Annotated in this window: 42 protein-coding genes and 2 pseudogenes; 19 read left to right on the plus strand and 25 right to left on the minus strand. The window is 73.1% G+C overall.

The window, feature by feature from the left end:
* Positions 1-115: 115 nt before the first annotated feature.
* A complete protein-coding gene (locus tag V6V47_RS27175) occupies positions 116-4,321 on the minus strand; it encodes a CHAT domain-containing protein (protein WP_334631216.1) in 4,206 nt (1,401 codons plus the stop codon).
* A 59-nt stretch (positions 4,322-4,380) separates the two neighbouring features.
* On the opposite strand from V6V47_RS27175, the gene V6V47_RS27180 reads away from it, so the two are divergent.
* Positions 4,381-5,253: an aldo/keto reductase gene (locus V6V47_RS27180; RefSeq protein ID WP_334631217.1), complete on the plus strand. Its 873-nt coding sequence runs from the start codon at positions 4,381-4,383 to the stop codon at positions 5,251-5,253.
* A gap of 66 nt (positions 5,254-5,319) precedes the next feature.
* Here V6V47_RS27180 and V6V47_RS27185 read toward each other — a convergent pair.
* Positions 5,320-5,547: pseudogene (locus V6V47_RS27185) on the minus strand (lipase); the annotation flags it as partial.
* Between the two features lie 33 nt (positions 5,548-5,580).
* Between V6V47_RS27185 and V6V47_RS27190 the strand changes: the two are divergent.
* On the plus strand, positions 5,581-6,936 hold the full coding sequence (locus V6V47_RS27190; protein ID WP_334631218.1) for a pentapeptide repeat-containing protein: 1,356 nt from the start codon (positions 5,581-5,583) through the stop codon (positions 6,934-6,936).
* Positions 6,937-6,940: 4 nt separating this feature from the next.
* On the opposite strand, the gene V6V47_RS27195 is transcribed toward V6V47_RS27190, so the two are convergent.
* Entirely contained in the window at positions 6,941-7,534 is a 594-nt protein-coding gene (locus tag V6V47_RS27195) for a TetR/AcrR family transcriptional regulator (protein ID WP_334631219.1), read from the minus strand.
* Positions 7,535-7,737: 203 nt separating this feature from the next.
* Here V6V47_RS27195 and V6V47_RS27200 point away from each other — a divergent pair, with 203 nt between their 5' ends.
* Entirely contained in the window at positions 7,738-9,204 is a 1,467-nt protein-coding gene (locus V6V47_RS27200) for an MFS transporter (protein ID WP_334631220.1), read from the plus strand.
* 98 nt (positions 9,205-9,302) lie between these two features.
* Complete coding sequence (locus V6V47_RS27205; protein WP_334631221.1) at positions 9,303-10,298, plus strand: SEC-C domain-containing protein; 996 nt, start codon at positions 9,303-9,305, stop codon at positions 10,296-10,298.
* A 93-nt stretch (positions 10,299-10,391) separates the two neighbouring features.
* On the opposite strand, the gene V6V47_RS27210 is transcribed toward V6V47_RS27205, so the two are convergent.
* A complete protein-coding gene (locus V6V47_RS27210; protein ID WP_334631222.1) occupies positions 10,392-11,522 on the minus strand; it encodes a hypothetical protein in 1,131 nt (376 codons plus the stop codon).
* Between the two features lie 216 nt (positions 11,523-11,738).
* On the opposite strand from V6V47_RS27210, the gene V6V47_RS27215 reads away from it, so the two are divergent.
* Positions 11,739-12,173: an ASCH domain-containing protein gene (locus V6V47_RS27215; protein WP_334631223.1), complete on the plus strand. Its 435-nt coding sequence runs from the start codon at positions 11,739-11,741 to the stop codon at positions 12,171-12,173.
* Positions 12,174-12,241: 68 nt separating this feature from the next.
* Positions 12,242-12,649: a hypothetical protein gene (locus V6V47_RS27220; RefSeq protein ID WP_334631224.1), complete on the plus strand. Its 408-nt coding sequence runs from the start codon at positions 12,242-12,244 to the stop codon at positions 12,647-12,649.
* A gap of 111 nt (positions 12,650-12,760) precedes the next feature.
* On the opposite strand, the gene V6V47_RS27225 is transcribed toward V6V47_RS27220, so the two are convergent.
* Positions 12,761-13,024 carry a DUF6244 family protein gene (locus V6V47_RS27225; protein WP_088949318.1) on the minus strand — a complete coding sequence of 88 codons (264 nt, stop codon included), beginning with the start codon at positions 13,022-13,024 and terminating at the stop codon, positions 12,761-12,763.
* A gap of 256 nt (positions 13,025-13,280) precedes the next feature.
* On the opposite strand from V6V47_RS27225, the gene V6V47_RS27230 reads away from it, so the two are divergent.
* Positions 13,281-14,243 (plus strand): hypothetical protein, encoded by a 963-nt coding sequence (locus V6V47_RS27230; protein ID WP_334631225.1) that lies wholly within the window; start codon positions 13,281-13,283, stop codon positions 14,241-14,243.
* Between the two features lie 73 nt (positions 14,244-14,316).
* Here V6V47_RS27230 and V6V47_RS27235 read toward each other — a convergent pair whose 3' ends face one another.
* On the minus strand, positions 14,317-14,535 hold the full coding sequence (locus tag V6V47_RS27235; RefSeq protein WP_334631226.1) for a winged helix-turn-helix domain-containing protein: 219 nt from the start codon (positions 14,533-14,535) through the stop codon (positions 14,317-14,319).
* 320 nt (positions 14,536-14,855) lie between these two features.
* On the opposite strand from V6V47_RS27235, the gene V6V47_RS27240 reads away from it, so the two are divergent.
* Genes V6V47_RS27240 through V6V47_RS27250 form a run of 3 tightly spaced genes read left to right on the plus strand, consistent with a single transcriptional unit; the run spans position 14,856 to position 16,122 of the window.
* The gene (locus V6V47_RS27240) at positions 14,856-15,011 is read left to right on the plus strand and encodes a hypothetical protein (RefSeq protein WP_334631227.1); all 156 of its coding nucleotides are present in this window, start codon (positions 14,856-14,858) and stop codon (positions 15,009-15,011) included.
* Positions 15,008-15,664: a hypothetical protein gene (locus tag V6V47_RS27245; RefSeq protein WP_334631228.1), complete on the plus strand. Its 657-nt coding sequence runs from the start codon at positions 15,008-15,010 to the stop codon at positions 15,662-15,664. Before V6V47_RS27240 ends, V6V47_RS27245 begins: the two co-directional genes overlap by 4 nt.
* The gene (locus tag V6V47_RS27250; RefSeq protein ID WP_334631229.1) at positions 15,658-16,122 is read left to right on the plus strand and encodes a hypothetical protein; all 465 of its coding nucleotides are present in this window, start codon (positions 15,658-15,660) and stop codon (positions 16,120-16,122) included. The genes V6V47_RS27245 and V6V47_RS27250 overlap by 7 nt, the downstream gene beginning before the upstream one ends.
* A 5-nt stretch (positions 16,123-16,127) precedes the next feature.
* On the opposite strand, the gene V6V47_RS27255 is transcribed toward V6V47_RS27250, so the two are convergent.
* The 5 genes from V6V47_RS27255 to V6V47_RS27275 all read right to left on the minus strand — a co-directional run bounded on the left by V6V47_RS27255 (position 16,128) and on the right by V6V47_RS27275 (position 24,753).
* Positions 16,128-17,297, minus strand: coding sequence for a TDT family transporter (locus V6V47_RS27255; RefSeq protein WP_334631230.1), 1,170 nt, complete (start codon positions 17,295-17,297; stop codon positions 16,128-16,130).
* Between the two features lie 317 nt (positions 17,298-17,614).
* On the minus strand, positions 17,615-18,523 hold the full coding sequence (locus tag V6V47_RS27260) for a hypothetical protein (protein WP_334631231.1): 909 nt from the start codon (positions 18,521-18,523) through the stop codon (positions 17,615-17,617).
* A gap of 2 nt (positions 18,524-18,525) precedes the next feature.
* On the minus strand, positions 18,526-21,054 hold the full coding sequence (locus V6V47_RS27265) for an FtsK/SpoIIIE domain-containing protein (protein ID WP_334631232.1): 2,529 nt from the start codon (positions 21,052-21,054) through the stop codon (positions 18,526-18,528).
* A 126-nt stretch (positions 21,055-21,180) separates the two neighbouring features.
* Positions 21,181-23,853, minus strand: coding sequence for a hypothetical protein (locus tag V6V47_RS27270; RefSeq protein WP_334631233.1), 2,673 nt, complete (start codon positions 23,851-23,853; stop codon positions 21,181-21,183).
* A gap of 102 nt (positions 23,854-23,955) precedes the next feature.
* Complete coding sequence (locus V6V47_RS27275; protein ID WP_334631234.1) at positions 23,956-24,753, minus strand: SGNH/GDSL hydrolase family protein; 798 nt, start codon at positions 24,751-24,753, stop codon at positions 23,956-23,958.
* Between the two features lie 197 nt (positions 24,754-24,950).
* Between V6V47_RS27275 and V6V47_RS27280 the strand changes: the two genes are divergently transcribed.
* The 3 genes from V6V47_RS27280 (at position 24,951) to V6V47_RS27290 (ending at position 28,924) form a co-directional block, all read left to right on the plus strand.
* Entirely contained in the window at positions 24,951-26,483 is a 1,533-nt protein-coding gene (locus V6V47_RS27280) for a M1 family metallopeptidase (RefSeq protein WP_334631235.1), read from the plus strand.
* 307 nt (positions 26,484-26,790) lie between these two features.
* Positions 26,791-28,053 carry a 3-phosphoshikimate 1-carboxyvinyltransferase gene (gene aroA, locus V6V47_RS27285; RefSeq protein WP_442934312.1) on the plus strand — a complete coding sequence of 421 codons (1,263 nt, stop codon included), beginning with the start codon at positions 26,791-26,793 and terminating at the stop codon, positions 28,051-28,053.
* Entirely contained in the window at positions 28,046-28,924 is an 879-nt protein-coding gene (locus tag V6V47_RS27290; RefSeq protein WP_334631236.1) for an MBL fold metallo-hydrolase, read from the plus strand. Before aroA ends, V6V47_RS27290 begins: the two co-directional genes overlap by 8 nt.
* Here V6V47_RS27290 and V6V47_RS27295 read toward each other — a convergent pair.
* The 4 genes from V6V47_RS27295 to gltB form a co-directional block, all read right to left on the minus strand.
* Positions 28,921-29,424, minus strand: a complete 504-nt coding sequence (locus V6V47_RS27295; RefSeq protein ID WP_334631237.1) for a hypothetical protein — start codon at positions 29,422-29,424, stop codon at positions 28,921-28,923. The genes V6V47_RS27290 and V6V47_RS27295 overlap by 4 nt on opposite strands.
* A gap of 70 nt (positions 29,425-29,494) precedes the next feature.
* Positions 29,495-30,856 (minus strand): MFS transporter, encoded by a 1,362-nt coding sequence (locus tag V6V47_RS27300; RefSeq protein WP_334631238.1) that lies wholly within the window; start codon positions 30,854-30,856, stop codon positions 29,495-29,497.
* Positions 30,857-30,979: 123 nt separating this feature from the next.
* Entirely contained in the window at positions 30,980-32,515 is a 1,536-nt protein-coding gene (locus tag V6V47_RS27305; RefSeq protein WP_334631239.1) for a glutamate synthase subunit beta, read from the minus strand.
* Positions 32,508-37,193, minus strand: coding sequence for a glutamate synthase large subunit (gene gltB, locus V6V47_RS27310; RefSeq protein ID WP_334631253.1), 4,686 nt, complete (start codon positions 37,191-37,193; stop codon positions 32,508-32,510). Before gltB ends, V6V47_RS27305 begins: the two co-directional genes overlap by 8 nt.
* A gap of 175 nt (positions 37,194-37,368) precedes the next feature.
* On the opposite strand from gltB, the gene V6V47_RS27315 reads away from it, so the two are divergent.
* Positions 37,369-38,205 (plus strand): GNAT family N-acetyltransferase, encoded by an 837-nt coding sequence (locus V6V47_RS27315; protein WP_334631254.1) that lies wholly within the window; start codon positions 37,369-37,371, stop codon positions 38,203-38,205.
* A gap of 12 nt (positions 38,206-38,217) precedes the next feature.
* On the opposite strand, the gene V6V47_RS27320 is transcribed toward V6V47_RS27315, so the two are convergent.
* The gene (locus V6V47_RS27320; protein WP_334631240.1) at positions 38,218-39,405 is read right to left on the minus strand and encodes an FAD-dependent oxidoreductase; all 1,188 of its coding nucleotides are present in this window, start codon (positions 39,403-39,405) and stop codon (positions 38,218-38,220) included.
* Positions 39,406-39,420: 15 nt separating this feature from the next.
* Positions 39,421-40,638 carry a prolipoprotein diacylglyceryl transferase gene (gene lgt / locus V6V47_RS27325; protein ID WP_334631241.1) on the minus strand — a complete coding sequence of 406 codons (1,218 nt, stop codon included), beginning with the start codon at positions 40,636-40,638 and terminating at the stop codon, positions 39,421-39,423.
* A 101-nt stretch (positions 40,639-40,739) separates the two neighbouring features.
* Here lgt and V6V47_RS27330 point away from each other — a divergent pair, with 101 nt between their 5' ends.
* A complete protein-coding gene (locus V6V47_RS27330) occupies positions 40,740-41,279 on the plus strand; it encodes an NUDIX hydrolase (RefSeq protein ID WP_334631242.1) in 540 nt (179 codons plus the stop codon).
* A gap of 65 nt (positions 41,280-41,344) precedes the next feature.
* On the opposite strand, the gene trpA is transcribed toward V6V47_RS27330, so the two are convergent.
* The 3 genes from trpA to trpC are packed head-to-tail and all read right to left on the minus strand — an operon-like array spanning position 41,345 to position 44,230.
* Complete coding sequence (trpA, locus tag V6V47_RS27335; RefSeq protein WP_334631243.1) at positions 41,345-42,148, minus strand: tryptophan synthase subunit alpha; 804 nt, start codon at positions 42,146-42,148, stop codon at positions 41,345-41,347.
* A 1-nt stretch (position 42,149) separates the two neighbouring features.
* Positions 42,150-43,388, minus strand: coding sequence for a tryptophan synthase subunit beta (trpB, locus tag V6V47_RS27340; RefSeq protein ID WP_334631244.1), 1,239 nt, complete (start codon positions 43,386-43,388; stop codon positions 42,150-42,152).
* Between the two features lie 38 nt (positions 43,389-43,426).
* On the minus strand, positions 43,427-44,230 hold the full coding sequence (gene trpC, locus V6V47_RS27345; RefSeq protein ID WP_334631255.1) for an indole-3-glycerol phosphate synthase TrpC: 804 nt from the start codon (positions 44,228-44,230) through the stop codon (positions 43,427-43,429).
* 484 nt (positions 44,231-44,714) lie between these two features.
* Here trpC and V6V47_RS27350 point away from each other — a divergent pair, with 484 nt between their 5' ends.
* Positions 44,715-44,990 (plus strand): hypothetical protein, encoded by a 276-nt coding sequence (locus V6V47_RS27350; protein ID WP_334631245.1) that lies wholly within the window; start codon positions 44,715-44,717, stop codon positions 44,988-44,990.
* An 85-nt stretch (positions 44,991-45,075) separates the two neighbouring features.
* Here the strand turns inward: V6V47_RS27350 and V6V47_RS27355 are convergent, their stop codons facing one another.
* From V6V47_RS27355 to V6V47_RS27375, 5 genes and pseudogenes are all read right to left on the minus strand, one after another.
* The gene (locus V6V47_RS27355; RefSeq protein ID WP_334631246.1) at positions 45,076-45,687 is read right to left on the minus strand and encodes a Trp biosynthesis-associated membrane protein; all 612 of its coding nucleotides are present in this window, start codon (positions 45,685-45,687) and stop codon (positions 45,076-45,078) included.
* Between the two features lie 115 nt (positions 45,688-45,802).
* Positions 45,803-47,356 carry an anthranilate synthase component I gene (locus V6V47_RS27360; RefSeq protein WP_334631247.1) on the minus strand — a complete coding sequence of 518 codons (1,554 nt, stop codon included), beginning with the start codon at positions 47,354-47,356 and terminating at the stop codon, positions 45,803-45,805.
* Positions 47,353-47,784 (minus strand): phosphoribosyl-AMP cyclohydrolase, encoded by a 432-nt coding sequence (gene hisI, locus V6V47_RS27365; protein WP_334631256.1) that lies wholly within the window; start codon positions 47,782-47,784, stop codon positions 47,353-47,355. Before hisI ends, V6V47_RS27360 begins: the two co-directional genes overlap by 4 nt.
* A 180-nt stretch (positions 47,785-47,964) precedes the next feature.
* Positions 47,965-48,660 (minus strand): annotated as a pseudogene (locus V6V47_RS27370) (phosphoribosyl-AMP cyclohydrolase); the annotation flags it as partial.
* 114 nt (positions 48,661-48,774) lie between these two features.
* Complete coding sequence (locus tag V6V47_RS27375) at positions 48,775-49,161, minus strand: MerR family transcriptional regulator (protein ID WP_334631248.1); 387 nt, start codon at positions 49,159-49,161, stop codon at positions 48,775-48,777.
* Between the two features lie 109 nt (positions 49,162-49,270).
* Here V6V47_RS27375 and V6V47_RS27380 point away from each other — a divergent pair, with 109 nt between their 5' ends.
* From V6V47_RS27380 to V6V47_RS27390, 3 genes are read left to right on the plus strand one after another with little or no spacing between them, the layout of a single operon-like run.
* Positions 49,271-50,029: an ABC transporter ATP-binding protein gene (locus V6V47_RS27380; RefSeq protein ID WP_334631249.1), complete on the plus strand. Its 759-nt coding sequence runs from the start codon at positions 49,271-49,273 to the stop codon at positions 50,027-50,029.
* Positions 50,026-50,781, plus strand: a complete 756-nt coding sequence (locus V6V47_RS27385; RefSeq protein WP_334631250.1) for an ABC transporter permease — start codon at positions 50,026-50,028, stop codon at positions 50,779-50,781. Before V6V47_RS27380 ends, V6V47_RS27385 begins: the two co-directional genes overlap by 4 nt.
* 60 nt (positions 50,782-50,841) lie before the next feature.
* A complete protein-coding gene (locus V6V47_RS27390; protein ID WP_334631251.1) occupies positions 50,842-51,450 on the plus strand; it encodes a TetR/AcrR family transcriptional regulator in 609 nt (202 codons plus the stop codon).
* Positions 51,451-51,591 lie beyond the last annotated feature (141 nt).

Genomic DNA, 51,591 nt, shown 5'->3' on the forward strand with positions numbered 1-51,591 from the left:
CAAGATCGCGCGGGGCGGGGCGGGGCGGGGCCGCGCGGGGCAAGATCGCGCGGGGCGGGGCGGGGCGGGGCCGCGCGGGGCAAGGCCGCGCGGGGTGGGGTGAGCGCGGGGTGTTTTACGGGCCTAGGTGGGCGTAGCCCGCCCAGGTGTCGGGTCGGTCGGGTAGCGCGGCGCGGAGCCGGCGGACAGCGTGGTGCAGGGCCAGGGCCGCCCGGTCCGGCGCGATACCGCCGGGCACCGCAAGGCCGGCGTACAGGTCGGCGCAGAGGCGCACGGTCAACGAGTCCGAGATGGACCAGAGCGCGCCGATGACGTGCCGGAACCCGGCGAGCTGGAACGCGGTGCCGAGGGTGAGCGCCTCGTCGGGCAGGGCCGCACCGCCGCGTACCGTCTCGCAGGCGGACAGGACGGCCAGCGCGGCCGGGCTGCCGGCGGGCCGCCACAGGTCCCGGACGTGCAGCGGGCCGTCGGCCAGCGCGAGACGCCCCCAGGCCGGGGCGCGCAGATCCTGGGTGCCGTGGCAGCACAGGTGGGCGACCGGCTGCTCGGGCAGCGCGGCGAGTACCGCCGCCGGGGTAGCCGCCGGGCCCAGGAGCGACCGGACGCGGGGCAGGTGCCGGCGGACGATTTCCTCCTCCTGGGCGACGCCGGGCAGGTCGGCCAGACCGGGTGTCTGCGGCATGCCGACGACCAGCGCGGAGTCGACCGGCTCGGGCCGGGCCGGCACACCGCGCCGGGCGTGCCCCAGCGCCCGCAGCGAGGCGGTGTACGACGGCACCACCCGGTCCAGCACCCCGTCGCCACCGCCGAGCGGGCCGGCCGCGTGCAGCGGCAGCAGCGCGAGCAGCCCGGTCGGGCACCACCACAGCCGAGGCCAGCCCGGACCCGCACCGGCCCCGGGCGCGCTGACCGCGGACGGATCGGCCGGCGCCGGAAAGGCCGCGTCGAGCACCGGTACGGCGATGACCCGCCACAGCCAGTCCAGGGTCTGCCCGACCGTGCTCGGGGCCGCCGCCCGACGCCGCTGCGCCGCCACCTCGGAGCCGGCCGGCGGCGGCCCGGTGAGCACCGCGATCGCGGTCAGGAAGGCCGCCGTCCGGTCGACCAGCTCGGCCAGGGTCAGCTCGGGCAGCGGCACCACGGTCACCTGGCCGCCGGCGACGACCAGCGCGTCGCAGCGCCGGGAGGCCACGTTGACCAGCACCACCGGGCCATCGACAGCGCACCGGGCCAGGGCGGCGAACGGCGGCGGGCGCAGGAAGTCGGCGAAGCCGGGTAGGTCGCGGATCTCGGCGAGCAGGTCGCGGCGGCGCGCCGCCAGGTCGTACCGCCGTTCCGGGGTCGGCCCGGCCTGATCCTGGGCGCTCGGACCGACGGGCCCAGGTGGCGGCAGCGCGGCGAAGCCGTCGAGGGCGGCTTGGAGGTCGGCGAGACGGGCAGCCAACTCCGGGGCCCGCGCGCCCAACGCCGCCAGGTCGGTGCTCGCCTCGTGGGCCCGGGTCAGCAGGACACCCCGGCCGTATTCGAGCAGCTCCACGGCGCGTTCCGGCCGGCCGAGGGCGACGGCGACCGCCGCGGCGTCGCTGGCCAGCCCGGGAAACAGCCCGAGCAGGCGGCCCTGGTCGTCGGGGTCCATCCCGTGCCAGGCCACCAGATCGAGCAGCCCGATCGCGGTGGCGTACCCGTCCAGCGCGGCCGACAGGTCGCCCGAGTTCGCGGCGAGTTCCGCGTACCGGGTGGCGGCGTTCGCCCGCAGCAGCGACGGCGCGGACTCCACCGCCGTGGCGGCGTGCAGCACGGCGGCCGCCTCGGCGAGTGGGGTGGCCTCGTCGACACCACCGGGGGTGCTGCCCGGGCCGGCTGGCGGGTCGCCAGCGGCGGCGGCGAGCGCTTCCAGGGCGGTGGCCAGGTTGCTCAGGCACATGGTGCGGTCGGCATGCTCGGCGGGCAGCGCGTCGGCCGCGCCCCGGTAGGCGGCCAGCATGGCGGTGGCGTCGGCCTCGTCGTGGCGGGTCTGGAACCGCAGCAGCAGCGCGGCACCGAGGTTGGTGAGGATCCGGTGCCGGTCCCGGTCGGCCGACGGCTCCCGTTCGCTGAGCCGTTGGAGCAGTCGGATCGCCTCGTCCAGCCCTGCCGGGTCGTCTCGCAGGCGGTGCCGCAGCAGGTGGGACAGGGCCAGGGTGCCGACCGTCTGGGCGTACTCGATGGGGTTGGCCTCCCGTTCGGCCAGGTCGGCGGCCTCGCGCAGCACCCGCACGGCGGTGTCGGCGTCCTCGGCGATGCCGGCCTCGACCTCGTCGGCGGGCCCGCCGCTGGCGGGCAGCGCGTCGTTCAGGGCCAACTCCACCCGGCGGTTCAGCGCGGAGCCGTAGTTGGTCAGCGACAGCATGCGGTCCGGGTGCCCGGGAGGCGCGGTCTCGATCGCCTCCGCCAGCACCTGGATGGCCTCGGTCAGGGTGGCCAGGTCCTGCGTGGAGGCGAACAGGCCCTGCAACACCAGGCCGAGGTTCGAGCGGTACAGCGGCCGTGCCACCGGATCCGCCGCCGCAGCGACCACCGCCGCCCGCAGCGCCACGGCCGCCGGCTCCAGCAGTGCCGGCTCCCCCGTCAGGTCGCTCAACTCGCGCAGGGTGTTGCCCAGGTTGTTGAGCACCACGTGGCGCTGCGGGTCGCCAGGAGGCATGAGCGGCTCGGCCTCGGCAAACGCGTCCCGGGCGGCCCGCAGCGCGCGCACCCCACCCAGGTCGGCCTGCCCGCGGGCCAGCGCCTCGCCGAGGCCGGCGAGCCAGCGCGCCCGCTGGACCGGCTCCGTGGCGGTGGCGAGGCCGTCACGCAGCAGGCGCATCGCCTCGGTGAGGTCGTCGGGCCGCGACCGACGCTCGTACCGGGTCACCAGCAGGCGGGCCAGGCTGCCCCGCAACTCGTCGAACTGGGCCGCCCCGGGCCCGGCCGCCGCCACCCGGGACGCCTCGATCGCCGCGTCGAGGTCGGCTGCCACGTCGTCGGCCGCGTGCCGCTCGGCGAGCAGGGTGGCCAACCCGGCCTGGACGATGCCGGCCAACTCCGGCTCGAGCCCGCCGAACGCGGTCAGCGCCGCCTGCGACGCCTCGATCGCGGCATTCCGGTCGGCCGGTGCCCGGTCACGCACGAACCGGTCGGCGAGCGCCGTGCCGTGCAGCGCGGCGGCCCGCGGATCCCCGCCGGACCGGGCGGCGGCGAACGCGTCGACCGCCTCGTCGAGGTCGCCCGGCCGGCTCCGCAGCCGCCACCGGTCGCGGAGCCGCTGCCCGAGGTTGAACGACGCCAGCGCGCGCAGGGTGGCGGTGGCTCCGGCGGCCCGAGCGGCATCGCGCAGCAGCGTGATCGAGGCGTCCAGGTCCGTGGGGGCGCCGTCGACCTCGTACCGGTCACCGAGCACGTTGCCGAGGTTGAACAGCCGGTTCGGGCGTTCCGGGTCGCCGGCCGGGGTGGACTCCAGGCTCTCCCGGTGCGCCTCGATCGCGGGCGGCAGGGCCCGACGCCGGCCGAGGTGCTGGAACTGGTCGCGGTGCACCTTGCCGAGGGCGGACAGGAAGTGCAGCCGCTCGGGCACGCCGGGCGGCGTGCCGTCCACCGCGCGCCGCAGCAGCGACTCGGCCCGGTCGGCGGCCCGGTAGTCGCGACTCGTCTCCGCGGCGCCCATCAGCATGACGGCCTCGAGGAACAGCATGCCGGCCTCACTGTCGGCCATCGCGGACGTACCCCCGGATCGACCGGGACCGGCGGCCCGGCCGGTGCCGGCGGACGCCGGGCCGCTCGGACCCCGCTGACCGGGCACCCGGCCGGCGTCCGGCGGCGGGCGGTACGCGTGCAGCATGGCCAGCATCGACGGGGGCACCAACTGCGGGGCGAAGCGCAGCAGGAGCTCGGTGAGCGAGACCGCCTGCGCGAGGTCGTCGGCGTCCTCGCCGGAGGGCAGCAGCTGGTAGCGGTACCAGTGCAGACACGCGAGGAGGAAGATGCCCTCGGTGACCCGGTCCGGCAGTGGCGCCTCCGGGGGCGCGGCGACCACCACCTCCATGACGGCCTGGGCGTCGTGCAGCGCGCCGGAGTCGAAGACCTGGCGAGGGTCCGAGGTGGTGCCGTAGCGGCCCAGCCGCTCCCGCAGCCGACCGACCGGGTCAGGCTTGGACCGTCGCCACATCACGCCTCCCCGACCGGACACATCGACTCTGATCAGGGGTAGCAGACCGGGCACGGCGTGCGCCAGCGACACGGCGATCCGGATCACCCAGCAGATCTCGCCCAGCGCCGGTTCGACGGACGGTTGAGGGGGGATCATGAGAGGAGTGGCGGGCGACGTCCATCGCACCGCGACGAAACGATTGGGGATGTTCGCGCATGTCGACCGACTTCAGTAAGCAACCCGCGAAGGCTTCCGGCACCTACCGGATCGGGGGCGACCTCGCCGTCGACCGGCTCGGCTACGGGGCCATGCAGCTCACCGGACCGGGCGTCTGGGGCGACCCGAAGGACCCGGCCGAGGCGGTCCGGGTGCTGCGCCGGGCGGTCGAGCTGGGGGTGACGTTCATCGACACCGCCGACTCGTACGGGCCGTTCGTCTCCGAGCTGCTGATCCGCGAGGCTCTGCACCCGTACGCCGATGATGTGGTCATCGCGACCAAGGGCGGGTTCACGCGCAGCGGCCCGGGTGACTGGCGTGCCGTGGGCCGCCCGGAGTACCTGCGCCAGCAGTGTGAGCTGAGCCTGCGCCACCTCGGCCTGGACAGCATCCCGCTCTACCAACTGCACCGGATCGACCCGAAGGTGCCGCTCGCCGACCAGCTGGGCGAGCTGGCGCTGCTGCAGCAGGAGGGCAAGATCCAGCACATCGGGCTGTCCGAGGTGAGCGTCGAGCAGATCGAGGCGTCCCAGGCGATCACCACGATCGCCTCCGTGCAAAACCTGTACAACCTCGCCAACCGCAGCGCCGAGGCCGTCCTCGACTACTGCGAGCGCAACGACCTCGCGTTCATCCCGTGGTTCCCGATCGCCACCGGTGAGCTGGCCCGCCCGGGCGGCCCGCTGGACGCGATCGCCAACGCGCACGGCTCGTCGCCCGCGCAGCTCGCGCTGGCCTGGCTGCTGCGCCGGTCGCCGGTGATGCTGCCGATCCCTGGCACGTCCTCGGTGGCGCACCTGGAGGAGAACGTGGCCGCGGCCGAGGTACGGCTCACCGACGACGAGTTCGAGGCGCTGGCCAAGGCCGCCTGACCCACCGGGGAGGGCGCTGCCGGTTCGCGGGGGTGGTCCGGGCCCGGACCACCGCCGCGGCCCGGGTCAGAGCGCGAGGCAGTTGGGTCGCACCGGGCCGTCGACCAGGGCGCCGCGCACGAGGGTGTACGCCGTGCCGTCGAGCACCAACCCGAGGTGCCCGACGACCCGCAGCGGGCAGTACGCCTGGATCAGCACATTGGTCGCGCCATCGTTGACGGCGGCGTTCCCGGTCGGCCGGACCAATTCGTCCTGCATCGTGCGGATGGTGGTGTAGCGCACCGCGCCCGGCGAGCCGGGCAGGTGGGGGGCTGGCATGCTGTGGCCGTGGCCGACGACGAACGCCCCGAGCACCGGCTGCGGGTGATGCCCTGGTGGCTGGTCCTGGTCGGCCTGCTGGTCGCCGCCGCCCTGGGCTGGCTGGTGCTGGACCTGCTGCTCAGCGAGGCCGATCGGGCCAGCCAGCCGGACACCCGCGCCACGCTGCGCATCGACGCGATCCGCACCGGCCTGACCGTCGTCGCCGGCACGGGCGGTGGGCTCGCGCTGCTGCTGGCCGCCCGTCGACAGTGGATCACCGAGCGCGCGCAGCGGCACCAGGAGAGCGTGGCCGCACGGGACCAGGCGCACCGCGACCGGGTGCAGGCCCACGCCGAGTCGGTGGCCGAGGCCGCGCAGCGGCACCAGGACCGACAGTCCGGGGCGGCCGAGCACGACGCGGCCGAGCGCCGGCTGACCGAGCTCTACACCCGGGCGGTCGAGTTGCTCGGCAACGACAGCGCGGCGGTACGCCTCGGCGGGCTGCACGCCCTGGAGCGCCTCGGTCAGGACAATCCGGGGCAGCGCCCGACGATCGCGGCGGTGCTCTGCGCGTACCTGCGGATGCCGGCGGGCGATGGCGAGCCGCGCGAGACGGAGGTGCGGCGCACCGCGCAGCGCGTGCTCACTCGGCACCTGCGCGCGGGCGACGGGGCCTACTGGCCGGAGGTCACGCTGGACCTGGCCGGTGCCCGGCTGGTCGACTTCGACGCCGCCGGCTGCACGTTGGTCGACGCGAACTTCACCGCGGCGGAGTTCACCGGTACGACCACCTTCGCGGGCGCGACGGCGCGGGGGCGCCTCCTGCTCGGGGCGGCGGTCTTCGGTGACGTGGTCTTCGACGATCTCAACGCCGACGGGGAGGTCGTGCTGGACGGTGCTCGCGTCGGCGGTTCGGCCAGCTTCGACGGGGCCGCGTTCGACGGCCTGTCCTGCCGGCGGTCCAGCTTCGCCGGCCCGGCCTCATTCCGTCGGGCGACCTTTGGTCAGCCGACCAGCTTCGACGCGACCCGCTTCGAGGATTCCACCAGTTTTCGGGAGGCCGAGTTCGTCGGCGCCCTGTCGATGGAGCACACCGAGTTCGGCGGGTCGGCCAGCTTCCACGCCGCCCGTTTCACGGACATGGCGCTGTTCCGCTGGACGATCTTCGGCGCGGAGGCGCTGTTCGACGGCGCCCGCTTCATCGACGCCGCGAACTTCGGCCGGGCCCGGTTCCACAGCATGGCCAGCTTTCGCGACGCGCAGTTCAGCCGGCCACCGCAGGTCGAGCAGGCCCGGGCCCTGCCCGATCCCGGTCACCGCTGGCCGGCGGGCACGGTGGTGGAACGGCTCGACGACGAGTGGCTGCTGCTGGTCGACCGGTGAGCGGTCAGCGGACGGCGGCCGCGGGGCGCAGGCCGTCGAGCGCGACCCCGAGCACCCGGTCGCGCTGCTCGGGCGACGGGAACTGGGCCATGGTGAGGCCGCTGAGCAGCCGCACCACGTCGTCGAAGCCGATGTCGTCGCGGACCACGCCGGCGGCCTGGGCGCGGTGCATCATCGGCTCGCCGGCGTCGTAGATCAGCGTCCGGCAGTTCTGGAAGATCTCGGAGTCACGCAGCAACTCCTCGGCCAGCGCCCGCTTCGTGGCGACGTACGCGACGAAGCGGTGCAGCCAGGCGACGAGGGCGTCCCACGGGGGCAGCTCGGCCAGGTCGGCGGCGGACCGGCCCAGGCCCTCGACCTCGTCGACGTAGACGGCCTCGAACAGCTCCCGGCGGTTGGCGAAGTTCCGGTAGAGCGTGCCGATGCCGACGCCGGCGCGGCGAGCCACCTCCTCCAACGACGCGGCCGCACCGTTCTCGGCGAACGCCTCACGGGCAGCGGCGACCAGGGCGTCGTAGTTGCGCTGGGCGTCGGCCCGTCTGGGCCGCCGCCTGAAGACCTCAGGCACCTCACCCGCGCTGGTCATGACGTACGTCACCTCACCTTGGTTGCATCCGGAGGAACCCCTCCGCTAGCTTAGTGGAGGCACCCCTCCGGAATTCCGGAGCCCCGCCTCCGGTTAGCTTACCTCGGGACTCGCCGATCCGTTGGGACCACCCGATCGCCCGGACCCGACAGCCCGCCCGCCACGCACGACGGGCAACAAACCTCTTTCCGTACCAATCGAGGGAGTTTCCTCTCGTGGCAGTAACCTCCCGGCGCAGCTCGCGTCGGCTCACCTTCACCGTGCTCGCGGCCGGTGCCGGGTTCTTCGCGATGCTCCAGTCGTTGATCACCCCGGTGCTGCCGACCATCCAGCAGGACATGCACACCACCCAGAACACCGTGACCTGGGTCCTGACCGCCTATCTGCTCTCCGCGTCGATCTTCACGCCGATCCTCGGCCGTGTCGGCGACATGGTCGGCAAGGAGCGGATGCTGGTCGTCTCGCTCGCCGCCCTGGCCCTCGGCTGCCTGCTGGCCGCCATCGCGCCGAACATCGGCGTGCTGATCCTCGCCCGGGTCGTGCAGGGCATCGGCGGTGGCGTCTTCCCGCTGTCGTTCGGCATCATCCGCGACGAGTTCCCCGCCGCGCGGGTCTCCTCCGCCGTCGCCGCCATCTCGGCGATCGTGGCCGCCGGTGGTGGCCTGGGCGTCGTGTTGGCCGGCCCGATCGTCACCACCCTGGACTACCGCTGGCTCTTCTGGATCCCGATGGTCGTGGTCGGGCTGACCGCCGTGGCGGCATACCTGTTCGTGCCCGAGTCGCCGGTGCGTACCCCCGGACGAATCGACTGGCGGGCCACCCTGCTGCTCTCCGGCTGGCTGGTCGCGCTGCTGCTGCCGATCAGCCAGGGCGCCGCCTGGGGCTGGACCTCCGGCCGGGTGCTCGGCCTGCTGGCCCTCGCCGTGGTGCTGCTGGCCGGCTGGCTGTTCGCCGAGATGCGCTCGGCCAACCCGCTGATCGACATGCGGATGATGCGCCTGCCCGGCGTCTGGACCACCAACCTGGTCGCCCTGCTCTACGGCGCGTCGATGTTCTCCGTGTACGCCTTCCTGCCGCAGTTCGCGCAGGCCCCACGCGCCGCCGGCTACGGGTTCGGCGCCAGCGTCAGCCAGGCCGGCCTGCTCATGCTGCCGATGCTGGTCGCCATGTTCGTCGCCGGCCTCGTCGCCGGCCGGCTCCAGGCCAGCTTCAGCGCCAAGGCGCAGCTCACCGCCGGCGCCGCGTTCAACGTGGCGGCCTCCGCGATGCTGGCATTCGCACACGACACCCGGTGGGAGGTCGGCGTCGCCGGCGGCCTGGCCGGACTCGGCATCGGGCTGGCCTTCGCCTCGATGGCCAACCTGATCGTGGCCAGCGTGCCCGCCAGCCAGACCGGCGTGGCGACCGGCATGAACGCCAACATCCGCACCATCGGCGGTGCGATCGGCGCCGCCGTGGTCAGCGGCGTGATCACCGCGAACCCGCAGGCCAACGGCCTGCCCCGGGAGGCCGGCTTCACGACGGGCTTTCTGGTCCTCACCGGAATCGCCATCACGGCCACGCTCGCGTCCTTCGCCGTCCCGTCCGCCCGGCGGGCGGCGGCCGGTCGCCGGCCGTCCACCGCGACGATCGTCGAGTCGGAGCTAGCCGGCGAGTTCGCGACCATGCCGTCGGCACGCTAACGCGCTGACACGCTGACACGCACCGACGCCCGGGGTGGGAGACCATCCCGGGCGTCGCTGCCGATCCCCCACCCCTCCCATCTGCCAGGATGGCCTCCATGCCGACGTCCGAACTGCTGACCGCCGACCGCATCGAGGAGATCGCTGCGCTGGAATCCGCGAGCACCGACCCGGGCGCGCTGGTCGCCGAGCTGGTGGGCGCCGTCGACGAGGGCCGCGTGGCCGATCCCGACGACACCGGGTACGCCCTCCTGGTCGCCGTGGACATCCTGGAGCAGGCGGGGGACCTGGGCGACGCGCTCACGCTCGCCACCCGCGCCATCGCCGAACAACCGGACGACAACGCGTACGCCCGAGCGGTGCGCGGCGGTCTGCTGCTGCGCCTCGACCGCGCCGACGAGGGCCTGGCCGAGCTGACCGAGCTGCGCCCACTGTTGGAGACCGACCCCGAGGCCACGTACCTGATCGACGAGCTGGCGGAATCCGGCCGCGTGGAGACGGCGGTGGAGTGGCTCACCGGGGCGCTCGACGCGATCCTCGAACGGACCAGAGCCGAGCAGCACGGGTCCGAGGATGCGCAGGACAAGGCCGCCGCCATGATCTACGGCCTGGCCCAGCAGCGGCACGACCTGCGCGAGGAGTTGGGCCTGCCGCACGACGACTACGACAACCTCGCCGACCGGCTCCGCGCCGCCGGCGAGCACGCGCTCGGCGCACTGGACGACGACGGTCCGGCGACGCTGCTGTTCTGGCCACAGGCGGAGTTCGACGCGCTGCTGGTGCGTTGGCCCGCGCTGGTCGACAGCTACCCGCCCCACTGGGACGAGCACCGCGACCAGATCGAACGGGCGCTCGTCGACGCCGCCGGAGCGGGCCCCACCGATCTCGGTGTGGTCGCCGGGTCCGTCGCGGGGCTCGCGGCCTTCGCCGAGCAGCAGGGCGGCGACCCGACAGACGAGACCACCCTCGACGAGTACGCCGACTCGCTGAGCGGGACCGACCTCCGGGCGTGGCCGCCCGGCCGCAACGACGCCTGCTGGTGCGGCTCGGGCAACAAGTACAAGAAGTGCTGCCTACCCCGCTCCCGAAGCTGACTCCTCCCCCGCGCTCCGCCCCCGCTCCCGTGCCGCCTCCGGCGCTGTGCAGGCGGCACCTTCCCCGACGGCGCGCCCGAGACTGACCGGGCACTAGGAGAACAGCAGCACCGACTTGCGGGTGGCGTTGCCGAAGCTCAGGTTGCGGCCACCGGTGTTGAGCACCGGGGTGACCGCCACCTCGAAGGAGACCGTCGTGCCGGCGGGGACCTGGTGGTTCTCGTTGGCGCTGAGCGTCACGTAGCCGCCGCCGATGAGGAGCGGGTCGACCTCCACGGTCTGCTGGTTCAGCATCTGGACGACCGGCGTCGGGTTGCCGGGGAAGGTGTAGACCGCCCGCAGCCGGACCAGATCGCCCTGATGCAGACCCACCAGGTCGATCTTCGACTGGTGACCGATGACGCCGGCGGCGGTGATCCGGTAGGCGACGTTGCCGTCGCTCCATCGGAGGGCGTGGAAGGCCCCGTCCGCCGTGATCGCGAAGCCGGGGAAGATGGTGACGATAGAGACTGTCTGCACGTCCGTGCCTCCTGCTGTGGTAGCGCCGATCATCACCGCGAAGTCGGTGTCCGTGCCCCGAAACGCGTTCGCGTCACAGGTGTGCTGCGCACCGATCCGGGCCGTGCTGGTGTACTGCCAGACCTTCGGCATGGCGGCCGGAGTCCCGTACACCTGCCAACCGGGACCGGTGTCCCCGCCGGCCCTGGTGTACGCGGGTTTGAAGTCCTCGTCGCGGTTGTGCGGATAGTTGGCGTTCCAGCGTGGAAAGTGGCCGAGCTGGCTGTTGCCGTACTGGCCCTTGGAGGCGTACATCAGGACGGCCTTGGTGGTGCGGGCCTCCAGTTCGTTGCCGACCTGGACCCCGACGGCCGGCGCGACGCTGTCGTAGGGCCATCGCTCCAGGTCGACCTGCCAGAAGAAGCCCGGCCAGGTACGCCACCAGGGCAGCTCGGCGTCGGCGTACGCGATGGCGGTCCGCGCCTGGGTCGCCGCCGGCACGCCGGAGCGGACCACGATGTACATCCCCAGGTACGGGATGCCGGCGTCCCGGCCGGCGGCCAGGATCCAGCCGCAGCTCTTGCTCTTGAAGATGCTGGAGGGGGACTGCTCCGTCCCCTTGCTGGTGAGAAAGTCGATACCCAGGCCGGACGCGGCGGCGACCCGGGCCCGGGTCAACCCCCTGCCGACGTCGTAGTCGCTGGTATCCCATCCGTAGAGCGTCACGGGCCGCACCTCCGGCGCCGAACATCGAGGGGAGACGCCGCAGCAGCGCGGCGGAATATCATGCCTTCCGGCTATAGACACGAAAAGCGTTGTATGGACCGTACGTCGCCCGTAGCGGAAAGAAACCCCTGGTCAGGGGCCATTTCGGTGGGTGCGAATTGCGGCCTCGCTGCTGTCGGGCAGCCGACACGGCAAGCTCAGCCGTACCCTCGGCGCATGAATCTCGATGATCTTTCCCTGGCGGAGTTCGCGTTTCCGGGGCCGCTCCGGGATCGACTGGTGGCCGCGATCCTGACCGGTGCCAAGACGTCGACCTCCGGCCTACTGGCCGGGTACGAGCGCGAGAACGAGCCGCTGCCCACGGTCGGCCAACGGTCCGCGGTGGTGGACTCCCAGAATCGACGGGTCGCAGCTATCGAGCTGACCGAGGTGCGAGTGGTCCGGCTCGCCGACGTGGACCTCCAACACGCCGTCGACGAAGGTGAGGGCTTTGCGTCCGTGGCGGAGTGGCGGACCGACCACGAGAGCTTCTGGCACAGCGCAGAGGTCCGCGCCGAACTGGGCGACGACTTCACTGTGGACGACGAAACCCTGGTGGTAGCGGAGCGCTTCCGGCTGATACACGTCGCCGAAGACGCGCCGATCGATTGATCCCTGCCAGTTTCAGCGAGGGCTAGGGTGACCGCAGGTAAGCACCCACTCCGGCAAGGAGGACTTTCGTGCGCCGAATCGTCACCACCATCGCACTGTTCGGGCTCTCGCTGGTCGCGTTCCTCGCGCCAACGCCAGCGAGCGCCGCAGGCCCCGTCGACGTAACGTCCGCGACCCTGGTGGCCCGAGGGGTGGCCGTGGACGTCACCCTCACCGTGACGTGTCCAGTCGACATGTCCGGCGGCGGGGAGTTCATCCTCAGACAACGCTCGGGCGACCGGGTGGCATACGGGTCGGGCTGGGCGCCGATCGACTGCACGGGCGCGCCCCAGTCTTTGACGGGGCGGGTCTATGCGGAGGCGGGCGGCCTTGTCTTCCACAAGGGCGTCGCACTGGCCGCCGGCGGCTTCGAGCTGTGCAGCGAAACATCATGTGACAACTGGCGGTACGAAGACTCGGTCCGAATCACCCGCTGAGCTCGTCGGCTGGTCGCCCGGGCCGCCCCTCGCGGACCGGGCGACCGAAGGCCTGATGACTGTTTTGCACCGCCGCGGGTGGTTGGCGGGAGGTGCTACCAGCGCCCGCGGTCAATTTCCCAGCGCTCGAACCTTGGCAATCGTCTCCTGGACGTGCTGCTTGGCCGGGTCGCCACCCTGGGATGCCTGCGCGAGTGCCTGACGATAAGCGTCGATCATGCCAACCAGCGGGCCTGCCGCCACACCCTCCAGTGCACCGGCGACCAGAGCCCGAGCCTCAGCCGCGTCCTGTGCTGCCGCCGCGGTCTTGGCCTTCGCCTCGTCCAGCTTCTGCGATGCCGCCGCCAACCTTGCGATGATCTGTGCTGCGCTCACGCGCATCCTCCCCCTGGTCGACCATCGCCTCCACCACCACCGGCGGAGATTACAAGGGAGCGTACGAGATTGGCGGCAACCGTCGAAAGCCTTCACTGGAGCGAACCGCCTAACACTCCCAGCGCGCGACTAGCGACGGTGCCACTCCGGTAGCCCCGGACGGCCCGCCAAACTTTGGACAGTTGCCGTTACGCGCTAACGGAAACTGTCCAAGATCTGGCGGCGTCACGCGGTGTCCGCGGCGAGACTTCCTCACATGGTGCCCTCCGACGATGCCGGCGCGCTCGAGTGGCTCGCCTTCGAGCAGGCGGGCGTCCTCACGACCGCGCAGGTCTCTCAACTGCTCCCAGAGGGGGTCGTGCGGGGCCGGATCCGCTCCGGCCGGTGGCGGTCGATCTGCCGAGGGATCCTCCTGACCGGCAACGGCCGCCTCACCCGCGACCAACAACTGTGGGTGGCAGTGCTGGCCGCAGGCCCGGGCGCCGTATTGGCTGGGGTGACCGCCGCGGCCGAAGCCGGGATACGGGGACTGCGACGCGAACCGCTACACGTACTGGTGCCGGCCGCCCGCCGCGCGGCCCGGACCACCCTGCGCCGACTGCCGATCGACATGCCCGCCGTCCTGGTGCACCGCACATCGATCCTGCCGGAGGCCCATCTCCAACTCGCCCGCCCACCCCGCACCACGACGGCACGAGCCCTCATCGACGCGGCCGGCTGGGCCGCCGGCGTCGACGAGGCCCAAGGGCTGCTGGCCGCTGGCTGCCAGCAACGCCGAGTCCTACCCGACGAACTGCACGCAGTCCTTGACGCCCTGCCCCGCGCACCCCGCCGACAGCTCATCCGACAGACCACTCACGACATCGCCGGCGGCGCACAAGCACTCTCCGAGATCGACTTCATACGGCTGTGTCGCCGTCACCGGCTGCCGACGCCGGACCTACAGGAACACCGGACCGACGCCGCCGGCCGTAAACGGTGGCTGGACGCCTACTGGCGGGAATGGCGCGTACACGCCGAGATCGACGGCGCACACCACATGGACTCCCGGCAGTGGGCCGCCGACATGCGCCGACAGAACGACGTCTGGACCAGCGGCGACCGAATCCTGCGCTTCCCCGCCTGGCTGATCCGCGCCCGCCCCCACGAAGTCGCCGAAACGATCCTCCGAGCCCTCACCGCAGCCGGCTGGACCCCACCACCACCCCAACCGACGTGAGACTTGGACACTTTCCGTTCCGCGCGAACGGAAACTGTCCAAGATCTGGAGCGGGCACCTGGATCGGGCGGGCTCAGTGCTCCGCTACGTAGACGCCGACGCCAGGCACGCCCACCACAAGCCCTTCTGCCTTCAGTGTGAGCATTGCGTTCCGCACGACGATCGCGGAGACGCCGTGAATCTGGCAGAGCTGTGCCGTGGATGGCAACTTGTCGCCGGGCGACAAGTCACCCGAGGCAATCTGCTTGCGGATGTGCTCGGCAAGCTCAACCCACTTGGGGCTTGGTGGCATGGCGGTACTCCCTGGTCAGCACCGTCATTCGACCACTCTTCACCTTGCTATCGCAAGTGATAGCTTGACTGCGATAGCTTGTTATCCTAGGCTCCGAACTGACCGGCTCCCTGGTCAGCACCCGTGGAGTTGGTTCTTTCCCACCGCGCAGAGAGCGCCCGGTCGGTCGGTCCCCCCGTCCGGCCGGGCGTGCCGGGGCGTGCCCGCACGCCGCCCCGCCGCGATGCCCTGACCAGCAAGGAGACCCACCCCGACGGGAGCCCCCGATGCCCGATCGACCCAACGACTCCACCGCTAGCCACGATCCAAAGCAACCCCTCGTGTCCGACAAGGACATCGAGGACGCCGACGACATCCTCTTCGCCCATCCACCCCGGGTGGTGCGCCGCTGGGTCTGCGACTGCGGCGTGGACTACCCCTGCCCTGACGTGCTCTTCGCCCGTCTGGTCAAGGCCACCGCCGAGGCGGGCGAATGAATCCTGACCCCATCGACGACCTGCGTAACGCCTGGCTGGCCACGATCGCCGCCACCGACCGGGCCGGTGCCCAACTGCACGGTGCCGGGCCACCGGGCCGGCGGTTGCCCTGGCAGGACGCGGTCACCGAGTGCTGGCGGGCGCTGAGCCTGGTCTACGCGGGCGTGGCCGCAGCCCGCGATCCAGCCATCTGGGCGTCGGATCGAGACACCGGCTCGGCCGGTGAGGTGCTCGCCGGCCTGCGCGCGGCCCAAGGAGACGCCGACCGGGCCGCCGCCCTGGCCGCCCGGGTGCGCACGAGGTTGAGCGCCGCCGAGGACCGGCTGCGGCGTACCCGAATCGTGGCGGACGCCACCGCGGCCCGACACCTCGCGGCGGCGATCGTCCGGCTCGACCTCGTCGTCACCCGACTGGCGGTGGGCACCCGCCGGATCGACCGCTCGGTAGCCGCGCTGACCGGCGCCCCGACGGCAGCACCCGACCCAGACCCGCCCAGCACCAGCGCCACCGGCCGCACCACCAGCACCAGCACCAGCACCGACGAGATCGCCCGCGGCTGCCGCACGGCGAGCGCCCTGGTACGCAACCGACGACGCACGCACCAAACCACGCCCAGGAGACGGCTCAGAATGATCAAGGAGCGACCATGGTGACCGATCCTCACGCCGCGCTGCGCAGTCTGCTGGCCGGGCGGCTGCACGGCCACGAGCGGCGGCTGCGCCGGTTCGCCGAGCCGGATTGGCGGCGGTACGCCGATCTGCTCGCCGGGGCGCTGCTGGTGGCGGTGCGGCGGCGGTTCGTCGCCGGGCAGGATCGGGCGCCGGTGATCCGGTTCGTGGCGTCCGCCCGCGAGCGCTACGACGCCACCGGCCGCGACGTCGACCCGGCGGTGGCCGAGGCGCTGGTCTGGGCGGCGCTGGGCGAGCGTCCACCGGTGCCCGACAACGTGCCGACGATCGTCGCCCGGACGGTGCTGCTGCTCGGCCTGCTCGAGGACGAGGGCCTCACCGATCGGGAACGGGACGACGTCCTCGCGGCGGCCGCGCGCGCCGCCGACGACTCGACCCAGGACGCGGAGCAGCACCAGCCGACCGCCGGAGACCAACAGTAGGCGGATCAGGAGGGCGCAGGCGCGGGCTGCGGCGGCAGGAAGATCCGACCCCGGGCCGACTCCCACGCGGTACGTGCCGTCACGGTCAACCAGGCGACGACCAGCAGCACGTAGCCGACCACCGCGACCCACTCGAAGACCACCGATCCGGTACGCAGCGCGAGGGCACTGGTGCCGGTGACGACGGTGCCGAGCGGGAAGACGAAGCTCCACCAGGTCAGCGAGAACGGCAGGCCGGCCCGGGCGGTACGGATCGTCACCGCAGCGGCGAGCCCCAGCCACAGCATGGCGAATCCCCAGGTGGGGAGGCCGTAGAAGAGGCCGAGCACCTGCGCGGCCGCATCGTAGGGCGCGGGTAGCGCGAGCGGCGCGACGTTGCCGAGCAGGTTCGCGGCGGTCACCGACTGCCCCAGCGGGCCGAGGACGATCCAGAGCGTGGGTACCGCTGCGGCTGGGCCGATCCCGTGCTGGATGAGCCGCTGCCAGATCTGCCCGGTGATGATCAACGAGGCGAAGAGGCTGAACCCGAAGATGACGTAGCAGGTGAGCAGCAGGGTGAGCCGGACCTGGCCCGACTGCGCATGCGGCACGAGCAGCGCTCCGGTCGCGGCCGAGACCATCGGCGGCACCACCGGCATCAGCCAACCGCCGGACGCGGCGTCCGGCGCGAAGCGGAATTTGGTGATCATCTTATACGGAATCCAGACGCTGGTGACCAGACCCAGCAGGGTGCCCCCGATCCAGAGCACGGTGTCCACGGCGACCGCGGCGGTCAGGCCGATCCAGTCCCGCCCCAGGAGGAGGGTGCCGGCGCCGACCGTCATGACCGCCATCGCGGGGGCTCCCCAGAACGGGGCCATCAGCGGGTTGTTCGCGTGGGCCCGCGCCGTCGCGGGATAGCGGGTCCAGTGCACCGCCCAGGCGGCCGTCAGCGCGACCAGCAGGGAGGCGGCCAGCGCCCACACCACGGTGGCGGCGACCCGCAGCCCGGCCACGTGCACGGGCAGCGTCGCCGCGGCGATCCCCACGATGCTGGTCCCCATGACCGAGGTGTACCAGTTCGGGCCGAGGTTCTGGAACACCTGCGACGGATGATCCAGGTCGCGGAGCAGCCCCCGCGTGGCGCGTGCCGGGGCGGAGCCGCCAGCCAGCGGGGAGGAGAGGAGCGCGGTCATGTCACCACAATCGCCCCGATAAGCTCAGGCAACCAGTTTTTTTGCCCTAAATCACCTCGCTGCGCGTCCCGGCCGCGACCAGCCTCAGCAGGATGCCGGCAGCGTTCTCCCGCCGGGCTCCAGGGCGGCCGGCTCAGGTTCGGGTCCTTTGCTCTGCTTCAACGGACGCAACGAAAAGACCCGGTTAGTGTTGCGCCGGGTGAAGCAGAGCAAAGGACCCGAAACAGCAGGCCCGGGGGCCCGAGGACCGACGGCAGGATGAGCGGCGCACCACCGTCCGTTACCGGCGTGAGGAAGAGCCACAGTGGGCAGACGGGTCAGCGCAGGCCACGGACCAGCAGCAGGTAGCCGCAGTAGGCCATCGGCACCAGCAGGAAGCAGATCAGGAACCCAAGCGGCAGGTAGCGCGGCGGCGTGCCGACGACCATGGCGGGTCGTCCCCAGCGGCCGAGCACCAGGTAGCCGCCGAAGAACGCCACGGCGGGCAGCCCCGCGCAGATCCACGCGCCGAGGGTGAAACCGTCGACCAGCCCGACCCCGGAGGCGAGCACCAGGGTCAGCACGAGCACCCCCGCGGCCGCACCAGACGCGCTGTAGACGGCGACCGCCCGCGCCAGCGGTGACCACGTGGGCAGCAGCGCCGGCCGCTGGGCCAGCAACTCGGCCTGCTGCCCGTGCCGGTCGGCCTCGTCGGCCAACCGCCGGGCCAACTCCAACTCCACCGTCGGATCGACCGCCGTCGCGCGCTGCGCCGGCACCCCGACGCCCGCCGGGCTCACTGCCGTCGGCAGCGCCAGCCGCGCGTCCCCCACCGGCAGCTGGGAGTACGCCCCGACATCCGCCCGCCCCGGCACGCCGGCTGCGCCGGCGGGTCCCCCGTCCCCCGATCCGGGCGCGGCGGGCGGGCCGAACCCGGCAGTGGAATCACCGGTCGACCCGGTCCCCGCCGTCGAGGCGGGCCAACCAGCGCCCGCGCTCGGACCGGGTGCGGCGCCCGCGCCCGGCTGCCCAACCCCCGAGGCAGGGGCGGTCGCGGGCTGGTCGACGTTGATCGCTCGGCCGAGCTGGTCGAGGCGGTGCCCCTGGGCGGTGAGGCGCTGGTGCAGGTAGTCGACGGCGGCGTGCAGGCCACGGCGGCGCTCGGACTCGGCTGCGGCGTCCCGCTCGCCGGTGCGGCGCTGCTCGGCGAGCTGGCGGGCCAGTGCCGCGTACTCCTCGAAGGACACCGTCACTCTTCCCCGTCCGGCTCGTGCCCGTCGCGGGCGAACGGCACGATCAGCCGGGTGCGCTGGTCGTGCCGGTCGATCAGCAGCGCCCGGTCGGCGCGCGGCGTGTAGGCGAGGTCGTGCACCCCGAGGTGCAGGGCCAGCTCGGCACCGGGCACGTTGAGCGCGACCAGGCAGGCCACGTCGTCGCGGTTCTGCGTGCCGCCGAGGTCGTCGGCGAGCCGGCGCAGCCCACGCCACCAGCCGAGCAGGTGCACACCCTGCCCGGGGCCGTGGCGCAGCACGGTACGCAGGTCGTCCAGGCCGGAGCGGAAGGTGACCGGGTCGGCGGCGCCGAGCACCGGCGCGGCGGCGTCCATGCCGAACACCACGAGGTATTCGCGCCCGGTCGGCTCGGCGGCGAGGGCGGCGATCCGGTCACGCAGGCCGGTCGCGTCGAGGCGTTCGACCGGGTGGCCGGCGGCGCGCAGCGCGGATTCGGTCTCGTCGGCGATCGGGGCGGCGGCGCTGACCAGCGAGGCCAGCACGAACCGGGTGTCACCGGCGGCGTGCTGGCGGGCCAGGCTGAGCGTCGCGGCGCGCAGCACGTCCGCGCCGGCCGCCGCGGTGCCCACCACGGCCAGGTGCCGGCCCGGGGTGGTGTCCATCAGGAACAGCGCGGTGGTGCCGTCCACGTCGACCGTCCGACCGACCAGGGCCATCGGGCGTCGACCACCCGGGCGCAGCCCGGCGAAGGTGGGGTCGTCCTCGACGCGCGCAGCCTCGTACCCCTTGAAGACCGCCGGTGCTCGCGCGCCCGGCGGGCGGGCCTGCCACAGCTCGTGGCGCAGCGCGGCGAGGTCCGCGGCGGCGGCGTGCGCGTCGGGGAAGCGCAGCACGGTGTCCGCGCCGACCGCGCCGGCGGCGGTGTTGATGACGGCGGAGCCGATCGGCAGGGCCGCCGCGGCGTCGTTGAGCGGGTCGAGCACCCCGCCACCGCCGGGCAGCGCCACCCGCAACGCGAACTGCCCGAAGATCGCCTCGGCCCGGCCGTAGAGCGCCTCGATGCCGGTCATGCTCTGGCTGGCCAACACCAGGTGCACGCCGTACGAGCGGCCCTTGCGGGCCAACTCCTCCAGCAGGTCGACGGACTCGCGGGCCAGCGCGTCGTTGCCGGCGAGCAGCACGTGGAACTCGTCGATGACCGCCACGATGCGCGGCAGCGGATTGTCCCGGGGCAGGTCGGCGAGCTTCGTGACGCCGTGCCGCTTGAGGGCGGTGGCCCGGCGCTGCGACTCGCGGCGCAGCTCACGCAGGACGGCGAGGCCGTACTCGCGGTCGGACTCGATGCCGACCGCCCGGGCGTGCGGCAACCAGGACGGGTCCCGCCCGGTGGGCACGAACTCGGTGAAGCTCACGCCCTCCTTGAAGTCGAGCAGGTAGAGCTGCAACTCGGCCGGCGAGTAGCGGGCGGCCAGCCCGTAGAGGACGTCGAGCAGGAAGACGGTCTTGCCGGCGCCGGTGCGGCCACCCACCAACCAGTGCGGGGTGGCGTCGTCGAAGGCGACGGTCAACGGGGTGCGGCCGGCCCGGCCGATGACGGTCCGCAGGCCGTTGCCGGCCGACTCGGCCCAGCGCCGCTCGGGCAGCAGCTCGGCGAAGTGCAGCGCGTCGGTGCGGCGGGCGGCGGCACCCAGATGGTCGGCGAGCGCGCGGACCGAGGCCGGCGGCGGATCACCGTCGAGCAGCACCGGCGCGGCGAGCCCGGTGCCGTCGGCGCTGAACGGGGCACCGGCCGGGTCGCCGACCTGCGCGTACCCCTGGACGAGCCGGACCGCCGTGGTGCCGCCCAGTGGCGGCGAGGTCTCCCCCGGCGACCGGGACGGGTGCCCGGCGAGCAGCACGCAGACGGCGGCGGCCGGACCGGCGTGGGTGAGCGCCGCGAGCCGCGCCAGCTCGCGGGGCGGCGGGGCGGCGGTGGCGACCACCACCAGGAGCTGCCGGGCGTCGGGGTCCGCGTGCTGCGCCGCGCGGGCGTGCCGTTCCGCGGTCTCCAGCAGCGCGGCGAGCTCCGCCTCGCCGGTCGCTGGCGGATCGAGCACACCGGCATCGAGTAGCGGACGTAGCGGGCCGAAGGTGGCGCCCAGGGCGGCCGTGTCGATGCCGACGACCCGGACCTGACCGGCTGGCGCGGTGGCGAGCAGCCGCAGCACCAGCGCCCGCAGCAGCCCGGCGACGCGCGGGTCCCGGGCGTCGGTGTCCAGTGCCAGGTGGTGCCCGCCGCCGAGCGGCACCAGCACCGGGAAGCCGCCGTCGGGAGTGGACGCTTTGCCGATCCGGACCGCCGTCGGCGCCTCGGTGAGCGGGGTCGCGCCGGGGGTGGGGGTGGCCAGCGCGCCGCCGAGCCGGGCCAGTCGGGCCACCAACTCGCCGGTGTCGGCCGGCGGGGCCACGGTGGCCGCGCCGAGCGCGCCCCGGGCGGCCTCCAGGTGTGCCCTGGCCGCCCGGTGGGCGGTGACCGCCTGCCCGTACGCCGTCGCGAGCCTGCCCACCCTCTGCCCCCAACGCCGACGACCGTCTGGTCCCAGGAACCCTAACGGACGTCGGCGGCACCCGGACAGTCCCGAGAGGACGTGTCCCGCCGCCTCGGTCACGCCCGATCTGTCACACCCGATCTGTCACACCGGGACGCAGGCCACCGGGCCGGGCCGGTCGGCCACGCCGCAGCGGAACACCTCCACGGGTGCGGTCGACACGTCGGGCACCTGCTCCACGCGCATCAGTGCCAGCCGCTTGTCGACCGGTTCGCCCGAGTCGGGCGGGAACCGGATCAGCCCGGCCACACCCGGGTAGCCCTGGCCGGCGTTCTGCCGCAGCACCTCGGCGTGCACGCCGACCGGGTTGACCGACTCCGGCTCCCAGCGCTGGCCCGGGTCGGCGTGGTGCAGCCGAGCGGCGAGGCTCTCCACGGCCCGGACCATCATCATCGCCGCGTCGTAGGCGAGGCTGATCCGCTCGCCGACCTGCTGCTCGGAGCCCGGCCGGCAGCGCGGCGGGTCGAGCAGGTCGTCGGCCTGGATCCAGGACAGGAAGCTGGCCCGGGCGTCGTCGCGCTGACCCTGGGCCGCGCGCAGCGCGGCGCAGGTGGCCAGGGCGGCCTTGGAGACGTACGTGACCGGCAGGTTTCCGGGTGCGGCGGCGCGCAGCCCGGGGTTGGCCATGTAACGGTTCGCCGAGTCGTCGGCGACCAGGTGTCGGGGCGGGTCGGCGCCGCACTCGCGCAGCGCCCGTAGGAAGCCGTCGAACTCCGACCATCGGCCGGCGTAGAACAGCAGGCCGGCGTAACCGCACTCGTCGGTCAGCCGCTGCCCGGTCCGCCACTCGTCGAGGCGGGTGATCCGGGTGCCGAACCGTTGCCGGAGCCCGTCGACCAGGGTGCCCACGTACAGGTCCTCGCTGAGCGAGCTGCCCTCCAACGTCGTGTAGTAGACGTGCGCCTCGTCGACCTTGAGCACCTGCTTGGCGTACGCGTCGACCATCTCCACCTGGTCGGTGTTGGGCGCGGAGATCTGCAGGTAGAGCCGCGAGTTGGCGTCCATCTTGTCGGCGGAGAGGGTGGGCGCCAGCACCGGCAGGCCGATCTGGTTGAGCTCGCGCAGCGCTCGGGCGGTGCTGGTCCGGCTCTCCACGAGGCCGACCACGCCGAGCACCGTCGGGTCGTCGTGGGCCAGCTCGGCCAGCATCGCCACGGCCCGGTCGGCGTAGCGCATCTGCCGGCCGCCGTTGGCCACCACGATCCGTAGCAGCGCCGCGCCGTCGGCGCCCGCCGACTCCTGGAGCAGCGCGTACTGCGCGGTGGCCATGCCCTCCAACTCCTCCCGCTCGGAGACGTAGGACTCCTCGTCGGCGCGGGTCCGGTTGCCGGTCAGGGTGCCCAGGTAGACCAGGGTGAGGAAGGGTCGGCGCCGGTCGCTGCGCTGCCAGACCTCCTCGGCGGCGCGGTTCTGGGCGAAGATGCGCTGCTGGATGGTCCGCAGCCGGTCCTGGCCGGGGTCTTTGTTGAACACCTGCGCGGCGCTGTCGCTGTAGCCGACGCACTCGCCGTCGACCTGCACGACCGAGACGTCGCCGCCGGTGAGCGCGGGATGGCAGCCCGGCCCCCACCGGCTGCCCACCCACGCGCCGCCCGTGGCCAGCAGCACGAGGCAGAGCGCCGCCGGCAGGAAGCGCCGCGACCACCAGGGCGGCTCGGGCGCGGTGAACGGCCGCACCCCGCCGCGCGACGGCGGGCCGGGATCGGTGTCGTCCGGGCGCAGCACCACCAGCCAAGCGGCGGGGCGGCGCAGCCGCCGCATCTCCGGCAGCGCCTCGGTCCACTCGTCGTACGCCTCGTCGGCCTCGGTGAGCGCGTGGGGTTCGGGCAGCTCCGGCGGGGGTCGCCCACCCGAGGCGACAAGCAGCAGCGGGTCGTTGCGGCCGGTCTCGGTGCGGACGTCACCGATCAGGCGGACCAGCTCGCCGCCGACGTTGTCCGGGGCGACGTGATCGAGCAGCAGCACCGGGTACGCCGTGCGCCGCCAGTCCGACGGACGCCACAGTCGACGCCGGTACGCCTGCCGCAGGTCCTCCAGGAACGCGTGCAGCAGCAGCTTGTTGACCTGGTCGGGTTGCTCGCCGTCCCGCCAGCCGGCGGTGAGGCGCTCGGCGAAGCCGAGGAAGGTGACCGACTGCCGAGGGGCCAGGTACTGCTGACGCATGAACCAGCGGTAGTGCCCACCGATCACCGGCACCCGGCCGGACACGGCGGCCCGGAACACCACCCCGGGAACGGCCCGGCGGACCAGCCAGAGCAGCACCTGCGAGACGATGCTGACCGCGTCGCCGCCGGAGGGCACCGGCTCGGCGGTACGCGGGCCGCGGCGGTCACGCAGCCGGCGTACCAGCGCGGCCCGGCTGTCGTCGGCGTCGACGCCGAAGCTGAGGCTCTGGTGCATCAGCCAGTCGGCGAGCGGGTAGTGCTGGAAGCGCAGTCGAGCCGCCCCGAACGCCTCCAGCGAGAGCTGGCGGTGCAGCTCGCGCAGCAACGCCGGCACGTCTCCGGCGCCCGGCGGCACGTCGACGTCCAGCACGGCGTGCGGGACGCGGCGGCGGGGGCCCTGCCCGAGGAAGCGGCGCAGCGGCACCACGAGGTCCGGCGGGTCGGCGCGGACCAGCCAGACCACCGGCAGCCGCCGGTCGCCCCGCCGGGGTCGCCGCAGCAGCCGCGCGAGCAGCCCGAAGAACTCCAGCGCGCCGGCGGGGAGCCGGTCCCGGCCCGTCGTCGCCTGTCTCTGACCAGTCAACTCCCGCATCGGCACCCCCCGACCGTGGCACGGCGTGAGCGCCGATTCCACCTAGTGTGGTCATCCGGCGCAAGGCGCGGTACCGGCCGGGCGGGTGCCGTGCGGGTGCGCTCAGCCGGTGACCGCGGTGAGCGCCGGCAGGTAGCCGTACCGGTAGCCGTCGGCCTTCGGGTGGTACGCCTCGATGACGCCGCTGACGTCGTTGATCCACGGGGTGCCGGCACAGACGCCGTGGCCGGCGAAGTAGGGCCGGGTGTCGGCGAACGTGGCACCGGCCGCGCCGGCGCGGGCGGCGGTGACCGCGGCGAGCACATCGGCGGCCTCGTTGAGGATGGTGCGCTTGTAGGTGCTCATCGCCAGCCAGCCGCAGGACGTCGTCTCGAACAGGCGCGGGTAGCCGAGCACGATCAGCCGGGCGTTCGGGGCGCGGTTGCGGATGGCGGCGTACGTGGCGTCGAGCCGGCCGGGCAGCGTCGACGTCGCGAAGGCCTTGGCGGTGTTGACCGCGTCGGTGCAGGCCGTGGTGCTGCCGAACCGGCAACTGGTGATCACGTTGACGAAGCCGGCGTCGTTGCCGCCGATGGTGATGGTGACCAGGGTGGTGCTGGCGCTCAGCGAGTTGACCTGGCTGTTGAGCACGTCGGCGGTGACCGCGCCGCCGCAGGCCGGGAAGCTGAAGCTGGCCACGCCGTGGGCGGCGGCCCAGAGCGGGGCGTACGACTTCTGGCTGCGCAGGCAGGTGGACCAGTCGTACGGGCCGGCGCCGACACCGGAGGAGTACGAGTCGCCGAGCGCGACGTAGTTGATGACGGCGGCCTGGGCGGTGCCGGGGACGAGAACCGCGCCGAGAGCGGCGGTGCAGACGGCGACCAGTGTGGCCAGGGCGCGGGCCAGCGGGCGGTGGGGCATGACGGACCTCCACAGGACAGGGGTGGTGGGATCCTGCGACCGCGCGCGTGGCCAGGGGCGGAACGGTTGTTACCAGGCGGTAATGCTATCGAAACATTTAGATCAATGGAATAGCTTCGCCGCGCGGCGGGCCGGCGGGGTGGACAGTTGTCGATTAGGTTGGCGAGGCGAAAACCCCGATGGAGGGAGTCCCTTCCGTGCGACGAGTCCTCACGGCGGCCACCACCGCCCTGACCCTCACGACAGCCGGCATCATGCTCACCGGCACCCCCGGCCAGGCCGCCCCGACGGGCTGGGGTCGACCCACCGTCACCCTCGCGCCGCAACCCGGCGCGCCGGGGCTGGGCGACAGCTACTTCCCCGACTACGGCAACGGCGGATACGACGTCGAGCACTACGACGTACGGCTGCGCTACGACCCGGCGACCGACCTGCTCTCCGGCACCACCACCATCCTCGCCACCGCGACCGAGGACCTGTCCCGGTTCAACCTGGACTTCCTGCTCGACGTCGAATCGGTACGGGTCAACGGCTGGGCGGCGACCACCAGCACCGAGGGCGCCCACGAGTTGGTGGTCACCCCGTCCCGCACCGTCGTTCGGGGCCAGCAACTGACCATCGTGGTCCGCTACGCGGGCATTCCGTCGGAGACGCTGGTCGGCGGTTACACCGGCTGGACGCGTACCGACGACGGGGCGCTCGCGGTCAACGAGCCCGAGTCGGCGTGGTGGTGGTTCCCCAGCAACGACCACCCGCTGGACAAGGCCACCTTCGACGTCTCCGTCTCGGTGCCCACCGGCGTCGAGGTGATCAGCAACGGCGTGCAGCCGCGGCCGCCGCTGGCCGAGGCCGGCAACCGCACCCGGTGGATCTGGCGGACCACCTCCCCCACCGCGACCTACCTGGCCTTCATGGCCATCGGCCAGTACGACATCGTCACCGACACCACGCCGAGCGGCCAGCCGGTGGTGAACGCGTACAGCACCTCGCTGGGCGCGCTCGGGCCGGCCGCGCGGGCCAGCATCGAGCGGACCGGCGAGATCGTCGACTGGGAGAGCGGGATCTTCGGCCCGTACCCGTTCGAGGCGCAGGGCGGTGTGGCCGGCCCGATCGACGGCATCAGCTTCGCGCTCGAGACGCAGACCCGACCGGTGTACGGCCCGGGCTTCTGGCGGCGCGGCGCCAACACGTACGTGGTGACGCACGAACTCGCCCACCAGTGGTTCGGCGACTCGGTCTCGGTGGCCGACTGGCGCAACATCTGGCTCAACGAGGGCTTCGCCTCGTACGCCGAATGGCTCTGGTCGGAAGAGCAGGGCGAGGGCACCGCCCAGGAGCTGTTCGACTTCACGTACGCCAGCTACCCGGCGGACTCGGGGTTCTGGCAGGTGCTGCCCGGTGACCCGGGTGCGGCCCGGGTCTTCGACGACGCCGTCTACGACCGGGGCGCCATGACGCTGCACCAGCTGCGGCTGGCCGTCGGTGACGACGCGTTCTTCGAGATCCTGCCCGCCTGGACGGCCGAGCACCGGCACGGCAACGGCACCATCGAGCAGTTCCAGGCCCTGGCCGAACGCATCTCCGGACTGGACCTGGACGACCTGTTCACCACCTGGCTGTTCACCGCCGGCCGGCCGGACGTGGCCACCGCCGCGCGCAAGGCCGGCCCGCCGGCCGAGCCGAAGTCCTGGAGCACGATCCGCGAGTCCCACCACCTGCACTCACGCTAGAGCCCCAAAGTCGGCCGGGAGGCCCGCCGCTTGCGCGGCGGACCTCCCGACCGTCCGGCCGTCCAGGCCCGTCCGGCCGCCCAGACGGCGGTCCCGACCACACCCAGACCCGGCGGGTCCGGGCTCGATCGCCAGACCGGGTCGGGTGCGTTGAGCTCGCTGGTCATCACGCAGGCCGGTCATCGAGTAAGTTCCGGCTCGGCCGCTGCGGCCCATGCCACGTTGGGGCCCCCTATGGTCAGTGACGGGGCAGGTGTGTGATGAGCGCTGACCGCGCTACAGCTGGCGTGTCTCGGAGTCGGGAGGCTTGGTGGAGACGACATCCCACACTGCGACGGTCCGGTTGCCGGGGTCCAAATCGGTGACTGCCCGGGCCTTGTTCCTGGCGGCCCTGGCGGACGGTACGAGCCGGCTGATCACGCCGCTGGAAGCCGCCGACACGGTTGCCTTCGCCGACGGACTCAGCACGCTGGGCTTTCCGGTCGACCGGGGCGGTGACGTCTGGAGCATCACCGGAAACCCGACCGGGCCGCCCGCCGAGACGGCGGTCGTCTGGTGCCATGACTCCGGCACCGCGGCGCGCTTTCTGCCCGCGCTGGTGTCGCTGGGCGCTGGCGACTTCGTCATCGACGCGAGCGAGCAGATGCGGGCCCGTCCGATGGGCCCGCTGCTGCGGGCGCTCGGTTCTCTAGGGGTGCGTGTGCACGCCGCGAACGGCGACCGGATTCCCCTGCGCATCGACGCCGACGGCGTGGAAGGCGGCGTGGTGCAGGTGGACGCCGGCGCCTCCAGCCAGTATTTGAGCGCCCTCTGCCTGATGGCTCCCGGCACCAGGAACGGCCTGACCATCGAGGTCCTCGACGAGGTGTCGGTGCCCTACGTCGAGCTGACGCTCGCGATGATGCGCGAGTTCGGTGTGACCGCCACGCGGCAGGGATCACGGATCACCATCGGACCCGGCACCTATCAGGCACGGGACTACGTCATCGAGCCGGACGCCTCCACCGCCTCGTACTTCTTCGCCGCTGCCGCGGTCACCGGCAACACCGTGACTGTCCTGGGCCTCGGCCGGAATTCGCGGCAGGGCGACCTGCGCTTCGCGACCGAGGTCCTGTCCGCCATGGGTTGCGAGGTCACCGTGGACGATGACAGGACCACCGTGACCGGCCCCACGCATCTGCGCAGCCCCGGCGAGGTCGTCATGCGCGACATCAGCGACACCATGATGACCCTCGCCGCGATCGCCCCCTACGCCGACGGGCCGGTCCGGATCACTGATGTGGGCAACTGCCGCATCAAGGAATCCGACCGCATCGACGCCATGGCCAGCGCCCTCGACGCGTGCGGCATCACGGTCCACACCGGGGCCGACTGGCTGGAAATCACCCCTGGCCGACCGCACTCGGCACTGGTTCAAACTCGGGCCGATCACCGCATCGCGATGAGCATGAGCGTGCTCGGCATCCGTACAGCGGGGATCCGCTTCGACGACGCTGACTGCGTGGGCAAGACCTTCCCCGGCTTCCACCAGGAGTTGGCCGGACTCCAGGAAGCCTGGCAGCGTGGCTGATCGGGACGCCGACATGCCCGCCGCCCCAGAGGTCCTCCACCTCACCCCCGGCGTCGTTCTGACCCTCTGTCCCAAACCCGGCAGCTTCACCGGTGTCGTCACCATGGTGGCGGCGAGGGGTGACACGGTGCTGGTCATCGACACCGGGCTGTCCGAGCACATGCCGACCGCGCTGCTGCCCGCACTCGACGCGCTCGGCGCCGAGGTATCCGACATCACCGCCATCGCCAGCACTCACGGGCACGGCGACCACACCGGAGGCGGTCCCGGCCTGCACCGGTTGTCCGGCGCCCCAATCCACTTCTGCGCGGACGACGTCGAATTGGCCGGCTATCAGCCGCATGTGGACCTGCGCGACGGGCACGCCTTCGACCTTGGTGGCCTGAGGTTCGAAGTCCTCGCCACGCCTGGCCACACCCTGGGCAGCCTCTCGTTCTACATACCGGAACGGCAGTTGCTGATCGTGGGTGACGCCGTACAGGGAACCGGGTCAGTGCGGCGGCTCCCGGCCTACTACCAGTCCGGGATCCAGTATCGTGCCAGCCTCCGACGAATGCTGGACCTGCCGGTCGACACTCTCGTACTCGGTCATCCACTTACCTCGAAGGCCGTGCACAGCTACGTCTTTCGGGGCCCTGCGTGCCGACAATTGCTGACCGACAGCCTAGAGGCCGCCACGGTGATCGAAGCCGCCACGCACGCCGTTCACCGCCGGGCGCATGACAAAGAACCACGAGCGCTTCGGGAGGGGATTCTGGCGGAACTGGTCACGCACGCTCCGTTCACCAGCTTCGACCCGACGGCTCCCGTCGAACACGACACCGAACTGACCCTGCACAGCGAATTACGGGACCTCGGCTACCTGATCTAGCGTCGCCGATCGCCGGCCGTGCTCGCCTCGATCGCGCGGATGTGCCGGTAGGCGAACCAGAGCGGCGGGAACGCCCCGACCGCGAAGGACAGGTCGATCAGCGTCCAGAACCAGGGGATGTCCCTGATCGGGCCGCAGATCAGCGCCAGCGGCACGATCCCCGCGCAGGCGATCATCCCGACCTGGACCACCCAGACGTTGCGCACCGGGTCACGTACCGGCCCCCAGAACGCCACGGCCAGCACCAGGTGGGCGAAGGCCAGCCAGTCGGTGCCGTAGAGCAGGAACGGATACTCCTTGCTGGCCGTGGCGAGCCCGGCGTGCACCCGCTCGATCCATTCGACCAGTGCCGGCAGTTGGCCGGCGAGCGGGTCGAGTGCGCGCAACAGCCAGCGCACCTCGATCTCCAGCGGGAACGCGGTCGCTCCACTCAGGAAGAGCCCGACAATCACGATCCACAGCCACCGGCGGGTCCACCGCAGGCGCTCCTCGATCTCCATGATCGCAGCGTAACGATGATCTTCATCGGGCTCGGTCCCGTGGACCGGCCAGGTGGGGGTGACCGCTGTCTCAGTGGCAGGGAACGGGTGGTCTGGCCCGTGCCACCCGCGTGGCGGATGCCGGGACCGGCGGCCCGACCGGGGCGATTGCCACCCGCCGTACCGGACGCCCCAGCGGCGGCACGGCCAGCGCGAGAGTGACCTCGTCGTTCCGCCGGCGGCCAGGTTGCCGGTCCAGGGCCACCGCCGCTGCCACGGTCGCGACTGCCGCGACGGCACCGGCCAGGACGAGCGTCTGCCGAGGTCCGACGTGTTCGGCGAGCCAGCCGAGCAGCGGTGCGCCGACGGCGGCCGAGACCGAGCCGGTGACCGCCAACGCGGCGAGCACCCGACCACGCATCGCGGCGTCGGTGTCGAGTTGGGCGCGGGTGCCGACGGTGGTGTCGATGACCACGGCAGCGGCGGCGATCGGCAGGATCACCGCGGCGAAGCTCACGGTCCCCGGGGCGATGCCAGCGACGATCTGCAACGCGCTGGCCAGCAGGCCCGCGCCGACCAGCGTCCGATAGCCCAGCGTGCTCTTGCGGGCCGCGACGAGCGCGCCCACCACCGTCCCGACCGCGAACACGGTCGACAGGAAGCCGTAGCCGGACGCCCCGCCGCCGAGCGGTCCGTCGCTCATCGCCGCCATCGTCACCTGGTAGTTGCGCCCCAGGCTGCCGAGCACGAACGACAGGGCGAGCGCGAGGAGCAGCACCGGCTGCCCCCGCAGGTAGGCGAAGCCGGCACGGACGCTACCGCGGGTCCGGCCGTCGTCCGCCTCCCCCACCGAGTGCACGGGCAGGGCCCCCGGCCGGACGGCGAAGAGCGCCACCACCACGGCGACGAAGCTCGCCGCGTTGACGCCGAAGAGCAGCGCGGGGCCGACGGCGGCCACCACGATGGCACCCAGGCTCATGCCGAGGATGCGACCCGCGGAGTTCGTGAGCGAGCCGAGCGCCAGCGCGTTGCCGAGCGTCTCCCGGTCCACGAGGGTGGAGGACCAACGACCCATCACCGGGCCCTCGATCGCCGAGACGGCACCGCTGCCCAGGGAGATCGCAAAGATCAGCGGCAGGCCACCGACGCCGGTCAGGGCGACCGCCGCCAGCCCCGCGGCGAGGGTCGCGTGGGCCGCCTGGGCACCGATCAACAGCGGGCGGGCGGGGAGCCGGTCGGCCAGCACCCCACCCCAGAGGCTGAGCACCAGCGTGGGCGCGGCCTGGAGCAGCACGGCGAAGCCCATGGACGTCGCCGAGCCGGTCTCCTTCAGCACGTACCAGTTGACCCCCAGGACCTGCATCCAGGTCCCGATGACGGAGACAAATCCGGCAAGCGCCCAGATCCGGTAGTTCCGGTGACGCAGTGCGGCGAAGGTGGCACCTTTGGCCACGACGAACCCTCCCGTGCGATTGGCGGCATGTTCATGACGCCGATCGACGGCGCTGTTCGGCAGCCGACAAGTCTTGCGGGTTTAAACGTATTTGCCCATATTCGTGACCGGTCTCACCCGGGGTCAGCGCGCGACCAGCGGCTGCGTGGTCGCCGAAACCGGGGCTGGCAGCGCGCCGGCACCACCGAGATAGCCGTGGATGGCGGCGGCCGCCGCGCGCCCCTCGGCGATCGCCCACACGATCAACGAGGCGCCCCGGTGCATGTCGCCGGCCACGAACACCCCGTCGGCGTCGGTCTGCCAGTCGTCCCGGGCGTCGATCGCACCCCGCGCGTTGCGGGTGACCCCGAACTGGGCCAGCAACGGCTGCTGCTCGGTGCCCTCGAAGCCGATCGCCAGCAGCACCAGGTCCGCCGGCAGCTCCCGCTCGGAGCCGGGCACCACGGTGACCACCCGGCGGCCGTCGTGCTTCTCCACGGTCACCTCGGCGATCCGCACCGCCCGCACCTGGCCGGTGCCGTCGTCCACGAACTCCTGCACCGCCACGGCGAAGACCCGCTCACCGCCCTCCTCGTGCGCCGGGTAGCTGCGCAGGATCCACGGCCAGGTCGGCCACGGGTCCCGGGCCTCGTCGCGCTCCTGCGGCGGCTGCGGGTACAGGTCGAGCTGGTGCACGCCGGCGGCACCCTGCCGGTGCGCGACGCCGAGGCAGTCCGCCGCGGTGTCACCACCGCCGATGATCACCACGTGCTTGCCGGCCGCGTCGATCGGGGTGCCGTCCGGCAGCACCGCGCGGGCCGCCCGGCCCTCGCCGGTCGCCACGACGCCGGGCTGGTCGGTGGCCGCCGTGGCGACCGCGCGATTGGCCGCGACCAGGTGCGCCATGGCCTGGTGTACGCCCCGAAGCGCCCGACCGGGGGTCTGCGGAGTGTCCCGGCCCTGCAACGCGCCGCAGGCCAGCAGCACCGCGTCGTGCTCGGCGCGCAACTCCTCGGCGGTGACGTCCACGCCGACCTGCACGCCGGTGCGGAAGCGCACCCCCTCGGCGGAGAGCTGCGCCAGCCGAGCGTCGATGTGCCGCTTCTCCAGCTTGAAGTCGGGGATGCCGTACCGGAGCAGACCACCGATCGCGTCGTCCCGCTCGTACACCGTCACCGCGTGACCGGCGCGGGCCAGCTGCTGTGCGGCGGCCAGACCGGCGGGCCCGGAACCGACCACGGCGACCGACCGGCCCGACGGCGCCGGCACCGGACGGGGTGGGAGACCGCGCGCCGCGGCGGCGTCGGCGATCTCCACCTCGACCTGCTTGATGGTCACCGGCTGGCCACCCGCGATGCCCAGCACGCACGCCGCCTCGCAGGGCGCCGGGCAGAGCCGGCCGGTGAACTCCGGGAAGTTGTTGGTGGCGTGCAGCGACTCCACCGCGGCGTCCCAGTTGCCGGTGCGGACCAGGTCGTTCCAGTCCGGGATCCGGTTGCCCAGTGGGCAGCCGTCGTGGCAGAACGGGATGCCGCAGTCCATGCAGCGGGTGGCCTGCTCGCGTACGAGCTCCTCGCCGGCCGGCGGGTACACCTCACGCCAGTCGCTGATCCGCACCGGCACCGGGCGGCGGGCCGGCAGTCGCCGGTCGTAGCGCAGGAAACCGTTCGGGTCAGGCACGAGCCACCTCCTGGGCAGCCACCCGCGGAGCGGGCGGCACCGGCGCGGCTGACGGCACGCTGAGCGCGCTCATCACCGCGTCGTCGACATCGCGGCCGGCGGCTTCGGCGGCCCGCATGATCTCCAGCACCCGGCGGTAGTCGCGGGGCACCACCGCGGTGAACTCGGCCACCGCATCGGGCCAGCGCTTGAGCAACGCCTCGGCGACCGACGACCCGGTCTCGGCGACGTGCCGCTGGACCAACTCGTGCAGCAGCGCCTGCTCCTGCTCGCGCAGCGGCGCCAGGTCGACCAGCTCCGCGTTGACCCGGGACCGGTCGAGCTGGTGCACGTACGCCGTACCACCGGACATTCCGGCGGCGAAGTTGCGGCCGGTCGCGCCCAGCACCACCACCGTGCCACCGGTCATGTACTCGCAGCCGTGATCGCCGACGCCCTCGACCACCGCGACCGCGCCGGAGTTGCGCACCGCGAAGCGCTCCCCCACCCGGCCCCGGAGGAAGACCTCGCCGGCCGTGGCCCCGTACAGGATGGTGTTGCCGGCGATGATCTGGTCCTCGGCCCGCTGCCCGGGCTCGGCGTCCTCGTCGAGGAACGGCGCGGCGGCGTCCGGGCGGACGATGATCCGACCGCCGGAGAGGCCCTTGCCCACGTAGTCGTTGGCGTCGCCGTGCAGCCGCAGGGTCACCCCACGCGGCAGGAACGCGCCGAACGACTGCCCGGCGGTGCCGTCCAGCACGAACTCGATGGTGTCGTCGGGCAGGCCGGCGCCACCGAAGCGGCGGGTCACCTCACCGCCGAGCATCGCGCCGACGCTGCGGTGCTCGTTGCGGACCGCCACCTCGACCCGCACCGGCGCGCCGTCGGCGAGTGCCGGTCGGGCGAGCGCGATCAGCTCGTTGTCCAGGGCCTGCTCCAGGCCGTGGTCCTGAGCGCGGACACCGCGCCGGGCGGCGCCGGCGGGCAGCTCCGGCAGGTGCAGGACGGGCCCCAGGTCGAGGCCGTGCGCCTTCCAGTGCGTCAACGCCGGGGCCACGTCGAGCAGCTCGGTCTGCCCGATCGCCTCCTCGATGGACCGGAAGCCCAACTCGGCCAGGTAGCCACGGACCTCCTCGGCGAGGAACAGGAAGAAGTTCTCCACGAACTCGGGGGTGCCCGTGTACCGCTCGCGCAGCACCGGATTCTGCGTGGCGATGCCGACCGGGCAGGTGTCCAGGTGGCAGACCCGCATCATCACGCAGCCCGAGACGATCAGCGGCGCGGTGGCGAAGCCGAACTCCTCCGCGCCGAGCAGCGCCGCGACCAGCACGTCCCGGCCGGTCTTGAGCTGGCCGTCGACCTGCACGGTGACCCGGTCGCGCAGCTTGTTGAGCAGCAGCGTCTGCTGCGCCTCGGCCAACCCCAGCTCCCACGGGGTGCCGGCGTGCTTCAGCGAGTTCATCGGGGACGCCCCGGTGCCACCGTCGTGACCGGAGATCAGGATGACGTCCGCCTTGAGCTTCGCCACTCCGGCGGCGACGGTGCCGACGCCCACCTCGCTGACCAGCTTGACGTGCACCCGGGCGGCCGGGTTGACGCACTTCAGGTCGTGGACCAGCTGGGCCAGGTCCTCGATGGAGTAGATGTCGTGGTGCGGCGGCGGCGAGATCAGGCCGACGCCGGGGGTGGCGTGCCGGGTCCGGGCGATCCACGGCCAGACCTTGTTGCCGGGCAACTGGCCACCCTCGCCAGGCTTGGCGCCCTGGGCCATCTTGATCTGGAGGTCGTCGGCGTTGACCAGGTATTCGCTGGTGACACCGAACCGGCCGCTGGCGATCTGCTTGACCGCGGAACGGCGGGCCGGGTCGTGCAGCCGGTCGACGTCCTCGCCGCCCTCGCCGGTGTTGGACTTGCCGCCGAGGCGGTTCATCGCGATGGCGAGCGTCTCGTGCGCCTCGGCGGAGATCGACCCGTACGACATGGCGCCGGTGGCGAACCTCTTGACGATCTCGGTGGCCGGCTCGACCTCCTCGATCGGCACCGCCGGCCGCACCCCGGTGCGCAGGGTGAACAGCCCGCGCAGCGAGCCGGCCCGCGCAGCGAGTTCGTCGACCTTCGCGGTGTACTGCCGGAAGACGTCGTACTGCCGGCTGCGGGTGGCGTGCTGGAGCAGGAAGACCGTCTCCGGGTTGAACAGGTGCAGCTCACCCTCGCGGCGCCACTGGTACTCGCCGCCGACCTCCAACCGGTCGGAGGCGGCGGTGCCCGTCGGCGGCCAGGCCAGCGCGTGCCGGGCGGCCACCTCGGTGTGGACGCCGGCCAGCCCGACCCCGCCGATCCGGCTGGGCGTACCCCGGAAGTAGCGGTCCACCAGCCGGACGTCCAGGCCGACCGCCTCGAAGACCTGCGCACCGCAGTACGAGGAGACCGTCGAGATGCCCATCTTCGACATGATCTTCAAGACGCCCTTGCCGAGCGCCTTGGCGTAGTTCCGTACGGCGGCGGCCGGCTCCACACCGACCAGCGTGCCCGTGGAGATCAGGTCCTCCACCGACTCGAACGCCAGGTACGGGTTGACCGCCGCCGCGCCGTACCCGATCAGCACGGCCGCATGGTGCACCTCCCGGCAGTCGCCGGACTCGACGATCAGCGCCGCCTGGGTGCGGGTCTGCTCGCGGACCAGGTGCTGGTGCACCGCCGCGGTGAGCAGCAGCGACGGGATCGGCGCGAGGTCGGCGTTGGAGTCCCGGTCGGAGAGCACCAGGATGCGGACGCCGTCCTCGATCGCCTCGGAGACGTGCCGGCAGATCTCGGTGAGCCGCGCCTTGATCCCGGCCGCGCCCTCACGGACCCGGTACAGCCCGGACACCCGGACCGCCTTGAAACCGGGCAGGTCGCCGTCCTCGTCGATGGAGAGAATCTTCGCGAGCTCGTCGTTGTCGATCACCGGGTGCGGCAGCACGATCTGCCGGCAGCTCGCCGCGCCCGGGTCGAGCAGGTTGCCCTCCGGCCCGATCGTCGACGCCAGGCTGGTCACCAGCTCCTCGCGGATGGCGTCCAGTGGCGGGTTGGTGACCTGGGCGAAGAGCTGATGGAAGTAGTCGTAGAGCAGCCGCGGCCGGGTCGACAGCGGCGAGATCGGGGTGTCCGTGCCCATCGAGCCGAGCGGCTCGGCGCCGGTACGGGCCATCGGCGCGAGCAGGATCTTCAGCTCCTCCTCCGTGTAGCCGAAGGTCTGCTGACGGCGGCGGATCGAGTCGTGGGTGTAGACGATGTGCTCGCGGGCCGGCAGGTCGTCCAGCTCGATCAGCCCCGCGTGCAGCCACTCGCCGTACGGCTGCGCGGCGGCCAGCTCGGACTTGATCTCCTCGTCGAGCACGATCCGGCCGGCGACGGTGTCGACCAGGAACATCTTGCCCGGCTGGAGCCGACCCTTGGCGACCACCCGCGCCGGGTCGAGGTCGAGCACGCCCGCCTCGGACCCGAGCACGACGAGGCCGTCGTCGGTACGCCACCAGCGCCCCGGGCGCAGCCCGTTGCGGTCCAGCACCGCGCCGACGACCTCGCCGTCGGTGAACGCCACCGACGCCGGCCCGTCCCACGGCTCCATCAGGCTGGCGTGGAAGCGGTAGAAGGCTCGCTTGTCCGGCTGCATGCCGGGGTCGTTCTCCCACGCCTCGGGGATCATCATGAGCACCGCGTGCGGCAGGCTCCGCCCGGCCAGGTGCAGCAGCTCCAGGACCTCGTCGAAGTTCGCCGAGTCGGAGGCGCCGGGCGTGCAGACCGGGAAGACCCGCCGGATGTTGCCGGGCACGTTCGGGGAGCGCAGCAGCGCCTCGCGGGCCTGCATCCAGTTGCGGTTACCGCGGATGGTGTTGATCTCGCCGTTGTGGGCGATGAACCGGTACGGGTGCGCCAGCGGCCACGAGGGGAAGGTGTTGGTGGAGAACCGGGAGTGCACCAACGCGATGGCGCTCTCGACCCGCTCGTCCCGCAGATCCGGATAGAACGCGGGCAACTGGTCGGGGGTGAGCATGCCCTTGTAGACCATGGTCCGGCTGGACAGCGACGGGAAGTAGGCCGGCACGCCTCGCTCGGCGGTCTCCCGCTCGGCCTGCTTCCGCAGGCAGAACGCCACCCGGTCCAGCTCGAGGCCGCGCAGTGCGGAGCCGGCCGGCCCGGCGGGCGCATCGGTGAGCCGGCGCGCGGCCACGAAGAGCTGCCGAACCCGGGGCAGCGCCGCGAGTGCGGTCTCGCCGAGCCCGGTCGGGTCGATCGGCACCTCGCGCCAGCCGAGCAGGTCGGCCCCCTCGACCAGCGCGTACTTCTCGACCACCCGACGGGCGCGGGCCTCGGCGGCATCGTCGTCGGGGAGGAAGACCAGACCGGTCGCGTACTCACCGGCCGGCGGCAGCGCCACATCGGCCACCGCACGCAGGAACGCGTCCGGGACCTGGATCATGATGCCCGCACCGTCGCCGGTGTTGGGCTCCGCGCCCCGGGCACCGCGATGGTCCAGCCGACAGAGCGCGCCGAGCCCGTTCGCGACGACCGAGTGTGAACGCCGACCGTGCAGGTCCGCCACGAAGGCCACGCCGCAGGCGTCGTGCTCCTGCGCGGGGTCGTAGAGCCCCTGGGCGGACGGGCGGGAGCCGGGCGTCGGGGACGCCTGCGGGCTGTGCGGGTGCGGCTGTGTCATTTCCGCGTACGGCTGAGCCACCGGGCCTCCTGTCGTCACTCAGGTTGGAACAATGGTGGGGACGACGTCGGCCCGTGGGTCTGTTGAGTCTACGTTAGGGCGGGGCACACACGGCCAGTCGAGATTGATCACACCGTCCATAGTCTGGGACGTGTAGTCTCGCGCGGTGGATCCGCTGCACAAGGACATCTTTGACCGGTTGGAACGCTTCTACGACGCGGTGCCCCGGGACGTCGCCGATGCGGAGGAGCATGGCGGGCTGGTGCTCTTCGTCCGCGCCGGCGCCGGCTGGCCCTTCTACGCCCGGCCCCTGGTCGGCGCCGCCGAGCCGCCGTCGCTGGCCGACGTGACCTCGGTCCGGGAGCGGCAGCGGGAGCTGGGCCTGCCCGAAGCCTTCGAGTGGGTGCACGAGACCAACCCGGAGTTGCTGGCGGTGGCCCGCTCGGCGGGGCTCAGCGTGCTGGAGGCACCACTCATGGTGCTCGACCCGGCCGCGCTGCCCGACCCGGGGACGCTGTCCGACGTACCGGTGCGGGTGCTGGCGGCGGACTCGCCCGGCTTCGCCGCCGACGTCGCCGCCCGGCGGGCGGTCGCGGCCGTGTCGTTCGTCGCCGCCGGCACCGAGCGTGGCGACGCCGGCCCGGCCGAGCGGGACGCCGCGGTCACCGACCTGGAGCTGGCCGCGCTGGACGAGGAGCGGACCCGGATCGCCGACGGCCGGCGGATTTCCGCCCTCGCGGGCACGCCGACCGAGGGCGCGCTGGCCAGCGGCATGGCGATGCGCGTGGACGACGTCGCCGAGATCGCCGGAGTGGCCACCCTGCCGGCCGCCCGACGGCGTGGGCTGGGTGCCGAGCTGACCGCCACCCTCGCCCGGGAGCTGCTCGCCGCCGGCACCGACCTGGTCTTCCTCTCCGCGGGCAGCGAGGACATCGCCCGCGTCTACCTGCGGGTCGGCTTCCGCCGCATCGGGACCGCCTGCATCGCCGAACCCGCGCCCTTCATCCCCTGACCCCGTGGCGGGTCAGGTCGGGGGGCGCCATTGGGCGGCGGAGGCGGCGGCGTTGGAGAGCAGCCGTGAGTTGATCGTGCCGAGCGCCGCGTCCCGGGCGCGCAGCGCCAACCGGCCCCGGGCCTGGAGCACCGCCGACATCCGCCGGGTCTGCCGGACCACGGTCGCCGCCCGGGGACGGCGCACCCGGTCGTAGGCCTGCACGGCGTCGGGCAGCCGCGCCTCGCGCAGCAGGGAGGCGAGCACCGCCGCGTCCTCGAAGGCGAGGCAGGCGCCCTGGCCGAGATGCGGTGGCATGGCGTGCGCCGCGTCGCCGAGCAGCACCACCCCGCCCGGCCCGGCCGGGAAGCCGTACGCGCGGGGCAGCGGGCGCAGCTCGCGGATCTCCTGCTGGACCAGGTCGGCCGGGTCGGTGGCGTCGAGCAGCGCGCCGACCGGCGCTGGCCAGCCGGCGTACCAGCGGCGCAGCAGGGCGAGCTGGGTCTCCGGCGGCTCCGGACGAGGCGCGCCGACGGCGGTGGCCACCCAGTAGATGCCGCCCCGGCTGGAGCCGCCCGAGGAGCCGCGCTCGCCCAGCGAGGCGGCCACGAACCGGTAGCCCGCGCCGAGGACCTCCCCGGCGATCGGCTGGTCGGCGGCCAGTCGGGGCGCCTGGTACCAGGGAATGACGGCCCGCCAGGCGGCGCAGCCGGAGCTGATCACGCCCGACTCGGGGGCGAGTTGGCGACGGATGACGCTGTCCGTGCCGTCGGCGGCGACCACGAGGTCAGCCTCGATGGTGTGCCGGCCGTCGCCGACCGCCGGCCGCTCGCCCGGCTCGACCCGGACGTGCCGCACGGTCACGCCGGTACGCAGCTCGACCCGCTCGCCGAGACCGGCGATCAGCGCGTCGTGCAGATCCTCGCGGTGCACCACGACAGGCATCCGGTCGGCCGGGGTGGGTCGGGGCTGCGCCAACCAGTGCCCGTCCGGGCGGCGGACGCCGCCGTCGGGCAACGGGGTGGCGATGGCGGCCAGACCGGCGCCGAGGCCGAGGGCCTGCAACGCGCGGACACCGTTGGGCCAGAGCACCAGTGCGGTCGGCTCGGGGCGGACCCGCTCAGCACGGTCCAGCAGGGTGACCTGCCAGCCGGAACGGGCCAGCGCGCCGGCGACCGCGAGGCCACCGACCCCGGCGCCGACCACCACCGCGCTTCGCATCGGTGCCGCCCCCGCTCAGTTGTCCCGGTCGGCGGGGCGCACGCCAGCGGCGTCGGCCCGATCGCGAGACTCGGTCGTGTCAACCGCCGGCTGGGTGTCGGCCGGCTGGGTGTCGTCCGTCGCCGCCACGTCCCGGGCAGCGTCGTCCGGGTCGGCGTCGTCGTCCAGGTCGGCGTCATCAACCGGCTGGTCGTCGTGCTCGGTGGCGGGCTCGGGCGGCACCACGCCGGTCTCCCGCCAGGTCTCGTACTGCTCCTCGCTGACCACCCGGTAGCCCTCGGGCGCGGCGGCCCGTGCGCCGGCCTCCCGCTCGGAGAGGTCGACCTGGGACACGTCGGTCGTGGTCGACGGGACCGGCGTCGCCGCCGCACCGAGCGGGATCAGGTACTCGCGGGGGCCACGGACCCGCACGAAGTAGACCAACGCGCCGAGGAAGACCAGCACAGCGGTCCAGACATTCAGGCGTACGCCGAAGATCAGGTTCGCCTCGTCGGTGCGCATCATCTCGATCCAGAACCGGCCGGCCGTGTAGCCCATCACGTAGAGCGCGAACGCCCGGCCCCGGCCCAGCTTCAGCCGCCGGTCGAGGAGGAGGACCAGCGCGACCACGCCGACGTTCCACAGCGCCTCGTAGGCGAACGTCGGGTGGTAGAGGCCCGGCTCGAGGATCGGCTGGCCAGCGTCGTCACGCAGGGCGTGCCCCGGATTGTCCGGGTCCATCCGGTGGATCTGCAGGCCCCACGGCAGGGTCGTCCGGCCACCGAACAACTCGTTGTTGAACCAGTTGCCGAAGCGGCCGGCCGCCTGGGCCAGCGGCAACCCGGGGGCCACCGCGTCGGCCACCACGCCGAACGGGATGCCGAGCTGACGGGCCGCGATCCAGGCACCGATCGCACCACCGGCGACCGCGCCCCAGATGCCGAGGCCGCCCTCCCAGATGGCGAACGCCTTCATCGGGTCGCCACCGGCGCCGAAATATTTCTCCGGCGAGGTGATCACGTGGTAGATCCGGGCGCCGATGATGCCGGTGGGCACCGCCCAGACGGCGATGTCGAGCACCGCGCCGGGCGCGACGCCGCGCTGGCGTAGCCGGCGTTCGGTCACCCAGCAGGCCAGCACGATGCCGAGGATGATGCACAGCGCGTACGCCCGGATCGGCACCGGCCCGAGTTGCCAGACCGCGGTGCTGGGACTGGGCAGGGCCGCCTGGGGGGACAGCGAGGCGAAGGTCACGGGTGCACACGCTACCGCTGTGTACCCCCGGAGCGGCACCCCGGGCCGCACCGCGCGCAACCCGGTGACTTCTGGTTTGCACCGCCGTACGCTCTTTGTCCATGAGCACGCTCACCTGGGCGGTCGCCGCGGTCGTCACCGACGACACCGGCCGGGTGCTGCTCTGCCGGCAGGGCCGGGGCGAACGCCGGTACGCGCTGCCCGGCGGGAGGCTGCGTCCGGCGGAGAGCCCGGTGCGAGCGGCACTGCGGGACATCCGGGCGGAGACCGGCTGGGAGATCGAGCTGGTCGACCTGATCGGCGTCTACCACCTGACCGGGCCGACGGCGAGCACGCCGGCCGGGCGTGCCGGGCCGCTGCCGGACGTCCTCGTGCACGTGTTCCGGGCTCGGGCGGCCGAGATCCCGCCGGCCGGTGACCCACCGTCGGGATGCCAACTGTCCTGGCATCTGCCCACCGCGCTGCCCGAGGCCGTCACCCCGCTCACGCGGACCGCCGTCGTCGACGCGGTCGCCGGTCGCTCGGGCGTGCTGCGCGACGCGCAGTGGACGTGGGGGGCCGACTCGGACGGGCGGCCGGGCACGGGGCAGCCACCGGAGCAACGGGGCGAACCCGCGACCGACCCGTCTCTGCGCCCCTGACCGCCGCCCGCGCACAGCAATCGATTCGCGACACGCACCCGCAGCCGGCCCGGTGCCGGCCGCGGTCAGCGAACGGGGGTGCGGACGCCCTCGGCGAGCTCGGCGCTCAGGGTGCGCAGGGCGGTCAGCCCCTCGGCCTCGGAGGGCGCATCGAGCATGCAGCGGACCAGGGCGCTGCCGACGATGACCCCGTCGGCGTAACCGGCCACGGTGCCGGCCTGCGCGCCGGTGCCCACGCCCAGACCGACACCGACCGGCAGGTCGGTGACCTCGCGGACCCGGGAGACCAGCTTCGGGGCGGCGTCGGAGGTACGCGCCCGGGCCCCGGTCACCCCCATGACGGCGGTGGCGTAGACGAAGCCCCGGCAGTGCGCCACGGTCATCGCCAGCCGAGCGTCGGTGGACGACGGCGAGACCAGGAAGGTGCGGTCCACCCCGTGCGCGTCCGAGGCGGCCAACCACTCGTCCGCCTCGTCGGGGATGAGGTCCGGGGTGATCAGGCCGGTCCCGCCGGCGGCGGCGAGATCGCGGGCGAACGCGTCCACGCCGTACCGCTCGACCGGGTTCCAGTAGGTCATGGTGACCACCGGCGCGCCGGTGGCCGCGACCGCCTCGATGATGCGCAGCGTGTCCGCGGTGCGGACGCCGCCGGCGAGCGCGATGTCGCTGGCCCGCTGGATGACCGGCCCGTCCATCACCGGGTCGGAGTACGGGATCTCCACCTCGATGACGTCGACGCCGGCCTCCACCATCGCGGTCATCGCCGCGATGCTGCCCTCGACGGTCGGGAAACCGGCCGGCATGCAGCCCACCAGCAGCGCCCGCCCATCGGCCCGCGCCTTGTCGAAGGCCACCCCGATCCGGCTCATCTCACCGCTCCTTGTCGAGGATGCCGAAGTAGTCACCGGCGGTGTGCACGTCCTTGTCGCCCCGCCCGCTGAGGTTCACCACGATGGTGGGCTCCCGGCCCAGCTCGGCGGCGAGCTTCGGGGCCAGCGTGACGGTGCCGGCGAGCGCGTGCGCGCTCTCGATCGCCGGGATGATCCCCTCGGTGCGGCAGAGCAGCTCGAACGCGGCCATCGCCTCGTCGTCGGTCACGGGCAGGTAGCTCGCCCGGCCGGTGTCGTGCAGCCAGGCGTGCTCCGGCCCGACGCCGGGGTAGTCCAGGCCCGCGGAGATCGAGTGCGACTCCAGGGTCTGCCCGTCGGCGTCCTGGAGCACGAAGGTGCGGGTGCCGTGCAGCACCCCGGCGGACCCGCCGGTGATGCTCGCGGCGTGCCGGCCGGTGTCCACCCCGTCGCCGCCGGCTTCGAAGCCGTACAGCCGCACGGCCTCGTCGCCCACGAAGGCGTGGAAGATGCCCAGCGCGTTGGAGCCGCCACCGACGCAGGCGGTGACCGCGTCCGGCAGCGCGCCGGTGAGGTCGAGGCACTGCTGACGCGCCTCGTCGCCGATGCCCCGGACGAAGTCGCGGACCATCGCCGGGAACGGGTGCGGCCCGGCGGCGGTGCCGATCAGGTAGTGCGTCTCGTCGACGTTGGCCACCCAGTCGCGCATCGCCTCGTTCATCGCGTCCTTGAGGGTGCGCGAACCGGCGGTGACCGGCACGACGGTGGCGCCGAGCATCCGCATCCGGGCCACGTTGAGCGCCTGCCGCTCGGTGTCGACCTGGCCCATGTAGACCACGCACTCCAGGTCGAACAGCGCGGCGGCCGTCGCGGTGGCCACGCCGTGCTGACCCGCCCCGGTCTCCGCGATCACCCGGGTCTTGCCCATCCGCTTGGTGAGCAGCGCCTGACCGAGCACGTTGCGCACCTTGTGCGCACCGGTGTGGTTGAGGTCCTCGCGCTTGAGCAGCACCCGCGCGCCGACCTTCGCGGAGAACCGCCGGGCCTCGTACAGCAGCGACGGCGTGCCGGCGTAGTCGCGCAGCAGCGCGCCGAACTCGGCCCGGAAGGACTCGTCCGCCATCGCCGTACGCCACGCCCCGTCGAGCTCGTCCAGTGCGGCCACCAGGGCCTCGGGGACGAATCGACCGCCGAATCGGCCGAAGTGGCCGCTGGAGTCGGGCTGCGGGCCGGCCACCGGGGCCAGCGCGTCGGCGCTCATCGGAAATCCTCTCGGTGGGACGTCACACCGGTGCGGGGTCAGCGCACCGGACGGGGCGTTGCCGGGTGGTTGCCGGCGTTGACCAGCTCGGCCACCGCTTCGCGGGGGCTCTTCTGGGTGACCAGACCCTCGCCGACGAGGACCGCGTCGGCGCCGGCCGAGGCGTACCGGATCAGGTCGTGCGGACCGCGGACGCCGGACTCGGCGATCTTGACGACGCTGCTCGGCAGGCCGGGCGCGATCCGCTCGAACACGGACCGGTCCACCTCCAGGGTACGCAGGTCACGGGCGTTGACCCCGATCACCTGCGCGCCGGCCTCCAGAGCGCGGTCGGCCTCTTCCTCGTCGTGCACCTCGACCAGCGCGGTCATGCCGAGCGACTCGATCCGCTCCAGCAGGCCCATCAGGACGTTCTGTTCGAGTGCGGCGACGATCAGCAGAACCAGGTCGGCCCCGTGCGCACGCGCCTCGTGGATCTGGTAGCTGGAGACCACGAAGTCCTTGCGCAGCACCGGCACGGTGACCGCGGCACGGACGGCCGCCAGGTCGTCCAGCGAACCGCCGAACCAGCGCCCCTCGGTGAGCACGCTGATCGCCCGCGCGCCACCGGCGGCGTAGTCGACGGCGAGGTCGGCCGGGTCGGCGATCTCGGCCAGCCGGCCCTTCGACGGCGAGGAGCGCTTGACCTCGGCGATCACCGCCACGCCGGGCTTACGCAGCGCCGCGTACGCGTCCAGTGGCGGCGGCGCGGCCGCGGCCAGTTCACGGATCCGCTCCAGCGGAACCTGTTCCTGGCGTCGGGCGACATCTTCGCGCACGCCGGCCAGAATCTCGTCGAGCACGCTTACGGACGCCGCCTGACCGGCCTCGTCCCCCTCCGCGTGCGCATGCTCAGCAGTCACCAACGGACTCCCCTCTCCGGGTGTCATGGGCCGATGCTAGGGGCAACCGACCGACGCCGGGTGCCGGGGGTATGGCGCTGCTCACCAAAAGGGCTGCGGCATAATGGCCGACTTGCCGTGAACGGGATGTCACGCAGCGCCACCTCCGGTATCGACCGCCATCGTGCGACGGGGCTGGGCGGCCCCGTCGAACCGGGCCGACCCATCGATCATGCCACCGGTCGAGACGCCACGCGCGACGGCAGCGACACCTTTCGATGCTGTGAGCAAGCTCAAGACCGGGCGACCGCTCCCTGGTCGGAGCCGGGACGGGACAGTTGACGAGACGGTCACCACGGCGAAACGTCGACCGGCCAGCATCGTCCTCAGGCAGACTCGATGGCGCGCCTGCCCGACCGTCGTCAACTCCTCGTGCGAGGTGACCATGAGCATTGCCGAGCCGACCCCGACCATCGGGTTGACCACCATCTCGCGGACCGTGGCGTCGCTTGCCGTGGGGGTGGTGCACACGCTGGAGCGGGCCGTGGTGGGCGAGGGACGGATGCGGACCGCGCGCGGCAACGCCTGGGAGGCGGTCTGCGCCGACCGGGCCCGCGCCGACCAGCGCGCCGAACTGAACCGTCTGGTGGCCGACCTGGCCGCCGCCCGCGCCGCCGTCGCCCGCCACCAGCGGGAGCGGGAGCGTCAGCCGGTCGGCTGACACCCCGTCGGCGCCGGTCCGGATGAGCCGTCGGGCGCAGTGCCATCGGGCGGGCCGCGCCACGGGGTACGGCAGCGCCATCGGGTCAGCCTTCGGTCGGGTCCTCACCCCGGTCCAGCGCGTCCCAGGCCTCGGTGGTCCGGCGCCCGGCCATCGGGCCGGCCGGACCGGTCGCCGCCGGTGGGGTCTGCGCGGTGCTCCGCGCCGGCCGCTCGTACCGGGCGCCCATCGCCGGCCAACCGCCGCCACGCAGCGCCGTCCATCCGCCGCCGGCGGCGGCGAGCAGGCCGCCGAGCAGGCAGAGAGCCGGCCACTGGCGGCTCACCGTGCCGTCGAGGCCGGCGATGAGGCCGTACCCGCCGCCGGCCGCCACGGCCAGGCCGAGCACACCGAGCAGCACACCGAGTAGTTGTCGCAAGCGACCCCGGGTGGCCAGCACCGCGCCGCCGCCGGCCAGCGCGACCAGCGCCAGCGCCGGCAGCCAGGGCAGCAGCGCGGCCCCCGTGTGGGCGTCACGCACCGGCGGCAGCGGCGCCGGGCGTGGGGTCACCTCGACCGACCAGCCCCGGGTCACCGCCCAGAGCGCCAGGCCCGCGCCGGCCAGGCAGAGCAGGACGGCGTACGTCAGCTGACGCCGACCCACCGACGGCCGGACCTCGGACGACTGCCCGTCGTCAGGCTGCACCGGCCCCGTCATCGGGCCCACCTTTCGTTCGCGACTGCGGGGCTCCGCTGCGCTGCACTCCTCGCGCTCACCGGTGCCCGCCTTTCGTTCGCGCCTGCGGGGCTCCGCTGCGCTGCACTCCTCGCGCTCACCGGGCCGGCCGCAACGTCTCGGCGGCGGCGATCGCGGCCAGCACGGCGGCGGCCTTGTTGCGGGTCTCCTGGTCCTCCGCGGCCGGGTCCGAGTCGGCGACCACCCCCGCGCCGGCCTGCACGTAGGCGCGGCTGTCGCGCATCAACGCGGTCCGGATGGCGATCGCCATGTCCAGGTCACCGCCGAAGCCGAAGTAGCCGACGGTGCCGCCGTAGACGCCTCGGCGTACCGGCTCCAGCTCCTCGATGATCTCCATGGCCCGCACCTTGGGCGCACCGGAGAGCGTGCCGGCCGGGAAGGTCGCGGCGAGCGCGTCGAACGCGCTGCGATCGTCACGCAGCGTGCCGGTCACGGTGGAGACGATGTGCATCACGTGGCTGTACCGCTCAATGGTGGCGAACTCGGGCACCTCGACGGTGCCTGGTTCGCAGACCCGGCCCAGGTCGTTGCGGCCCAGGTCGACCAGCATCACGTGCTCGGCGCGTTCCTTGGGGTCGGCGAGCAGTTCGGCGGCGAGCGCGGCGTCGGCGGCAGCGGTGCCTCCGCGCGGGCGGGTGCCGGCGATCGGGTGCAGCAGCGCCCGGCGGCGTCCGTCGGCGGTGGCGGTGACCTTCAGGTGCGCCTCCGGTGACGAGCCGACGATGTCGAAGCCGTCGAAGCGCAGCAGGTACATGTACGGGCTGGGGTTGCTGGTGCGCAGCACCCGGTAGACGTCCAGCGGGTCGGCGTGGGTCGACCGCTCGAAGCGTTGGGAGAGCACGATCTGGAAGCACTCGCCGGCCCGGATCGCCTCCTTGGCCGTCTCCACCGCCTTCGGGTACCCGCCGTCGGGAGTACGACAGAGCACCTCTCCGGCCGGCGGCCGCTCGACGGTGGAGATCATCGGCGGGATGGGCCGGGACAGCGCGGTGGTCATGGCGTCCAGCCGGCCCACCGCGTGGTGGTACGCGGCGGCGATCTGCGGGGCGCGGTCCGGGGCGTCCAGCGGCGGCAGCACCGCGTTGGCGACCAGGATCGCCGAACCGTCGTAGTGGTCGAGCACCACCAGGTCGGTGGCGAGCATCATGCCCAACTCCGGCACACCCAGGTCGGCCTCGGTCAGGTCGGGCAGCCGCTCGAAGCGGCGGATGAGGTCGTACCCGAGATAGCCGACCATCCCCCCCGTCAGCGGCGGCAGGCCGCTGGCCGGGTCCGCCACCGGGCCGGCGAGCGCGGCGACGGTCTCCCGCAGCACCCGCACCGGGTCACCCTCGGTGGGCAGCCCGGCCGGCGGCTGACCGAGCCAGGCAGCCGAGCCGTCCCGCTCGACGAGGGTGGCGCTGCTGCGTACCCCGATGAACGAATAGCGCGACCAGGCCATGCCGGCCGAGCCCACGCCCTGCTCGGCGGACTCGAGCAGGAAGGTGCCCGGCCCGCCGGCCAGCTTGCGGTAGACCCCGACCGGGGTCTCCGCGTCGGCCAGCAGCCGCCGGGTGACCGGCACCACCCGCCAGTTGGCGGCCAGGTCGGTGAAGGTGGCCAGGTCAGGGCTCACCGCTCCGTCGGTCATGGCGAAACCTCCGTCCCGGTGACCGGCAGCTCGGTGAAGAAGCAGGTCCGGTGCCCGGTGTGGCAGGCCGCGCCGACCTGCTCCACGCTCACCAGCAGCGCGTCCCCGTCGCAGTCCAGCGCGACCGAGCGGACGTACTGGTGGTGCCCGGACGTGGCGCCCTTGACCCAGTACTCGCTCCGGCTGCGCGACCAGTAGGTGGCCCGGCCCGTGGTGAGCGTGCGATGCAGCGCCTCGTCGTCCATCCAGGCGACCATCAGCACCTCGCCGGAGTCGTGCGCCCGGACCACGGCGGCGACCAGGCCGTCGGTGGTGCGGCGCAGCTGGGCCGCGATGGCCGGGTCGAGCCGGGACGGGCGGGCCGGCACGGACGCCGGACCGTTCGGATCGCTGGGGACGCCGGTCACCGGCGCATCAGGTGGGGGCACAGTGACCGATTGTCCCGCACGCGGCGCGGGCACCGGCGACGGCTCCCGCCGGGGCCGCGCCGGGTCACCGACGGGTCGGGCAAGCTGGGCCACGTAGCGGTCGAGCCGGCCGTCGAGCAGGGCGTCGGCCAGGTCCGCGCCCGCCGCCTCGGCGATGACGTCGGCGTACGGGCGGATCAGCGGCAGCGTGCCGGCGACCAGCCGTACGGCGGCGGCCCAGAGCTGCCCGGTGGCGCCGGGGCGCAGCCCGAGGCAGAGCAGCATGTCCTCCCGGTAGCCGGGCGGGGCGACCGGTAGTTCCAAAGCTGCGGCGAAGGCCGCCCGGCGGGAGTACACCCGCACCGACGGATTGGCCGGGCGCAGCACCGATGGGCAGAGCCGGCCCAGGTCGGCCACGGCGAGCCGGACCCCGAGGTGGTCGTCGACGGCCCGGGCGGCCGCGGCCTTACCGAGCGTGGCGATCAGCTCTTCCAGCCGGGGTGGTTCGGCGGGCTGGCAGAGCACCGGCAGGTCGATCCGGCGCCGCCAGTACGGGTCGGCCCAGAGCAGCCGCGCCGGCGCGCTGACCGGCAGCCCGAACGCCCAGTCGGCCGGCTCGCCGAGCCGGTGGACCCAGGAGCGGACGTCCCGGGCGGACACCGAGACGTGGGTGAGCCGGCCGGCGGACTCGGCGAGGTAGGCCCGGCGGGCGGCGTAGGGTTCGCCGCCGACGAGCACGTCGAGGTCAACGTCGCTGTGTGCGGTGGCGGCCCGGCGGGCGTGACTGCCGCGAAGCAGGATGCCGACGACCGGGCGCTCGGTGGCTTGGCGCAACCGCGCGGCCCAGTCGTCGAGAAACCCACTGTCCGGTAACGGAGCGTGACCCACCCGAGCCATCGTGCCGTACGTCCGATCAGTACGCAATGCCCGTTGCCGGACCCAGTGTCCGGTCCGGAGGCTACTGCCCGACGAATCTCATTGCTGCCTCAGGATACCTTTCGTCGGAGAGCGTCAGCCCTCCTCCTCCGCTCGGCGATAGGCGTCGATCTTGTAGTTGAGCACGTTGAGGTCCTCCTCCAGCTCACCGATCCGGGCCAGCACCCGGGCCCGGTGCGCCTCGAACAACGCCCGGCGGGCACCGAGGGTGCGATCGCCCAGCCGAGCCAGCTCGGCGTACCGGCGCATGTCGCGCACCGGCATTCCGGTGCGACGCAGCCGGGTGAGCAGGAACAGCCAGTCGACGTCGTCGGAGGTGTACCGACGACGACCGGCGGAGTCGCGCCCCACCGGAGCGACCAGCCCCTCCTGCTCGTACCAGCGCAGCGTGTAGGTGGTCAGGCCGACCCGTTCGGCGGCCTCACCGACGGTGAGGGTCATTTCTCTGGTGCTGACATCCACGCCGTCCAGGCTTCCAGTTGGAGTGCACTCGAAGTCAACCGTTGCGCCGATGCCAGTATCTCATCTAGCGTTGAGTTCATCAGATGATGAGTTTCTTGGGAGGTGCGGAATGGACGATGCGATAGCGGTCCACGACCTGTTCGTGGACCGAGGCGGGCGGCGGGTCCTGGACGGCATCAGCTGCAACGTCCCGCGCGGCGCCGTCACCGGGCTGCTCGGCCCCAGCGGCAGCGGCAAGACGACGTTCATGCGCGCCGTGGTCGGGGTGCAGGTGGTCGCCAGGGGGTCGGTCACCGTCCTGGGCCAGCCGGCCGGCTCGGCCGCCCTGCGTCACCAGGTCGGCTACCTCACCCAGGCGCCGAGCGTCTACGCCGACCTGACCGTGCGCGAGAACGCCCGGTACTTCGCGGTCCTGCAGGGGCGGGGCCGCGCCGAGGCCGACCAGGCGATCGCCGACGTGGGGCTGACCAAGGCGGCCACCCAACTCGTCGGCACCCTCTCCGGTGGCCAGCGCAGCCGGGCCTCACTGGCCTGCGCCCTGGTCGGTCAGCCGGAGCTGATCATCCTCGACGAGCCGACCGTCGGCCAGGACCCGGTGCTCCGGGCCGACCTGTGGGCCCGCTTCCACGCGATGGCCGCGGCCGGCACCACCCTGCTGGTGTCCAGCCACGTGATGGACGAGGCAGCCCGCTGCGACCGACTGCTGCTGATCCGCGAGGGTCGGCTGATCGCCGACGACAGCCCGGCCGCGATCCGCGCCGCCGCCGGTGTGGACGATCTCGACGAGGCGTTCCTGCGGCTGATCAGGGCGGGCGCGGCGGGCCCCGCCAGCGCCGACGCGACGGCCGGACGGGAGGGCGTCTCATGAACCCGCGGATCCTGGCGGCCACCACCGGTCGCATCCTGCGTCAGCTCCGGCACGACCGGCGCACCATCGCGCTGCTGGTGGTGGTGCCGACCGCCCTGCTCACCCTGGTCTACTTCATGTACGCCGACCAGCCGACCCCGCCCGGTCAGCCGGCGGCGTTCGACCGCATCGCGCTGATCATGCTCGGCATCTTCCCGTTCGTGATCATGTTCCTGGTGACCAGCATCGCCATGCTCCGCGAGCGCACCTCCGGCACCCTGGAGCGGCTGCTCACCACCCCGCTGGGCAAGCTCGACCTGCTCTTCGGTTACGGGATCGCGTTCGGGCTGGCCGCCGCCGTACAGGCCGCCATCACCGCCGGAGTGGCGTACTGGGTCTTCGGCCTGCACACCGCCGGCAGCAGCGGTCTGGTGATCGGGATCGCGGTGGTCAACGCCGTGCTCGGCGTCGCCCTCGGGTTGTTCTGCAGCGCCTTCGCCCGCACCGAATTCCAGGCAGTACAGTTTCTGCCGGTCGTGGTGGTCCCCCAACTGCTGCTCTGCGGGCTGTTCGTGGCCCGCGACCAGATGGCCGGCTGGCTCCAGGCGGCCAGCGACGCGTTCCCCCTCTCGTACGCCATCGAGGCGTTGCAGGAGGTCGGCGCCAACGCCGAGCCGACCGGCACGATGTGGCGGGACGTGGCCGTGGTGATCGGCGCGGTGGTCCTGGCCCTCGTGCTCGCGGCGGCGACCCTGCGCCGGCGCAGCGGCTGATCTCAAGCGCCGGGGGCCGACCGGCCCCCGGCGCCACAGGTGGACGAACGAAGGACGGCGATGACGCGGCGGACCGGCCGACGACCCGGCAACCCGGACACCCGGGAGTCGATCCTCGACGCGGCGCGCGCGGCGTTCGCCGAGCGCGGCTTCGACGCCGCATCGATCCGCGCCATCGCCGCCACCGCCGGGGTCGACCCGGCGCTCGTGCACCACTACTTCGGCAGCAAGGACCAGCTCTTCATCGCCGCGATGAACGCGCCCGTCGACCCGGGCGAGATGCTGCCGAAAGTGCTCACGGGCGACCGGGACGGCGTCGGCGAACGACTGGTACGCGCCTTCCTCGCCATCTGGGACTCGCCGGCCGGCGGGGCCGCGCAGGCGCTGCTGCGCTCCGCGGTCAGCAACGAGTGGACCGCCCGGCTCCTGCGCGAGTTCGTCACCACCCAGGTGCTGCGTCGGGTGCTCGAGCACCTCGAGGTCGACCCGGCCCAGTTGCCGCTGCGCGGCTCCCTGGTGGCCACCCAGATGATCGGCCTGGCGATGGTGCGGCACGTGGTACGGCTGGAGCCGGTCGCCTCGGCCGACCCGGAGACCCTGGTCGCCGCGATCGGCCCTACCGTCCAGCGGTACCTCACCGGACCACTACCGACCGACGCCGCAACCTGATCGACACCGCCTCCCGGCACACCGACCCGCCCCCAGCTCCCGACGCGCCCCCGGCACGCCGACCCGCCCCCGGCGCGCCGCCGCCCTCGGCCCGCCACCGCCCCCGGCGCGCCGCCGCCCTCGGCCCGCCCCACGCCGCAC

It is taken from the genome of Micromonospora sp. CPCC 205539, assembly GCF_036906815.1.
Taxonomy (GTDB): domain Bacteria; phylum Actinomycetota; class Actinomycetes; order Mycobacteriales; family Micromonosporaceae; genus Micromonospora.

Bases quoted from the DNA above. Each gene is read 5' to 3' on its own strand.
- V6V47_RS27175 (WP_334631216.1), bottom strand. From the start codon at position 4,321: ATGATCCCCCCTCAACCGTCCGTCGAACCGGCGCTGGGCGAGATCTGC.
- V6V47_RS27180 (WP_334631217.1), top strand. From the start codon at position 4,381: ATGTCGACCGACTTCAGTAAGCAACCCGCGAAGGCTTCCGGCACCTAC.
- V6V47_RS27205 (WP_334631221.1), top strand. From the start codon at position 9,303: ATGCCGACGTCCGAACTGCTGACCGCCGACCGCATCGAGGAGATCGCT.
- V6V47_RS27215 (WP_334631223.1), top strand. From the start codon at position 11,739: ATGAATCTCGATGATCTTTCCCTGGCGGAGTTCGCGTTTCCGGGGCCG.
- V6V47_RS27230 (WP_334631225.1), top strand. From the start codon at position 13,281: ATGGTGCCCTCCGACGATGCCGGCGCGCTCGAGTGGCTCGCCTTCGAG.
- V6V47_RS27235 (WP_334631226.1), bottom strand. From the start codon at position 14,535: ATGCCACCAAGCCCCAAGTGGGTTGAGCTTGCCGAGCACATCCGCAAG.
- V6V47_RS27245 (WP_334631228.1), top strand. From the start codon at position 15,008: ATGAATCCTGACCCCATCGACGACCTGCGTAACGCCTGGCTGGCCACG.
- V6V47_RS27250 (WP_334631229.1), top strand. From the start codon at position 15,658: ATGGTGACCGATCCTCACGCCGCGCTGCGCAGTCTGCTGGCCGGGCGG.
- V6V47_RS27255 (WP_334631230.1), bottom strand. From the start codon at position 17,297: ATGACCGCGCTCCTCTCCTCCCCGCTGGCTGGCGGCTCCGCCCCGGCA.
- V6V47_RS27270 (WP_334631233.1), bottom strand. From the start codon at position 23,853: ATGCGGGAGTTGACTGGTCAGAGACAGGCGACGACGGGCCGGGACCGG.
- V6V47_RS27275 (WP_334631234.1), bottom strand. From the start codon at position 24,753: ATGCCCCACCGCCCGCTGGCCCGCGCCCTGGCCACACTGGTCGCCGTC.
- V6V47_RS27295 (WP_334631237.1), bottom strand. From the start codon at position 29,424: ATGGAGATCGAGGAGCGCCTGCGGTGGACCCGCCGGTGGCTGTGGATC.
- gltB (WP_334631253.1), bottom strand. From the start codon at position 37,193: ATGACACAGCCGCACCCGCACAGCCCGCAGGCGTCCCCGACGCCCGGC.
- V6V47_RS27320 (WP_334631240.1), bottom strand. From the start codon at position 39,405: ATGCGAAGCGCGGTGGTGGTCGGCGCCGGGGTCGGTGGCCTCGCGGTC.
- V6V47_RS27330 (WP_334631242.1), top strand. From the start codon at position 40,740: ATGAGCACGCTCACCTGGGCGGTCGCCGCGGTCGTCACCGACGACACC.
- trpA (WP_334631243.1), bottom strand. From the start codon at position 42,148: ATGAGCCGGATCGGGGTGGCCTTCGACAAGGCGCGGGCCGATGGGCGG.
- trpB (WP_334631244.1), bottom strand. From the start codon at position 43,388: ATGAGCGCCGACGCGCTGGCCCCGGTGGCCGGCCCGCAGCCCGACTCC.
- V6V47_RS27350 (WP_334631245.1), top strand. From the start codon at position 44,715: ATGAGCATTGCCGAGCCGACCCCGACCATCGGGTTGACCACCATCTCG.
- V6V47_RS27355 (WP_334631246.1), bottom strand. From the start codon at position 45,687: ATGACGGGGCCGGTGCAGCCTGACGACGGGCAGTCGTCCGAGGTCCGG.
- V6V47_RS27360 (WP_334631247.1), bottom strand. From the start codon at position 47,356: ATGACCGACGGAGCGGTGAGCCCTGACCTGGCCACCTTCACCGACCTG.
- V6V47_RS27380 (WP_334631249.1), top strand. From the start codon at position 49,271: ATGGACGATGCGATAGCGGTCCACGACCTGTTCGTGGACCGAGGCGGG.
- V6V47_RS27385 (WP_334631250.1), top strand. From the start codon at position 50,026: ATGAACCCGCGGATCCTGGCGGCCACCACCGGTCGCATCCTGCGTCAG.
- V6V47_RS27390 (WP_334631251.1), top strand. From the start codon at position 50,842: ATGACGCGGCGGACCGGCCGACGACCCGGCAACCCGGACACCCGGGAG.